This is a genomic window from Chryseobacterium jejuense (assembly GCF_017877355.1).
GTDB lineage: Bacteria > Bacteroidota > Bacteroidia > Flavobacteriales > Weeksellaceae > Chryseobacterium > Chryseobacterium jejuense_A.
Genome location: NZ_JAGIPR010000016.1, coordinates 1 through 57671, shown reverse-complemented (window position 1 = coordinate 57671; position 57671 = coordinate 1). Strand labels below are relative to the sequence as shown.

The following is a 57671-nucleotide window of genomic DNA, read 5'->3' as shown; positions in this document are numbered from 1 at the left end:
ACACATATTAAATCCGGAGAAGTTTGGGGTGGAGTTCCTGCTAAAAAGATTAAGGACATCAATGCTCAGTTATTGGAAGGGGAGGTAAACAGAATTGCAGATAATTATGTTAAATATTCATCCTGGTATAAGGAGAATGTGAAGGATTACGAGTTGTAGTTCGGGATACGTGGTGCAAGTTTCGTGTTTAAAGTTTTTGGTTGAAGAGTGTGCTCTCATCTCCAATCTTTAAATCTCAAGTCTGAACTTTAATATATAAAAAACAAAAGCTCTGTCTTCCGACGGAGCTTTGTATATCAAGTCTTAGTATTGATTTGATATAGAACCTTTGCTTTATTTTTTATTTTGATTCTGGTGTAATCAGCCTTGCTTCTCCTTTGATGCATTTAACATATGCAGGAGGCGTAATCACCATACAGTCAGACACAATATTATATTTTTCGTTAAAAATCCTTATTTTGTCAGTATATTCATTGATTCTTGGAAGAATTGAAGCTTCAATTTTTTTAGGATAAGCAATATATTGCTGAGGACCGCCACAGGATTTTACTCCCATGGGAGCAAATGTCCAGTCACTGCCATTCGTACACTCTTCTCCTTTAGCTTCAGATTCAATGGACGCTTTTAGTTTATCCAACTGTGCTTGATCATATTTCTGGCTGTCTTCATCAACCGGTCTGTAGGCAATATCAATGGGAAGATTGGTGTCGAGGTTCTTCGTAGAATTACAGGAAATAAGGGTTAATGGAGTACATAATACTATGACCGGAATATGCAGGAAAATTTTTTTCACAATAGACTTTTTTCTTTTTAAGAATTTTCAAAACTTATGCCAAGGTAAGAAAATCAAATTCATTTCCGTATTTTTGACAACGATGAACAATCATTTTTTTGACTTAATAGAGTACACCAACAGAAGTGTTTTTCTGACTGGGAAAGCCGGAACGGGAAAAACAACGTTTCTTAATGATTTTGTAAGACGAACAAAGAAAAAGCATATTGTTATTGCTCCCACCGGGATTGCAGCAATTAATGCTGGTGGAGTAACCATCCACTCTATGTTTGGATTACCCTTACGAACTTTTCTGCCTACAACGGAAAGGATAGATACCAGTTTGGCGAATAATATTGCCGATCTGATGCCGCATTTCAAATACCGTAAAGATAAACTCAAGCTTTTAAGAGAAGTTGAGATCATTATTATTGATGAGGTTTCCATGTTAAGGGCGGATGTTCTGGACATGATGGATTTTTCTTTAAGGTTTATCAGAAGAAATAATCAACGATTTGGAGGCGTTCAGATGCTATTTATTGGGGATTTGTTTCAGCTGCCGCCAGTAGTGAGAGATGAACATATTCTGAAATTGTATTATGATTCTCCTTTCTTTTTCGATAGTCATGCGATTAAAGATATTCCGATTGTGACGATTGAGCTTACAAAAGTTTACAGACAATCTGATGAGGAATTTCTTGAAATATTGAATGCAATCCGTGATGGTGATGTAGCGAATATAGATTTCGATCATCTGAACAAAAGATATGATCCGGATTTTGATATGGGTAAAGAATCTTACGTTTACCTGTGCTCTCACAACAAGATGGCGGATGAGATCAATCAGGAAAAACTGAAGGAAATAAAAGTGGATCCAAAAACCTATGAGGCAAAACTAGTCGGAGATTTTAAAGAGAATCAATTTCCTAATGATCAGTTTTTAGAACTGAAAATTGGAGCCCAGATCATGTTCATCAGAAATGATATTTCCGGAGAGAAGAAATACTTCAACGGAAAACTTGGAGAGATTATCGGATTGGATGAAGATGAAATCCGCGTAGTTCTGGATGAAAGTGAAAGAGAAATTACCGTAAAAAAAGAAACCTGGGAGCAGAAAAAATATTTTCTGGATACTGATAAAACAATTAAAGAAGAAGTACTGGGAAGCTTTGAGCAGTTTCCGATCAAATTAGCCTGGGCAGTTACGATTCATAAAAGCCAGGGACTTACTTTTGATAAAGTGATTATTGATGCAGGGAAAAGTTTTACGGCTGGTCAGGTATATGTAGCCTTATCACGTTGCAGAACATTGGAAGGTATTGTTTTGAAATCAAAAATTACTCCTGAAGTTATTTTTAAAGATAACAGAATTCTGCATTTCCATAGTAATACGGTCGCCAACGATCATGTGGAAGCTATTTTAAATCAGGAAAAATACGATTACAGTATCAGAAAAGTACTTCGTACAGTTGATTGCATGTGGTTTTTAAATGAAGTAGAGGAGTGGAATAAACTTTCTGCTGTGACTAAAAATATAGACCGTGCTAAAGCCAATCAGCTTTATCTTCAGTTGAAACATGAAGCCACCAATCTTGGGAAAATCTTTGAAAAACTGGAACGTATCATCTTCCAAAAGGTGAATAACTTTATTGAACAGAAAGAGCAATGGTCCGAAATTGAAAGTAAATCAAAAGGCGCAGTTAATTTCTTCTTTACCGAAACCAGAAATAAAATTTTTGATCCATTGAAAGACTTTTATGCTGAAATTAAGGGTGCAAAAGGATTGAAACAGTACAATGAAGAAGTGAAGAGCTGGCTGGAAGATATTGAAGAGTATCTGAACAGTTTAAAGGATATTCACCTGCTTGAAACAAGGCTTCTGGATGAAAAGAATGATAAGGAAGTAAGCATGAGGATTGCTAAAGTCCCATCACAGGTTCTGACTTTCCAACTTTTTGAACAGGGAAAAACCATTGGCGAAATTGCACTGGAAAGAGGATTGGTAAAAGAAACCGTAATAGGGCATCTTGCCAAATTTGCAGAACAGGGATTGCTGGATATTGCAAGAGTGATTACTTCTGATAAAATTAAGGCATTTGAAGATGAGTTTTATAAGAATCCACATGAGACCTTAACGGAGTGGAAAAATGCTCTGCCAAGTCATTTTGAATTTAACGAAATCAGAATTCTGATTAATCATTATAACTATAAAAAAGAAAAGAATTCATAACGAATTCTTTTCTTTTTTATTATTGAACAGGATTTTAAAATTTAAGGATACATCGCATTAATAGTATTGATATCGCCGGTTGTGAATCCTGTCCTATTATAAGTGAAGTTGGTATTATTGGCTCTTTTAATAGTAGGCTGTCCGTTTTTAGAATAGGAATTTGGCCAATACATCATCACAGAATTAATATTGAAAGGTCCTATATCTGTTCCTGAAGTATATTTATTAAAATTATAAGCCTGTCCGTCCTGAATATTATTCCATTGGATGCTTACATATTGATCTCTGTCTTTACGGGCATGTTCATGATAAAGCCCTACAGTATGACCCATTTCATGAATCACTGATCCCACTGAAATATACTGGTCCAGAGAAATAGTCTGTTTTCCACCCTGATATCCGATATGAGCCCATCCATCCGATCCGTTTGAGCTTCCAAAAATAAATTCTACATAATTGGATTGGTTGCTACGCTGAACCCAACGGGCATTCGTTTTGGAATTGTATTCATTAACAGCAGTGTTGATTTTATTCACATTAATAGATCCCATATTACTAGCAATCGTATAGTAAATTGTACGGTTGGGCCATCTTGAAAAAGTAGCACCACCTTTATTGGCTGCGCCACCTTCTGCCAGTTGTTGATCAGAAAGAACGATATCACCCTGGAAAAAATTCATTCCATTTTTTCTTTCATAGGTAATCTCCTGACCATCCAGATGACCTGTTTTAAGGTTAGTGACATTTACTGCTGTAGCTTGGGTTTCGGTTGTAATTTCGTCATTACTTTTACTGCAAGAAGATGCAATTGTAGCCACTACGAGGCTTATTAGTAAAGCTTTTTTTGTGAATGCTTTCTGGGAAAACAAGTCATTGATTTTTTTGTTCATGATAAAGATTTTTTCAAATTGTTATACGAATATAATTATATTTCTCTTTATTATGAATTATTTTAGTTAAAATATAAAGTTCACTAAAACATTTTTGGTTTTAAACTGTTTAGAATAACTAATTTTTTTATTTAAATATGATGTTAAGGTCTTTCCTTATAATCAAAGTAATGAAATAAAATTTCAATAGTTTTTCCCTGAACTCACCAATAGATCCTATTAATTACAAAAAGTAACTAATGCAGTTCAGATGTTTTAAATTTGTATGGTTTTTAATACCATTTAGAAAAAGGAGATTCTTATCATCTTTAAAAAATTAACATCTCAATATGAAAAATTTTGAAATTTCTGTTTTAGACCTTGCACCGGTAAAGCAAGGAAAAAGCATTCATGATACTTTTCAGGACAGTTTGTCCTTAGCCAATCACGCAGAAGGTTTGGGCTATAAAAGATTCTGGCTGGCGGAACACCACAATATGGAAAGCATTGCCAGTTCTGCAACCTCAGTTTTAATAGGCTTTATCGCCAATGGAACAAAAAAGATCCGAGTAGGTTCTGGAGGAATTATGCTTCCGAATCACAGCTCATTAATCATTGCAGAACAATTTGGAACACTGGAATCGCTTTTCCCGGGAAGAATTGATCTTGGTTTGGGAAGAGCACCCGGAACTGATGGTTTAACGGCTCAGGCTTTGGGGCGAAATCCGGCAATTATCAACGAGCAGTTTCCAAGACAGATTCTGGAACTTCAAAGATATTTTTCAAAGGAAAATGCAGATGCAATGGTTCGGGCTATTCCCGGAGAAGGATTAGATATTCCACTTTATATTTTAGGATCCAGTACAGACAGCGCATGGTTGGCTGCCGAACTTGGGTTGCCATATGCCTTTGCCGGACACTTTGCTCCGGAACAGATGGAAATGGCTTTTAAAATTTACAGGGAACATTTTCAGCCTTCAGTATATTCGGATAAACCTTATATTATTGCCTGCGTGAATGGAGTAGCAGCAGAAACTTCTGAGGAAGCTCATAAAATTTCAACTACTTTATTTCAGGCGTTCATCAATATTGTAAGAAATGACAGAAAACCTTTTGCACCGCCGGTAGATGATATGGATGAAATCTGGTCACCTATGGAAAAATCTATGGTTTTACAGAAGCTGAGATATACTTTTATAGGAGATCAGGCTGAAATTCAGGAGAAGCTTAAAGACTTCCAGGAAAGATTTAATGTAGATGAACTAATGATTAATTCTCATATTTACGATCATCAGAAAAGATTAAGATCTTACGAGATTATCAGAGAAGCGGTGAACTCCTTATCCAAAGCGTAATAAACCATTCATATAAATTGGCAGATGCTTATTTTTATGAGTATCTTTGCACACAAATAAAAAGTAAAAATGTCTGATATTAAATTAAATACTATTCCGGAGGCCATTGAAGACCTTAGAAATGGGAAAATAATCATAGTAGTAGATGATGAAGACAGAGAGAATGAAGGAGATTTTCTTTGCGCAGCAGAATTAACAACACCAGAAATTATCAACTTCATGGCGCTTCACGGAAGGGGGCTTATTTGTATGCCGCTTCCTGAGAAAAGATGTGATGAACTAGGGCTTGAAGTAATGGTAAGCAGAAGCAGCGATCCAAAAGAAACTGCTTTTACCGTATCGGTTGACCTTTTAGGAAACGGAACTTCTACAGGAATTTCTGCAGGAGACAGAGCAAAAACAATTTTAGCTTTAATGGACGACAAATCCAAGCCTACAGACTTCATGAGACCAGGACACATTTTTCCGCTTCGGGCTAGAAAAGGTGGAGTATTGAAAAGAGCAGGACACACTGAAGCTGCTATTGATCTTACGCACTTAGCAGGATTGAAAGAAGGTGGTGTTATCTGTGAAATCATGAACGAAGACGGAACAATGTCCCGTTTACCCGAACTTCATGCATTTGCTCAAAAGCACGATATGAAGATTGTTTCTATTGAAGATTTGATCCACTATCAGCTTAAAAAAGGAAATCTTGTAGAAAGATTGGAAGAGAAAAAAGTGAAAACACACTATGGAGAGTTTGACTTTTATGCATTCAGGGAGACTTCTAACGATCAGATCCATTTTGCATTGACAAAAGGAGCATGGACAGTAGATGAGCCGGTTTTGGTAAGAGTACAGTCTTCTGATTCTTATTTTGATGTATTAACGAGATTAAACAATGGTGAAAAACCTTTACTGGAAAAAGTAACCAATATGGTGAACGAAGCCGGAAAAGGAGCGATCATCTTCATCAATAACGTTTCAAATTCTGAAAATACATTAAGAAAACTTCAGCAGTTCCTGAACTATCAGGACGGGCAGGAGCAGCATCCTACTTTAGCATACAACTACAGAGATTATGGTATTGGAACGCAGATCTTAAAAAATTTAGGAATCAATAAGTTTAAAGTAATCACTCAAAACCCTAATATCAAACCTCAGGTTGGAGGATATGATGTAGAAGTTACTGAGTTGGTACAACTATAAAAAGAAAGAATCAATAGTGAATTTGCTTCACTTGAAATGATTTTTAACCATATAAAATAAAAGGTTTAGGATTTTTCTAAACCTTTTATTATTTTTAAGTCATGACCGAGTCTTTACAAAAACATATCAGGGAGTATGTTGATATTTCCGATGAAAAGCTGGAAAAATACTGTAATGCTTTTACGCTCCAAAAAATAAAGAAGAAAGAATTTTTATTAGTGGAAGGAAGCACCTGTGATTTTGAAGGGTTTGTGGTGAATGGCTGCTTTAAGGTTTTTCACAAGGATAGAAATGCGGCTGAACAAATTCTATATTTTGCCATTGAAAATTGGTGGATCTCCGATATAGACAGCTTTATCAACAGAATTCCTTCCAAACTTACCATTCAGGCTCTCGAAGACAGTGAGATTCTTTTGATTTCAAAAAAGGATAAAGAACAATTGTACCTGGAAATGCCGGAAGTGGAAAGACTAATGAGGCTCAAATTTCAGAACTCAATTATTACATTGCAACGTAGAATTATTGATAACTTAAGTAAATCTTCGGAAGAACGTTATATTGAATTCTTAAAGAAATATCCTCAAATTGCTCATCGTCTTACCAATATTCAGATTGCAGCTTATTTGGGAGTAACTCCCGAGTCTCTAAGCAGAGTTCGTAAAAAAATTGTGAAGAAAACTTAATGTGGGATAATAGTTTCCTACCTAAAAATAGCCTTATTTAAAAAGTCACAACAAAAACATCTGTTGTGACTTTTTTATAGTTAAAATCCAGTTGTATACTGAATTATAAAGTTATTTCATCAAAGTTTCTGAAACCATTCAGTAAGTCCTTTACGGACATTCTTTTCTTACCTTCTAACTGAAGTTCCTGTGGAAAATAAGCTCCATCCTGAGTGTAAATTTTGAATTCATTTTTTGAAATATCCAAAGTTCCGGCAGGTTTACTGTGATTGGAAATCTCAAAATTTCCACCAAATATTTTTAATCCTTTCTCCTCTTCACCAATTTTTAAAGTCGTGAAGGCTGCAGGATACGGAGACATTCCCAGAATGAACTGATGTATTGTTTTAGATGGTGCTACCCAATTAATTCGGGTATCTTCTTTAAAGATTTTATATGCATTTTTCGGATGCTCTACCTGTGGTTGTGGCTTTTCTTCAATAGCGTTATCAGCTAATCCATCTAATGTTCTTACAACTAATTTTGAACCCATTTCCATCAGCCTGTCGTGAAGATGTCCTGCATTCTCATCAGGTAAAACTTCAATTTCTTCCTGAAGAAGAATATTTCCTTCGTCAATTTTTTCATTAATAAAGAAAGTAGTAGCACCTGTTTTTTCTTCGCCATTAATAACTGCGTAGTTGATGGGAGCAGCCCCTCTATAATCAGGGAGAAGAGATGCATGAAGGTTGAAGGTTCCCATTTTCGGCATCTCAAAAAGAATTTTCGGCATCATTCTGAAGGCTACCACTACAAAAACATCTGCATCCAGGTTTCTAAGTTCCTCTAAAAATTCAGGGTTTCTTAATTTTTCAGGTTGAAAAACAGGGATATTATTTTCTGAAGCATATACTTTTACAGGCGATTGGTTGATTTTCTGACCACGTCCGCTTGCTTTATCTGCAACAGTTACCACACCTACAACCTGATGATGAGATTGATGAATAGCCTCCAAAGAAGTTTTTGCAAACTCAGGAGTACCTAAAAAAACGACTTTCAATGATTTCATACTGCAAAGATAAGTTTTTGATCCGAGAGTCAGAAGGTGTTTAAGTTTAGGGAGTAGGAGAGTTTTTAGAGATAGGATGAGTTAATAATGATTACATCATACCTTCTTTCCAGACTATGTTTATTATTACTCATTACTCATGATTAAGTGCATACGTCCTAAAATTCAGCATTTTTACTTTTCCGGAGTCTAATAGAAAAATTAAATTTTCCAGAATGCTTTCCTTGGAATGATAACTTAGCTGTACGGAAAGTTCTTCGATGGTGGCTGATTTTTTAGCCAATAAGTTGATGATCTGCTGGGAAATATTTTTTCCGAAAATAGATTGTTTATTCTTTTCACATACAGAACACTGTCCACAGTTTTTTGAATTTTTTTCACCGAAATAAGCCAGAATAAGTTTCATTTTGCAATAATCCTTATCTTCTACATAGAATTTAATTTCTTCCCATTTTTGAATCTTGTTTCGTTGGATGTGTTCAAAAAGCTTCCAATAAGCGCTACTAACAGCTCTTTCATCACGGGGTTTCAGAAATTTAATACTGGATAAAGCTCCGTCTATGTATTCAAGATAATTTTTCTTTTGAAGTTCTTTTAAACGTTCTTTAATTAATGGAACACTTATCTGAATTTTATTGCTGACCTGTTGCTCACTGAACATTACTTTATGTGTAGTGATTCCGGACATGGTACGGAGTAGAAGTTCTATGAAATAGGCATCTTTTTGTGGCAGTTGATCTATTTCATCAGATTTAATAAAAAGCTCCAAAGATGACAGGCTTTTATTGTCATTGTAATAAACGATTTCCTGGTTATGCAGAAAATTGAGAACATTATTGATCTTGGCTTTTGATAATCTGGTGAAATTTTGTATCCCAATTGTATTCAACTGAAATGTTTTCTCAGGTAATTCAAATTCTGCTACCTGAAAAATAGAATAGAGGTAACTGATGATCTTTAAAAATTCGGCCTTGTTGGGAATCTGGTTTTTGAGAATTTGATCGAAGTTCAAAAGCTCCTGTTTATTCCACAGCATAAATGCAAAACTTTCCTTGCCATCTCTTCCTGCTCTTCCTATTTCCTGATAATAATTTTCAAGTGAAGCAGCAGGCGAGTAGTGGAGAACAAAACGCACATTATCTTTGTCAATACCCATTCCAAAGGCATTGGTGGAAATTAGGACCTGATTGTCACTATTGTTCCAGGTGTTTTGTCTTGTATTTTTTTCCTTTGTTGTTAAACCGGCGTGATAATAATCTACATTTTTCAGTTGATTTTTCTTTAAGAATTCTGAAAGCAATTCAGCTTCTTTTCTGGTTCTTACATAGACAATCCCAGAATCTGTATTGTATTTTAAAATATCCAGAACACGTTGGAATTTATCGGAAACTTCTTCTGTAAAGATTTTGATATTATCCCTTTTAAAACTTTTCTGGAATACAGCAGGATTTCTTAGTTCAAGCTTATTCTTGATTTCTTTCAGAACCTTTGGCGTTGCTGTTGCCGTAAGTGCCAAACACGGGATTTCGGGATTATTGCTTCTGAAGCCTTTGATATTCTGATAACTTGGACGGAAATCCTGTCCCCATTCAGAAATACAATGGGCCTCATCAACAGCAATGAATGATAGCTCAATTTCTTCGATGTTCTGAAGAAACTGAGTATTAGTTAATCTTTCCGGAGATACATAAAGCAGTTTGGTAAGCCCTTCTTTACAGCGGTTGTAAATAGTTTCAGCATCATATTCATCCAATTCAGACGACAGGTATTCTGCTTCTATTCCCCGGAATTTAAGCTGATTCACCTGGTCTTTCATTAAAGCTAGTAATGGTGAAATTACCAGACAGGTTCCTTCTTTCAATAAGGCGGGAAGCTGATAACACAATGATTTTCCTGCACCTGTAGGAAGCAGTACCAGCGTATCTTTTTCATTGATAACCGCATTGATAATTTCTTCCTGAGAATCCCTGAAGTCAGTGTAGCCCCAGAAATACTTAAGAGTATCATATTTTAGCTTTTGAAAATCCTGTGGAGAAATCATGATGTAAAAATAAGGAAAGTATTAGGACAAAAAAAGCCACGCAATGCGTGACTTTTATATAATAAATTAATAAGTTTATTATTTAGCTTCGAAGTATACTCTTCTGTTGGCTCTGTTTTTCCATTCAGGGCACTTCGTTGCTGGTTCACACTCAGGATATTTAAGGTCTTTTTCACCTTTACCTACAGCATTTAATTTACCAGACTGAACTCCGTTTTTGATTAGATAACTCTTAACGTTGTTTGCTCTTCTTTGAGATAATTTTTGGTTGTAAGCATCAGTACCTCTTGTATCAGTAGCACCTACAACATTGTAAGCACCGTTTGAAGAATTGATGTAGTTTACAGCGTTGTTTAGAATAGGAGTGTTTGAAGGTAAAATTCTGTCAGAATTTAAATCAAATTCAATTCCTTCTAATTTAGTTTCTGTTTCTACTACCGGTCCTGTAGTGGTAGTAGGACAGCCGTTGTTTTCCACAGGTCCAGGAACTGTTACACACTTATCGTAAAGGTCAATAACGCCATCTAAGTCTGTGTCAAGAGCAACACCGGCACCGTCCACTCTAGCTCCTGCAGGAGTGTCAAGCTGTCTGTCCCAATCGTCACATACTCCATCGTTATCAGCATCACCTTTTTTACATACTTCGATATCCTGATTTTTGTTAGCCAAAACATCTAGTTTGTAATAGATCTCCTGAAGCGGGTCATGCCACATCAAGTGAGATTCGTGCTTTCCTAATTTTACAGAAAGACCTAAAGTTGCGTTGAAGAAGTTATCAGAAACCTGCTCTGAACGTCTGTTGATATCACTATATGCCATACCTCCACCATCGAATTCATCATCGCCGGTAACTACGTACATTAATCTACCTTCAAGGTCGATTCTTCTGTTTATTTTAAATTTAAGACCGGCACCAGCCTGCATAAACATTGAGCCTAACTGGAATGGTTTAATTTCAGTGGCTAATGTTTGTCCTTTACTAGTTTTCTGGTAAGCTCTGTAGGCAATAGTACCAATACCTGCGTATCCGTGAAGAGCCCATCTGTAAGGAGAGTGGTTATCAACCCTTCTCAAAAGGTTAGAGAAGTTGATATCTCCTAAAAGGGAGATTGCGTCATACTGAGTTCTAGCTCCTACAGCAGCAGCGTCAGGGGCAGAGTCTTTGGTATTGAACCATCCTTGTCTTGTTTCACCTCTGTCATATTGTAAGTTGATCCCGAATGCATGGGTAATCGCTTTATCAATACTTACATAAGCTGAGTATCCAAAAAGATTCTTACCATTACCATTTTTGATAGAAGTTAAATCTGCTGATTGAAGTAGTGGAACACCAACCCCTGCAGAAATAGACCAGTCGTTAAATCTTTTTGACTGATTGGTAAATGGGGAAACGTTGGCAGACCCAGACGAGAACGTATTGGGATACTCTCCTTTTGAAACTGCCGTTGAGTCTTGTGCATAGCTGGCTGTAGGAATCGCCAATGCTAAAGCAGCAATTGCTAAACTTAATTTCATAGTGTTATTTTTTTTAGTTAAGTTATTTTAAATGATTTTTTACGCTAAAAAGTGATTTTTGCATTATTTTTTCAAAACAATAATAAATATATCTTGATGATTCTGTATTTATTGCCTGGAAAATGATATAAAGGTATGTAAAAAAAGTCGTAATAGAAAAAAAATAAACCGAAAAGAACAATTCTTTTCGGTTTATGTATTGTATAAGAAATTACTTTTTCTTTTTCTTAGCCGGAGCTTTTTTCACTGGTTTTTTTACAGGAGCATCTTCATAGTCTTTCTTTTTAATAGAATTCCATTCTGAGCTTTCTATAAATCTTACCGTAACTTTTCTGTCTGCTAATCTTTCAGCATCTGAAGCTGAAGCTGGGATTGTAGCTTCTGCAGAACCTACACCTTTTGATTTTAGCACACTTTCATTAACACCTCTGTTTTCCAGAGCCCCTACTACAGCAGCAGCTCTTTCTTTAGATAATCTTAAGTTGTATGCTGCATTTCCTTTAATATCAGTATGTCCTGTTAGTAAGTAGTTTCCTCCGTTCTCTTTGATAATTGAAGCTGCAAGGTCTAATTTACTGTTAGATTCTGGTCTGATGGTAGCTTTGTTAAAATTAAAGTAGATATCCTTAAGGGTTCTTTCTACTTCTACAGCAGTTTGATTATTGTCTTTTTTTACAGGACAACCATTGTTTTCCACAGGCCCAGGAACTGTTACACACTTATCGTAAAGGTCAATAACACCATCTAAGTCTATGTCAAGAGCAACACCGGCACCGTCCACTCTAGCTCCTGCAGGAGTATCAAGCTGTCTGTCCCAATCGTCACATACTCCGTCATTATCAGCATCCCCTTTTTTACATACTTCAATATCCTGATTTTTGTTAGCCAAAACATCTAGTTTGTAATAGATCTCCTGAAGCGGGTCATGCCACATCAAGTGAGAATCATGTTTTCCTAGCTTGAATGAAAGACCTAAAGTTGCATTGAAGAAGTTATCAGAAACCTGCTCTGAACGTCTGTTGATATCACTATATGCCATACCTCCACCATCGAATTCATCATCGCCGGTAACTACGTACATTAATCTACCTTCAAGGTCGATTCTTCTGTTTATTTTAAATTTAAGACCGGCACCAGCCTGCATAAACATTGAGCCTAACTGGAATGGTTTAATTTCAGTGGCTAATGTTTGTCCTTTACTAGTTTTCTGGTAAGCTCTGAAGGCAATAGTACCAATACCTGCGTATCCGTGAAGAGCCCATCTGTAAGGAGAGTGGTTATCAACCCTTCTCAAAAGGTTAGAGAAGTTGATATCTCCTAAAAGGGAGATTGCATCATACTGAGTTCTAGCTCCTACAGCAGCAGCGTCAGGGGCAGCATTTTTGGTATTGAACCATCCTTGTCTTGTTTCACCTCTGTCATATTGTAAGTTGATCCCGAATGCATGGGTAATCGCTTTATCAATACTTACATAAGCTGAGTATCCAAAAAGGTTCTTACCATTACCATTTTTGATAGAAGTTAAATCCGCTGATTGAAGTAGCGGAACTCCAGCTCCTACTGAAATGGACCAGTCGTTAAATCTTTTTGACTGATTGGTAAATGGGGAAACATTGGCAGAACCGGAAGAAAAAGTATTAGGATACTTTCCATCTGTGGCTGCTGATGAATCTTGTGCATAGCTGGCTGTAGGGATTGCCAATGCTAAAGCAATGATTGCTAAACTTAATTTCATCGTGTATTATTTATTTTGATTTTTTTGAAAATACTTTCTGTATTATTTGATTGGACAACCATTGTTTTCAACAGGTCCTGGAACAGTTACACATTTGTCATAAAGGTCGATAACGCCATCAAGATCCATGTCTAAAGCAACACCGGCACCATCTACTCTTGCTCCTGCAGGAGTATCAAGCTGTCTGTCCCAATCATCACATACTCCATCATTATCAGCGTCTCCTTTTTCACAAACTACAAGATCTGTAGTTGCATTTTCTAAAACGCTGGTTTTATAGTATGCTTCCTGAAGTGGGTCATGCCAAGCTAAATGAGAAAGGTGTTTCCCTAATTTGAAAGATACCCCTAAACTTACAGTCCATGCGTTATCAGATTTTCTTGGATTAAGCATGTTATACTCTGTGTAAGCAGGACCACCGCCATCAAATTCGTCATCACCACTAACGATGTACATGGTTCTTGCTTCAACATCAATAAGTTTTGAAACATTATATTTAAGTCCAAAACCTCCTTGATAGTATACAGAACCAATATCCAAAGGCTGTCTAACAAATGAAGGAATTCTTTTTGGATTATCACTCCATCTGTTTTCATTATTGTCATGTAATGACGTTCTGAATGCCTGAAGCCCAATACCCATATATCCGTGGAAAGCCCATCTGTAAGGAGAATGGTTATCAACTCTTCTTAATAGATTAGAGAAGTTAATGTCTCCCATTAAAGCTAACTGGTCAAATTGGGTTGTTGCTGTAGCAACTCCTGCAGCTGCACCCGCAGCACCTGATAGTTGTCCTGTCTGTTTAGTTTCTCCTTTGGTATAGATTAAGCTTAAACCAAACGTGTGTGAGATTTGTTTGTCAATACTTACATAAGCATTGTAACCCCAGTTGGTTTTGTCTTTACGAAGAGATTTAAGGTCAGAGTGAACCATAAATGCTGCACCTCCTCCCACTGAAATAGACCAATCTCTGAAGCGTCTTGCTTTATTGTCAAAAGGTTGTACGTTAGCGGAGCCTGAAGAGAATGTATTAGGATACTCAGTAGAAGAGTTTACTGTAGTACTGCTGCTTTGTGCGAAAGCAGCAATTGGCAAGGTTGTAGCCAATAATAATAAACCTAATTTCATACAATATGTTTTATGTTTTAAATAAAATCTTTTAATAATACTCTGGAAAAATCCCTTTCAAAAAGATGTTTTTTATGAGGGATTTCTAATCTTTCTGATTTAAAATTTAATTCATTATACTTAATGATATCAATATCTATTACCCTGTCTGTGTAACCACCTGATACTTTTGAATCATTAATTCTTCCCATTTCAACTTCAATGTTTTTAATACAATCAAGCAGTTGAATTGGTGAAAGATGCGTGAATATTATTGCTGCAATATTACAAAAAATATTGGAACTGACAAATTCTACGGGATCAGACATCAAAAATTCGCTTATCTGTGAAATTTGATTTCCGGCATCACTTATTTTTTGTAAAGCAAGTTCAATATTTTTTTTTTGCTCTCCAAGGTTACTTCCTAGTAACAAAACTACCTTTTGCTGCGACATATTGGAAAATTGATTGATTTATGAGAAGTTTCTTTAAAAATGTTTTGGCAAATATAGTAGCAATAATCATACTTTGTGCTGTGTTTTTCGTCTTTTTTATTATGATGCTTGTGTTTAGTTCTATGGGAAGTGACAAGTCTGTGGTGGTGAAAAAGAATTCGGTTCTTACGATTAATTTAAAGACCCATATAATAGACAGTCATACTGAAGAACAAATGGATCTGTTCGGTTTAGGCAGCCAGAATAAAAACGTTCTTTTGTATGATGTGCTTGAGGCGATTAATAAAGCTAAAACTGATGATAATATTAAAGGAATCAGTATTGAGACAGATGACCTGAATGCAGGGCTCACTCAAATTGATGATCTTAGAAATGCTATTGAAGATTTTAAGAAAAGTGGAAAGTTTGTATATGCTTACGGAAACGGAGTTTCTCAATCTGCTTACTACCTTGGATCAGTAGCAGATCAGTATTATCTTCATCCTGCGGGAGGTATAGAATTGAAAGGACTTTCTACTGAAGTTACATTCTTTAAAGATTTCGCAGATAAATATGGTATCGGAATAGAAGTGATCCGTCACGGTAAATTCAAATCTGCGGTAGAACCTTTTTTAAGAAATGATATTTCTCCTGAAAATAAAGAGCAGTTAAGCACTTTGTTAAACGATCTTTGGAAAAATACATCTTATAAAATGGCAGCGTCCAGGAAAATTGACACTGCTCAATTCAGAACAATTGTTGACAGCCTATACGGAATGATTCCTGAGCAGGGATTAAAATATAAGCTAGCAGATAAGCTTATCCAAAAATCAGAATATGAAGATATGCTTAAAACAAAGTTGAATGTAAAGGATAAAGAAAAACTGAATAAGGTTTCTTTAACTAATTATATCAGCTCTTTCACTGATGAAGATAAGTCAGGAGAAAAGGTGGCAATATTATATGCATCAGGTTCTATTAATAACGGAGACGAGTATAATGACATTCACTCCGAGAGGTATGTGAAATACATTAAAAAACTTCAGGAAGATGAGAAAGTAAAAGCGGTAGTATTGAGAATTAATTCTCCCGGGGGAAGTGCAAATGCTTCCGACGAAATTTTATTTGAATTGCAGCAACTGAAAAAGAAAAAGCCATTGGTAGTATCTTTTGGTGATTATGCAGCCTCTGGTGGTTATTATGTAGCGATGGCAGCAGATAAGATTTATTCTGAGCCAAATACGCTTACAGGTTCTATCGGGGTATTCGGGGTATTGCCTTATTATAAAGATATTGCGAATAAAAACGGTATCCGTGCAGATGTTGTGGCTACCAATGCTAATTCAATGTATTATTCAGGATTAAACGGAGTAACACCTTATGGAGTAAATATGATGACAAGAAGTGTAGAAGGTACTTACAAAAGATTTGTACATTTCGTTACCCAGAACAGAAAGAAAACATTTGAGCAGATTGATAATGTAGGTGGGGGTAGAGTATGGAGTGGTGTTCGCGCCAAAGAAATAGGTTTGGTAGATGAATTGGGGACACTTAACGATGCCGTGAAATTTGCAGCACAGAAAGCAGGAGTGAAGTCTTACTATGTAGAAGCTTATCCTAAGAAAATGACTCCATTTGAGCAGATCTTCAAAGATCTTAATGAAGAAGATGTTTCTGCACGAATTATCAAAAATAAAATAGGGAAGTCCAACTATGAAATCTTACAGCAGATTACAGACAAGAAATTACAATCTGAGGTAAAAATGGAAATGCCTTACCAGATTAGAATTAACAACTAACTAAATTATATTGTACAAAAATCCCGGATCTGAATTTCAGATCCGGGATTTTATTTTTTATCAGCGTTATATCAGCTTTTCTTCGTGGCCATTCCATAAATCCAGAGGATAACTAAAGCTCCTCCAATGGCAAGAATCCAGCTTCTTGGATTCCAGAACGAGCTAACATCTCCCCAATGGAGAACGTAAACTCCTATAGCTCCTCCTATAAATGCTCCTAGAATTCCAAGGATGATGGTAATTAACCAGCCTCCTCCCTGAGTTCCGGGCATGATCATTTTAGCGATAGCACCTGCAATAAGACCGAATAAGATCCATGTTATAATTCCCATAGTTGCAAATTTTTTAATGATTAATATTTAAAATTGATTTGTTATACTAATATAAGGGAAAACATGATATAAATCATCTTTTCTTGAAGAATGAGTCTACAAATTCCGTACCATTGAAAAGCTGAAGATCCTGCATTTTTTCACCTACACCTATATATTTCACCGGAATTTGGAACTGGTCTGAAATACCAATTACAACACCTCCTTTTGCTGTTCCGTCTAGTTTTGTTACGGCTAAAGCATTCACTTCTGTTGCAGCAGTAAACTGTTTAGCCTGTTCAAATGCATTTTGTCCTGTAGAACCATCAAGTACCAATAAGATTTCATGAGGAGCATCAGGAATTACCTTTTGCATTACTCTTTTAATCTTAGAAAGTTCGTTCATCAGGTTAATTTTATTATGAAGCCTTCCTGCAGTATCAATGATAACAACGTCTGCATTTTGAGCTACGGCACTTTGTACTGTGTCAAAAGCTACAGAGGCAGGATCGGATCCCATTTCCTGTTTTACAATAGGAACGCCCACTCTTTCACTCCAGATGGTAAGCTGGTCAACGGCAGCAGCTCTAAAGGTATCTGCAGCTCCAAGAACCACCTTTTTACCCTCAGATTTGAACTGGTGAGCCAATTTTCCAATTGTGGTTGTTTTTCCAACCCCGTTTACTCCTACCACCATAATAACGTAAGGTTTTTTTGAAGTATCGATATTTCCTGTTCCTGCATGAGGGTTTTCAAGCAATAATCCTGAAATTTCCTCACGAAGAATATTATCCAGTTCGTTTACCCCAACATATTTATCGCGGGCAACACGTTCTTCAATTCTTTCTATGATTTTGATGGTAGTGGAGGCGCCTACGTCAGATGCAATCAGTACTTCTTCCAGATCATCCAGAACTTCATCGTCTACTTTGCTTTTACCGACTACGGCCTTCGTCATTTTTTCAAAGAATCCCTGGCTGGATTTTTCTAATCCTTTATCCAGAGTTTCTTTTTCTTCCTTTTTGAAAATATTTTTAAACCAACTCATAGTTTTAGTCTATTCTTATCTTTTGTTTTTAATTACTGCTGTGGCTTCCACCTCTATCAGTACATCATTCCTGAACAGTTTACTTGCCTCTATAAGGCTGCTTACAGGAGGGTTCTGAAGATTGACGTGTTTATCCCTGACTTTTCTGAAATCCGGGGTTTTTGATATATCTGTGATGAAGATTCCTAGCTTAACAATGTCTTTGCCTGTACCTCCATACTCCTTCAGAATATTTTCAATGTTTTTGAAAATCTGACGTGTCTGTTCTTCTACATTTTCCCCTACCAGGTTTCCCTTCGAATCTAAAGGAACCTGACCAGATAATAAAATCATTCTGGAAGTACCGCAATCAATGCTTACTGATTGTGATAATCCAGGGATGCTGAAAACTTTTGGTGAACTTTTGTATTCTATGGGATCCATTGTTTTCTGGCTGAATGAAAATTGAAAAATAACTGTACTTATTAGAATAAGAATCTTCTTCATATTTCACTGATTAATAATCTGGTGAACAAAGATAACAAAAAAACTACCCAAAATATGAGTAGTTTTTTATATTGTAAATAAAGTATTGATTATTTTTTCAAAAAACCATCCACTTCATCAGCATTCATTACTTTTTCTTCGAAAACGTAAGCTCCTGATTTAGAAGACTTCACCATTTTCACCACTTTAGTCATTTTTTTAGACTGACCGCTTTGTAGGGTTGCTACTACTTTCTTTGCCATTGTAAATTATATTTATAAATTACTTGATTTCTTTGTGAAGGGTAGATCTCTTAAGAACAGGATTGTATTTTTTCAATTCCAATCTCTCTGTAGTGTTCTTTTTATTTTTTGTAGAAATGTATCTAGACATTCCTGGCATACCGCTTTCTTTGTGCTCTGTACATTCAAGGATTACTTGAACTCTGTTTCCTTTTTTTGCCATGATTTATTAATTCTTTTTAATCAATCCGTTTCTAGTAGCTCTTTCAATAGCTTCTTCGATTCCAATCTTGTTAATCACTCTCAATCCATGAGCTGATACTTTCAGTGTAACGTGCTTATCTTGCTCCGGAAGGTAAAACTTCTTCTCTAGTAAGTTAATTTCAAAACGACGCTTCGTTTTGTTATTAGCGTGAGAAACGTTGTTACCAACCATTGCACGCTTTCCTGTTATTTGGCAAATTCTTGACATATCTCGATGTTCTTATTTGTATAATATTTGAGAGTGCAAAATAACGAAGAATTTTTTAGATAGACAAATCTTTTGGAAAATATTTGTAAATAAGTAACTGATTATAAATATTGATTTTTTAAAATATCCGAATTTCTGGGATATAGCAGTAAATCAGTGCTGATATATTTCATACAGGCTTTTTTCCAAGAAAAAAAATTAATATCCTATCTTTGTTTTTAATTAATCTAAATAAAAATTATGAAAAAGGTTTATATTCTATTGTCTATGCTGCCTGTCGGTTTATCTGCTCAAAATTTTACGGAGATACAGACCGGAATGAATAATTTTTATTTCTCCGCTGCTGATATTGCTGATGTGGATAATAACGGGACATTGGATATTGTCGTCAATGGAGCTATAGATTCGGATGGAGATGGAAATCCCGATGCTACCTATAACGAAGTATACAGGAATAACGGAACAACTTTACAGCCTTATACCGATCTTGGTGGAGATGTAACCCATTTGGGAGATATAAAGTTTATCGATTTTAATAATGATGGATTGATGGATATTATTTCCACAGGATTAAGTTATATGGATATTGTCAACTACAAGCATTATCGTTTTAAAAATACAGGAGTTGGTTTTGTAAGAGAAAATGAACTTCCTGGAAAAATATATGGTTCACTGGAAGTTTTTGATTTTAATCATGACGGAAAACAGGACTATGCCATCAATGGAACGCAGTTTGCCCATGGAGGTGGCTTTAGAAATACTGTCGACTTTTATCAAAATACAGGGTCAGGTTTTAATCTGATTGAAAACTGGGCGGATGGAACTCAAAACGGAAGCTTTAAAATAGTAGATCTTAATAATGACCATTTTTTGGATCTTGTTATTATCGGATCGGACATTAACGGAGATCCGGTTTCTAAAGTGTATATCAATCAGAATGGAACATTGGTTCATACACAAGCTCTTGATTCTTTGATTTCAGGAAAACTGGAAGTGGCAGATTTTAATGCAGACGGTTTTCAGGATATTGTAGTGGTTGGTAAGGATGCTAATGACGATCCTTACCTTGCTGTTCTGATGAATGATAAAACAGGCACATTGGTGGTTCATCAGATTCCATCAGAAATCTCTGATGCATCCATAAGTGTGGGGGACTTAAATAATGATGGATATTATGATTTTATCGTTTCCGGTGATGTGAATTATAATGCAGTGGTAAAGACTTATTTATATAACACAACCAATCAGATATTTACAGAGGGTACAACAACAGGTTTGCACAGTCTGGGAGGTCCGGGAATGATACAGTTGTTTGATTTTAATAATGATAATCATCTGGATGTTTTACTAGGTGGATTTGATTGGGCTAACCCGGATATTCCATCTTTAACGAAGGTTTTTAAAAATAATTCTACAGAGCAGAATGCAAAACCAACAGCCCCAACTCATTTGAACATGACGAAAAACGGAACCCGATTTAATTTTACATGGAGTGGAGCAACAGATGATAAAACTCCAGCGAATGCATTACGTTATGAAATTAAAGTAGGATCTACACCAAACTCGCAGGATATTGCCAAATATATTGTAACCACTCCTTCATGGTTCCTGGAGCTTGATCCGTCCATTCAGAATGTATATTGGAGTGTAAGATCAATTGATGCTTCAAAAGTATATTCTGAAGTTTCTGCACAAGGGTCATTGTCAACCCGAGAGAATATGGTCAATCGTGAAAAAGAGTTTGCTATTTATCCAAACCCAACTTCTGATAAAGTCTTTATTAAAGGTGAAAAGGTATCAGAAGCTGAAATCTATTCAATGGAAGGGAAAAAGCTGAATGTAATTTTAAAAGCAGATCAATCTATTGATGTTTCGCATCTCCCTAAAGGAATATATCTATTAAAATTGAAGATAAAAAACGAAATAATCACCAAAAAACTTACTATTAAATAACTAACTGAATCATTATTCTATCTTGAGAGAAGCCAGACGTCCAGCTGGCTTCTCTTTTTTTTATTTCCACAGATCACAGATGTTTGTGGCTATTTGTGTAAACATTAGTATTATTTGTGTTAAAAAAAAAGAATCTGCGTTATCAACTTAATCAACGAGAGTTTGATTTCTCTCAGATTTTGCAGATTATATTTTTAAGTATAAAGATCAGGATGACTGATGTTCAAGCATTATGCTTTCTTCATTTTTGCCTGAATCCTTTTTATAAGGTAATAGAATAATAAAAATCCTAAAGCGAATATTGAAAATCTCGAAAGAAGATCTCCCGCTCTTGAATAGAATGTCATTCGCTCATAAAGATTGATTTTTGAAAACAATGTGGTTTGGTCTCCATAGAAAGTATCCGCTACAATTTCCCCTTTAGCATTGATGTGTGCTGAAATTCCACTGTTAGCAGCACGGGCAATTTCTCTTCTGGTTTCAATAGCTCTTAATTTTGCGTAGGATAGAAGCTGTTTGTGCCCTTCTGTAACACCCCACCAGGAGTCATTAGTCATAATGCCAAGGAAGTTAGCTCCTTTTTTTACGTAATCTGTTACAAATTCTCCATAAATACTTTCGTAGCAGATAATAGGGGCCATTTTTCCTTTGTTGTAGGGATTAGAAAAGGCCATTCTTTCCTTGTCTGTCCCTAACGAAGCTACTGTTCCTCCTAAATTCAGCATAGCATCCCCTAAAAGAGGCTTTAAAACATTCATGTATGGAAAAATTTCAACGCCTGGAACCAGTTTTCCTTTGTGATAGATCTGAGTTTTTTGTTGTGGAGCCAGCTGAATAGCTGTGTTGTAGTTTGCTACCCAAACTCCCTGATTAATTTCATATGCTTCTTTTGGTAAGTTTGCAGGATCAAAAAATAAACGGTGGGAAGAGATTCCTGTTGCGAAAACAGATCCCGGATGTTTAGACAGAAAGTCTTTAGCATTATTTAAAAGTAAACTCTTCTCAATACCGGTTTCAGAGATAGAACCTCTGCCTGGTAGAGCCGTTTCCGGAGCGATATAGTAATCAATTTTTGTTGTCGAATTTTTTTCAGCTAAAGCCAAAAGATCCTGTTCAATTGTTAAACTGTCTTTTGAATATTTTTCAGCATAAGGATCAAGATCAGGCTGCAACATCAGTACATTCACCTGTCCGGATGGTTTTTCATTAAAACTGTTATACTTGATGACAGAAATAATCATCGGAATAGCAATTAAAGCAGTTATAATAGATGAGTTTTTAATCAAATCTTTTTTCTTTCTTCCTGCTTCCCATGTTCTTACGGTATAGAAAATAAGAACGTTGATTAATAAGATCCAGAAGCTTCCGCCGGTTGCTCCTAAGGTATCATACCACTGAATTAGTTTTGGATAATCTGCAAATACGTTTCCTAAATTCAGCCATGGCCAGGTAAGCTCCCAGCCTAAGTGAAATTTTTCAAAACTCATCCAGATGGCAATAAAGAATCCTAATCCCCAATAGGTTCCCTGGGCATTTTTATACCAATGATAACACTGGAAAACCAAAGAATATAAGAGTGAATTTACAAGAACCGGGAATACAACTGCCATCATAGAGTGGCTTCCGTCCGGGTTTTTAGAGCCATATAGCCATCCTGTAGTGACAATATTCCAGATGATAAAACAAATATAGGATAGTCCGAAGATCATCCAGCCTTTTCTTTTATAGTCTGAAAATTTTGAAATTCCATGTTCCATCATCAGAAGAGGAACGAGAGCGAAAAATATAAAAAAGGGAACTCCATAGGTAGGCCAAGAGACCGACAGCAGCATTGCTGAAATAAGTGTTAGTAGAACGTATTTCATTAAATTATTTTAATATACAAATTTAATGTTTTTGAAATGAATATATTAGCATCCGATGTTAAAGAAATTATATAAAATTGTTATTGTTCCTTACACTCTATTTTTGCTTTATCTGATGTTTTTCGGAATGGGCAGATTTCAGTATGATGAGAACATGATTACAGTGGAACCTGTGTTTTCTACCATTAAATTTATTCAGGGTGCAATGTCGTGGAAGGATATTATTATCATTGTGATTGGAAATATTGTAATGTTTGTTCCCTTTGGTTTTCTGGGTTGGGTTTTCCCAGAACTGAGAGACCTGAAATCTCTGGTGTTTAATTTTATTCCGGCCATTACCATCGTGGAAGGACTTCAATATTTTACAAGAATGGGAATATTTGAGGTAGACGATATCCTCCTGAATACACTTGGAGTATATTTAGGATGGCTGTTCCGTAGATGTATTGAAAAACAAATTAGCTATTGAGTTCTTTTGCTCTCTTTTCGGCATTTAAGATTCCGAGCTTTAAAATTTCCTTGAAATTGTTGTCTTCAAAGGTTTTCAAAGCTGCTTCTGTAGTTCCACCTTTGGAAGCTACGTCTTTAATAAGCTCCTCAAGGTTCTTTTCAGAATTATTGATGAGATGATAAGCTCCCAGCATGGTTTGCTTTACAAATAGTTTAGACAGATTTTCTTCAATTCCCATTTCGACTCCTGCCTTAATCATGGCATCAATAATATAGTAAAAATAGGCAGGCCCACTTCCGGAAAGAGCGGTAACACCATCCAAAAGATTTTCATCTTCTAAGTAAACAGATCTTCCGGTACTGTTTAGCAGTCTTTCAATATTGATAAGCTGGCTGAATGAAATTCCATCTGCAGCAGTATAGCCGGTAATTCCCATTCCCAGAAGGGTAGGCGAGTTAGGCATAGCTCTTACAACCAGTGGATGGTTCAGTGATTTCTGAATTTTCTCAATATTAATTCCGGCCATAATGGAGAGAACCATTTGATTTTCCTTTAAAGTAAATTTGAAATTCTGAGCAACCGTTTGGAAATCCTGTGGTTTTACGGCAATAATAATCAGATCGGCATCCAGTTCTGTAACTTCTTCAAAGGTGGAAATTTTTGATTTGGGAAATTCCTCTGCTATTTTGGAAATTTTAGTCTGGCTTCTGGTAATCAGGTGAAGGTTTTCCGGCTTAATCAGTTCATATTTCAAAAATGATTTTGAAAATGATAACCCCATATTTCCGGCTCCCAAAATAGCTATTTTCATGTTGTGTTGATTTTGTAACGAAAATAATGTTTTTTATTGTGATAGGAAAGAGGAGGAGTTAGGAAGATGGAAGTTATTGCGGTGTTGGGTATTTCTGAAGTATTTTTTTATGATATTGAAATAGATATCATAAGTACTTGAGTTATGAAGCGTTTTTAAGAGCATCAAGCTTCCATACAAAAAGGTCCAGCAATTTGTCGGACCTTTTTTATTCCACGGGGAATTCCGGTCTTCTCATTTTATATTTTGTTCCGGAAAGAGCTTCAAGGAAGGAAACCAAAGCTTTTTTCTCTTCTTTTGTAAGTTTTAAAGGCTTTAATAAAGGATCTGTTGCAGGATAAAGCGGATCTTTCTGTTTCACTTCAGGAGATGGATCTATCATGTGCATTCCGCTGTCATATATATTCACAATGCCTTCCAATTCTCCAAAAAATCCGTTATGCATCCAAGGTTGAGTGAGCATCAGATCTCTTAATTGTGGTGTCCTGAATTTTCCTACATCTTCAGCTTTTTTTGTGATATTGTACAATCCAAGGTCTTCATATTTTCTTTTGTAATAAGTCAATCCAATATTATGAAAAGATTCGTCTGTAAGATATTGTCCGCTGTGACAGTTCATGCAGCGCGCTTTTGTTCTGAAAATATGCATCCCATAAATTTCTTCATCAGACAAAGCATTGTATTTTCCCTCCAGGAATTTATCAAAACGGCTTGGCTGGCTTTTGATGGTTTTCTGAAAATCAGCTATTGCCTTTACAATTCTGTCGTAGGTTACGGTTTCATCACCATAGGCATTTTTGAAAAGAGGTTTGTATCCCTTTATAGCCTGTATTTTTGATGGTAATGATTTGATGTCCATGGCCATCTCATGATGGGCTCCGAGTGGGCCTGCTGCCTGCTCTTCAAGGGTTTTTGCTCTTCCGTCCCAGAAGAATAAATTTCTTTCTGCAACATTATAAAGAGAGATTGTATTTCTGTTTCCCAGCAGATGATTATTTCCTAACGCAACATGTCTTCGGTCTGACCAGCCCATTTCCGGATCATGGCATGAGCTGCATGAAATTTGACTGGATTGGGATAATTTAGGATCAAAGAATAGCATCTTCCCAAGAATAACACTGGGTTTATCCTGATTTTTAAAAAATGCAGTGTCTGTTGTAATGGGAGAGAATTCTTTCCATTGTACACCATAATCAATATTCGGTTGGGGCCATTCTGAGATTACTTTTTTATAGCTCTTCACAATATCTTCAATGGTAGGATCCTGAAGATCCAGCAAATCCCGATTTACTTTAGGGGTGAAACTTAATAAAATCAAGATAACACCACCTAGTCCCCAATATATTAGTTTTTTCATGTCTAAAAAGTTATCCCTATGCTTGCACCCGCAAAATTATTGTTTGTATTCTGTATTTTTTGTGTCTGATATTGTGCAGTTACGAAGAGTGCAGGTAGTTTATCCAGCTTAAAATCATATCTCAAAACCATTCCGAAAGTGGTAATCTCACTGGCCTGGAACATGTAGTCCTGAAGTACCCATTCATTAACTGCTGCATTTCCGGTAGTGTTCAAAGCATTGATAGATTGGTTGACCATTCTTTTATAGAAATACGGTTGGAATGTAAACATCTGGTTGTTATTAACCTGTTGTTTATAATCAGCATTGACTCCAAAATAGGAGTATACAAATTTCTGTCCTGAATTAGGATAGAGCCTACGTTCTTTTACTTCTTCATATCCAAAGAACGGAACTGCTGTAATGGAGAAACTGTCCTGATTATACTGATAGAATCCTTTAACAAATGTGGTGTAATTTTCTCTACGATAAGCTTCTCTTTTAAAAATTTGAGTCATGATGGCGGTATTCATCGAGTAGCCATATTCAGATCCTGTTTTTTGGGATGCGGTATATTCTGTTAATAAACCAATACGGTGCTTTTCATTAATATTGAAAAATTTTGCACCTTCCACTTCAAACTGTTCGTTTTTCAGGTCAGAAAGGTTGTGAAACGTGTTTGAACCGTCATTATAACTTTTAATATTGTTGGATTTTCCTATTGAAGCCTGAAGGTAAAAATCTTTTCCCTGTTTGTTGGAGATCTGAAAACCTCCTTTATAAGCAAATTCTTCGAAAGTATTGGTAGGGTGCGTTCCGCCATTAAATAAAGCATTCGAGAAGCCTAGCCCAGACATCATATATACGTAAGGCCTTCCCAAAAGACTTTGAAACTGAGTCGAATTATTTTGAGTGTATTTATTGAATTCACCGAAAACTCCAGCTTCATATTCTCTGAAAATTTTATAGTTCACACCAGCATTTATCCTTAGATCTGAAGTTGTGCTTTTCATCCTTGGATCTTTTGAACGGTATCCCATCTGTGCAGAATAGCTTACCTGCCCGGCAACAGTCCATCGGTTTATTTTTTCAAGATATCCTCCGGAAAACAGATAGCGTTCCAGATTTAATTTTCCACCAACGGAATCAGAGGTAATGTAAGGTGCAATACGTTCGTAATCCAGTGTTTCGTTCCAATTGACAATGCTTGTTTTTAAGTTCTGGTAACCTGCACTTCCCCATACAAAACGGTGAGGTTTCAGCTTTTGAAAAGATTGAGCTTTTATCGTTAATCCTTTACTGCCATTTCCTAATTGTTGACGATAAATATTTTCTTTATTATCCTGATAACCGGTACTGAACTCTGAAAACGAAGAAGTACTATAACCCGACATGGATGCCGGATTATAGTAAAAGTTATTTTTAAAATCTCTTTCCTGATTGTATTGGTTATTGAGCTTTTTAAAAAGACTTAGGCTGTCCTGAGCCTTTATATTAAAAGAAACTCCGATCAATAGCAGGCAGGAAAATATTTTTGTTTGTAACATAATTTGCTGTTAAATATCGAACTGTATTTTAGTGAGCGATACCATTTTTTAAGCTTGGTTGAGAGTCTTTCACAAAGTCATTCGATGAGTTGTTGGTGTCCTGATAAAGATTTTTACCGTTTGTCATCTGTCCTGTTACCTTACGTCTTACCGATTTTCCGAAACGGGTAGGATCCTTATCAATAGTTCCTACAGAAGTCCATCCACCATCAATACTTGCTGAAGTTAAAGTATGGGCAAATTTTGAAGAAACACTGTTGTTCACTCCATCAATAATCCAGGAATTAGGAATCGTATAAGTGCTTTTTGCTGTAACTGTACCGGCACTGTTTATATAAGAATAATCATATTTGTATTTCTGAAGAAAGCTTTCTCTATTTTCATCGAATGGGAAACGGGCGATCACGTAACTTTCAAAACCGCGGTCATGCAAAAAGAACATGTTAAAGTTCATTTGTGAATAAATCACTTCGGCATTTGGAACAGAAGGGTTATCCACCTGTCCTAAAGCCGGATTGTTTGAAGGATATTCAAAATTGGCGTTGTGAAGATCATAAGCAGTGCTGGTCTGCGCTTTATGATTGATGGCATTGTCTGCAATAACAATGAAATCTCCCGGTTGTACAGGATAGTCTATGCCAGAACCGGGAAGTACCATTACTGCTTTTACCGGGAATGATAGATTTACATTATAGGGAGTAGGATTTTTATCTTCTGTTGTCAAAAACTCAGATTGTCCAATGATGAGTTTGTCAGCATACAGTACTTCTTTGGTGTTATTGGTTAATTTAAAGTAACGTCCTGAATTGTAGTTTTTACCTTCTGTTGTTTTAATTCCTGTAAAGAAAACTTCTTCAATGATAAAGTCATCATGAAATTTTTTAATAATAATGGGAATGTTAAGATTCGTTGCAGATAAAGCAATATCAGTTTGGGCCATGGCTCCTGCCGATACTTCTGCATTTTCGGAAATTACGGCACCATTTACAGTGATTTTATAAGAACCATAGGGTAAAGCTATAGAATATGTATTGACATTTTTAATGGTTTCCCTTCTTACAATATTCGTATTTACTTCTCTGAATTCAAGATCCAAACTTTTGTAAGAAGAAATATTTTCACCTGAGAAATTTAATGTTAAAAGTCCTTTCTGAGTAGTAGTTTCTCCGAAATTATCATTAGTACATGACGTTACTGTAAATGTTGTTACCATTATAGCGGCTAAACTTAGTAGTAAAACTCTTTTTTTCATGATATTTTTTTGATATATATTAAAAATTGTAGTTCAATTCCATTCCGAAATACGGTGTATTGGTTCCTTTTCTGTAAACTTTTACATTGTTGAAAGTGTAAGGAGCACTATAATTGAAAAGTCTGTTAACAAATAAGGAAGTGCGAAGCGCCTTATAAATACTTTTAGTGACTTTAAGATTTCCTACCATGGTAAAAGTGTAAATTTTATCCAGATTATCAGAAACCGAAACGCTTCTTACCAACCATTGTTTATAGGTATCTGTTCTGTCTGCTTCTGTAAAGGGATGTATCACTCCATCTACCCCATAATAAGAAATAGGTTCCGCAATTCTTCTGTCATTTCTGCTATGGTCATATAAACTTCCTTGCAAAGACGCGGAAATTATCATATCCAGACTTGGAAGATAGGTATCTATAAGAAGGTTGTAATTGATATTTGAATTCACATTACCATAATCAGATTGATAGATTCCGTAATAAGGATAAGCTTCTGTTCCAATTGAGCCATTAGGTCTGCTAATAATAGGTGTAGAGTTTCTGTATTGAGATTTAAACCATGCTCCGGTAAAGGTAAATCTTGTATTGATTGATTTGATTCTTGGAGATGTGTAACCGAATTCAATACCTTGCTTCAGCGTTTCACTTCCGTTTTCTGTAGTAGAATAGGCGGCAAAAATATTTTTAACTTCATAAGGAACATTTGTTAAATCCGGTCCGTTAGGTGTCCATTGGGTAATATCTACCTTTGTGGCATCATATTGTTTATAATTGTGAATAGCTGTTTGGTCCATGCTACGGAATCCGTTAGTCATGCTTTCTTTAAAGTAAGTCATAAAGAACTCATGATTCCTGTAGGCAAGGTCTAAACGAATTTCTTTCTTTATACTCTTGGCAGCTTGCAGTTCTTTATTTTCCTTTGACTGTACATACGTCATGAAATTTACATATCGGTATTGTGCATCATTGTGGTAATAATTCAGTTGGGTATAATCCCAATATTCTTTGTTTGGATAGAGCATCAACAGAGTAGGCTGCTTATAAAAAAGACCATATCCCAAAGTAACATCAGTTTTTAAAGGATAATCATTAATCATGAGATGAGGTAGGCTGTATTGGAAATTTAATCTGGGCTCAGCAAAAACTTTTTTGCTGACAGCATAAGAGTTGTCGATTCCCAGATTTTTTGATAATCTTAAACCTGCATATAAGGTAAATTTATGCTGATTGATGGCATAGCTCATCTGGTCACCTACAAAAGCAGCCAGCAGGCTTGAGGCCGGGATAGCATTGTATGGTCTTGGTCTTGCAATTCCTGTATTGGCAGACGGAGGCGTTTTCATATCATATTGAAGCCCTCGGCCATTATTTTTTGAATATTTCCAGTCAAGCCCGGCTTCATATTGATGGGTAATTCCAAAAGTTTTCTCTGTTCCGTTTGCCTGGAAGAAGACCGTGATATCCAAAGGCTTTCCTTCTGTGGAAAATTCTGCGATATAGCGAAGATCTGGATAATAACCCACGTTTTCTCCCTGTTCGGTAGCAAGGGAAAAAGATCGAGGTCCTGATAATTGAACCAGTTTTACCTGTTCTATTTTTTCAAACCCTTGACGAATAGCTGTGTTTAACGTTAACTTGTTGAAAAATGAATTTTTATCCAGCTGATAAATAAAATTATTCGTTAAGCTTATTCTTTTATTATTCGATTCATATTTGTCGGTTGGAGGATATCCGTTGTCCGGATCATATTTTTTATTGTCAATATTGGTGGAAAAATCGATGGTTGATTTCCATTCCAAAGGTCTTGACCATAGTGTTGAGATTTTTTTTGAACGGATAGATGCCGTAATACGCTGATAGGTTTCAAAATCATCTGTTGGATTTGATTTTGAATCCAGAAAATCTGCACTGGCACTCATCTGCCACTTATCATTGATTTTAAATCCCTTACTCAGATAATATTGCTTACTGAATCCGTCAGCTTTGAATCTGGCCTGCAGCGGAGCGGCTTTTATTCTGCGTTCAATTTTGATTAATCCTGAAGTCAGATCTCCATAAGCTGCTGATGGAATACCACGGATTACTTCAACTTTTTCAATGTCATTGGTAGAAATCGTTCTCATATCAACTCCCGAAGTAGCTGTTTCTCTATATCTCGGACCTTCAGAGAACTGTCTGTTGTCTACTGAAACCTGCATGTCTGCGTTGGAATTAATGATATTATCATCAACCATGAACTGAACTCCCAGAGATGAGGTATTGTATTTGTCACCAGTATATTCCCCGGTATTTTCACGAAGTGTAGCTTTATTGGTTAAGTTTAAAACTGGTTCCTTTGAAAGTCCACCAGGAAGAAGTTCCATTAAGTCGGAGAAACTGGAAGGCTGTAAATGCTGCATAGCCTGCCTGTTAATCACTGATTTTGTTGTTAAACCTTTGCTTTCCTTAGAGAATACAATTACTTCTTCCAGCTTATTAATGGGCTGAAGCTTAATAGTAATGTGTTGAAGAGAAGTAAGGCTGATGTTCAGTTCTTTTTCCTGGAAATCGGGATGAACGACTTTTACGTGATATTTACCATTGGGAATAGAAATATCCGTATGACCGTTTTTATCAGTAGTTAAAGAAGTTTGATTGATGGTAACAGAAGCCCCTTCTAATTCTTTGTTGTTTTCGTCGAATACAGTAATGTTCAATTGAGATTTTTCATTTTGTGCCTGTACCATCTGTACACTGAAAATGAAAAAGAAAACAAAAAGTAAAGATCTATTCATTTTTATTTATTCTAAATAAGCAGACCGCAAAACTATAAAATATAATAATGCGAGACAATAGTTATTTAGAATAAATTAAAATAATAAAACAAAATTCCGGAAAAAACCCGGAAATCTGTTATATAATCTGAAGTGAAAGTTATATAATATTCACTTCCCGTTCAAGTTCTATCCCGAATTTTTCTTGTACAGAATTGATAATTTCAGTGGAAAAATCAAAAATTTCTTTACCGGTTGCTTCTCCGGTTGCATTGATGATAACTAATGACTGAAGCTTGTGCGAAGCTACGTTTCCAATCTGCTTCCCTTTCCAGCCACATTGTTCAATAAGCCATCCTGCCGGAACTTTTACCATATTGCCATTAGGATACCCCTGGATATTTTCGAACTTCTGCTTTAACTCTTCAAACTGAGCTAAAGGAATGGTGGGATTCTTAAAAAAGCTCCCTGCATTTCCAATTTGCTTAGGATCCGGTAATTTGCTTTGTCTGATGTTAATAACGGCTTGGGAGATATCCTGTATCGTAGGATTGGTAATTCCAAGATTTTCAAGCTCAGATTTAATAGCGCCATATTCTGTTTTAATATGGTGATCTTTCTTAGTAAGTTTAAAGGTAACTTCTAAAATGATATATTTTCCTTTTCCTTCTCCTTCTTGCTTGAAGATAGAATCCCTGTAGCCAAATCTGCATTCTTCAAGATCGAAAGTGGTAAGCTCAAGATTTTCCAAATCCAATACCTGACAGTTGATAAATACATCCTTGATTTCTGTTCCGTAAGCTCCGATATTCTGCATAGGAGAAGTTCCTACATTACCGGGAATTAAAGAAAGGTTTTCTAATCCACCGTAATTTTTGCTCAGACAGTACGTCACAAATTCATGCCAGTTTTCACCTGCTTTTGCAGTAATCAGAATTTCATCTTCATTGAGATCTTTCTCGGAAATACCTTTTAAATTTAGCTTAATAGCAAGTCCGTCAAAATCTTTTGTCAGCAGAATATTACTTCCGCCTCCCAAAAATAAAAGAGGAAGAGTATTTTCTTTTGAAAAAATAAGAGCGTTTTTTAATTCTTCGATGTTGTTTATTTCAACAAAGTATTTTGCTTGGGCATCAACACCAAATGTATTGTAAGGCTTTAAGGAAAAATTTTCTTGCATGTTTTATTTGTATTCTTTTGGAAGAATGTTGTCTAGTTGTTCTTTAAACTGCTGAAGCTGTTTGTAATGTTCCGGATCGGCAAAAGAGTTGACATAGAAATGAGCTTTCTTAGGAGTGCGTATCTGAAAAGTTTCATCAATACCATCTACAGACTGTTGGCTTGGTGAACTTTTTATCTTGTCAAGATCTTTAATATTAATAGGAGAGATGAGCTGCTTCCATGTATCCATATTGATTGCTGAAGCCCATTTCTGGTGCGTTTTATTGGCAGTGGCGCCCTTTTCTGCAAAGACAGAATCTTTGGTCACTTTAATAATCCTGTATTCTCCCATAGTTCCGCCGATATGAGATAGCCTGATAAAGGTTATTTCATTGGTAGAAGCTGAAGGTTGCTTTGATTTTTTAGAATCACAAGAAAAAAATGCCGACAGCAAAAAGATCGGAAATATGAGTTTCAGATATACATTTTTTGTTGTCGGCATCTTATATAATTTATAGGCTGAATTCTTCTCTATACTGTTTTAAAGCATCTTTCAGAATTTCAGCACTTCTTTTAAGGTCTTCTTCTTTCAGTACGTAAGCAATTCTTACCTGTTTTTTACCTAATTCAGGATCACTGTAGAAACCTCCGGCAGGAGCTACCATAATGGTTTCTTTGTTGTTAGAATATGATTCAAGCAACCATTGTGCAAATTTTTCAGTATCATCTACAGGAAGTTCGGCAACACAATAGAAAGCACCTCTTGGCTTAGGGCAGATTACACCTGGAATAGCATTTAAAAGGTCTACTAAAACATTTCTTCTGTGAGTATATTCCTCTCTTACAGCTCTGATATAAGCTCCGTCATTCTGATGAGCTGCTGTTGCTGCAATCTGTCCTAAAAGAACAGGGCTTAATCTTGCCTGTGCAAAAAGGATCGCAGCATTACGGATTTTTTGAGAACGGGTAACCATACATCCGATTCTTACTCCACACATAGAATAACGCTTGGATTCTGAATCAATAACGATGCAGTTTTCTTTTAATTCAGGGAAATCAAGAATAGATATCTGTTGTTTTCCATCATATACATATTCTCTGTATACTTCATCAGAAATGATTACGATGTCATATTTTAAAGCAATCTCAGCAAGTTTCTGAAGCTCTTCACGAGTGTAAAGGTATCCTGTTGGGTTCCCTGGGTTACAAATGATAATTGCTCTGGTTTTTTCTGTGATCTTTTTTTCAAACTCTTCAATGGGTGGCAAGGCAAAACCTGTATCAATTGTAGATGAAACGGCTACTACATTTACATCAAATGTACTGGTAAATCCATTGTAGTTAGCATAGTAAGGCTCAGGGATAATTACTTCATCTCCATCATCACACAAAGTTGAAATGGCAAAATTTAGTGCTTCAGAACCACCATTGGTAACAATAAAGTTATCAGGGGTTAGGTCTGAAAAGCCTAGAGAGTGGTAATATTCTGTAAGGGCATTTCTGTAGTCTAAATTACCTTCAGAAAGTGCATATTCCAATACTTTAAGATCAATGTTCTTTAAAGCATTTAATGCTGTTTCCGGAGTTTCAATATCAGGCTGTCCGATATTAAGGTGATATACTTTTATTCCTTTCTGTTTTGCTTGTAACGCAAAGGGAACCAGTTTTCTTACCGGCGATGGCGGCATATGCAGTGCTCTGTTTGAAATATTCGGCATTGTTCAAAAATTTGTATGACAAAAATAGGATTTAATTTCCCAATAATAAAATTAAGAATAAGAAGAAATGGCCTGTCATCTCCTTTCAGCGGTGATAACTTTATGGATTTTACTATTAATATTAGTTCTATTTTGATTAATTATTGATTTTTTGTTAAAAATAATCTTTTTATATTGATATTTTTCTTAAATTACCATTCAAATGTGAATAAAATGATAATAAATTTATTTTTTAGAGCTTTACCTGCTATTGCTCTTCTTTCAGCATCAGCAATGATGGCTCAAAATTTTCAAAATATGCCGATTACTTCCGGATTTACGGTAGATGTAATTGCCAACGGAGTAGGGTCTTCTTCAATATCTACTACAACAGACGTTGATGGAGTTTCTTTTGCTTTTGTAGCGAGGGATTTTAAACTTACCCCCACCAGCTCTGCTCTTACGTATGGAATTCCTGCGGATGGTATCATTAATTCGGTGGTAGCTTCTACACCTGGTCTAAGTTACCAATTGGGAGATTTAAGTGCTAATAATTCTTTGAAGCTGATTACAGCAGGAGATAATGGAACTCTTGTATTTACTACTCCAATGGCTGCTTTTAAGTTGTATATGCTTTCAACGAGTGGTAGTGGTACGTCCATAGTAAGTGCAACAGTAACTTTTACAGATAATTCAACCCAAACATTTTCTAATATTAACCTTTCGGACTGGTATGGCGGCTCTAATTTTGCTATTCAGGGGATTGGAAGGATCAATAGAGATAATGATAACTTAGAACCTAATAGTACTAATCCCAGATTGTATCAGGCTGTTTTGGATATTGATGCAGCTAATCAGGCTAAACCAATACAAAGTGTAACGATTACAAAAAGTTCCGGTTTCGGAATTCCTAATATTTTTGCATTCTCAGCAGATGCTTATACTGATTGTATTGCTCCTACAACAGATGATGCAACTGGAGTTACAGCCAATAATGCTCAGATTTCATGGACGGTTCCTGCAAGTAATCAGACTACAAGTTATGATATTTATTACAGTACTAACTCAGGAGTTCCAGCAAGTAATGTAAATCCTAATCATTCCAATGTTACAGGAACTTCCTATACTCTGAATAATTTATCTCCAAGTACAACTTATTATTATTGGGTAAGAGCCAATTGTAGTACAGCAACAAGTAAGAGTGTATGGTCTCTTGCTAAATCATTTACAACACAATGTGGTGCAATAGTGCCATCGTATACTAATGATTTTAGTAGTTTCCCTGGCCAATGCTGGGCTAATAACTTAACTGGAGGAGATCCTGCTACAGGGCCATCAGGTACAGATTTTTCTTATTGGGGATCACGTAGTTTTTTAAATGCATCAGCTAACGGACCTTCAGCTTCTATAAATTTATACTCCTCAGATAGAACAGGATGGCTTAAGACAGCATCTTTTAATCTCTCTGCAGGTGGTTATAAAGTGAAGTTTAATTATGGAGTAACACAATATTATAATGCGGATTCTTCAGGAATGGATAGTGATGATGTTGTTCATTTCCTGGTTTCCAATGATGGCGGAACCACATGGACGATTCTGCAAACCTGGGATGCCAATAATGCTCCTTCCAATACTTCTAACGAGTATACATTTGATCTGGCTAATTTTGTCAGTGCGAATACCGTCTTTGCATTTTATGGCAGCACAGGATCGCAGGATGAAGACCTGGATTATAATTTCTATGTGGATGATTTTACGGTTGAAAATGCTCAACTAAGTACTTCGGAGGTGAACCGTCAGGTGAAAAAAATATCAGTTCATCCGAATCCGTTTAAAGATATTCTGTATATTTCAGATACAAGAGATGTTAAGTCAGTCGCTATAACGGATACTGCAGGAAGAGTGGTGAAAACAATTGAAGGTTCTGTGAAAGAGCTGGATCTAAGCAGGCTGAATTCAGGGTTGTATTTTGTGACACTTTATTTTAAGGACGGATCACAATCTACTGTAAAAACGATCAAAAAATAATTTTTTTAATGTAAATAAAGTTGAGCGGCGATGCATTATTGTATCGCTGCTTTTTTATGAAATCTAGAGCATGATACCGGAGAAATGGTAAGTATTATTGTGACTTAATTCTATTGATTTGCGATACTTTTCAGTAAATATATATTGAATAGTAACTTCCAGCCTCCCTCTTCCAGTTTCAATCTATTTCTCTATAAATAATCAATAATTTTTATTAATTTAAACTTCTAAAATTCACTGAAAATGCAAATTATATCAAACTCATTGGAAGACTATCTTTCCAAGATTCCGGCGGAAAGACAGGCGCCGTTTAAAAAACTTTTTGATGTGATTAATGACAATCTGCCTAAAGGGTTTGAAAAAATTTCCAATTACGGAATGTTAGGCTGGGTGGTTCCCTTGAAAACATATCCTGCAGGCTATCATTGTACACCCGGAACACCTTTACCCTTTATTAATCTGGCTTCACAGAAGAATTTTATTGCACTGTATCATATGGGCTTGTATTCCAGACCAGAACTGTTGGATTGGTTTGTGGCAGAATATCCTAAACATTCCAGGAAAAAGCTTGATATGGGAAAGTCCTGCGTCCGTTTCAAAAAACCTGAAGATATTCCTTTTGAGCTGATTGCAGAACTGAGCCGGAAAATGACGGCAGAAGATTGGATGGGTATCTATGAATCTCAGTATAAGAAATAATAAAAGCCCTGGATCATATAGATTTCAGGGCTTTTTTTGAATTGTGGGCGTTTTTAAAGACAGGAAGCGGGAGGCTGGAAGTTATTATTGTGTTCCTGATAGCCTATCGTTTATTATTAAAAATATTTCCAATTTTGAAAAGGTTAATTAATAGGAGTTCGAGTTATTTTCCGACTGAATAAACTTCCATCTTCCTGCCTCTAACTTCCCTTCTTTTAAAAATTAATATCCCAGATTCCGGCTTTGCGTTCAAGCTCAATTAAAGCGGAAGCGTTTTCTGCTAAAAGCTGGAAATAATTCTGACGAAGTTCATTATATGTTCTTTGAGCATTGAGTACTTCTAAAATAGAACTTTCTCCCCGCTGATAACTGTAAGTGATTCCATTCAGGATGCTTTCCGCTTCTTTCAACATGCCGTTATCGAACTGCTGTAGCTGTTTTTGAGCAGAAGTATACTGTTGGTAAGCCTGAGTCACTTCCATTTGTATGCTGTTTTCAACTTGCTTGTATTCTGTTTCTGCCTGAGCATAACCCATTTCTGCAATTTTAAGATCGGCATTCCGGCGATTGGAAAACTTTAAAGGAACACTGATTCCCAATTGTATGGTATTAACAGCAGGAGATGGGGCAATTTCATTATTGGCCACAGTATTGTGTCCGGCTCCGGCACTCAATCCTAAGTCTATCACACGGTTAGCTTTTTCAAGTTTAACACGGCTTGCCGCTGTATTGATATTTTGTTTTGAAGCTAACAGATCTGCTCTTTGGTTAAAAGCCTGGGTGATGAGATCATTTAAAGTGAACGTTCTGTTGAAGGTATTGAGATCTCCAGCAACCTCTTTGCCAGTACTGTCACTCCCGATAAAATCAGATAAGGCAGTGATAGACTGTTGCTGAGCTCCTTCCAGCTGATAAACTTCGTTCAATAAAGAAGAAGCTTCCAATCTGCTTTGCTGAGAGGTCACTTTGGAAATATCACCTAATTTGTATCGGATACTATCGGATTTAGCCAGTTTAAGCATGCTTTGATATGATTCTTTCTGAACAGTTAGTAATGCTTTTGATTTCAAAGCCTCAATATAGCCTAAAGTGGCATCAGCAAGAAGATTTCGTAGATAGTCCTGTAGTTGTAGTTTCGAATATTCGGATTCATTTTTTGCCGTTTCTATTCTGGCTTTTCTTTTACCACCCAATTCAAGCGTCCAGCTGACTGACCCTCCTACCGTGTATCCCATATCCTTGGAAACTCCGTTGTTGGAGGTTTCCATTTCAATTTGAGGATCAGGGAATATTCCTGCGGTGAGGATAGAGGCTTCAGCCATGCTGACATTGTATTTCTGTGCTGCAAGACCAAGATTTTTATCCTTTACATAATTCAGGTACTCACTGAAGTAAATAGGTTCCTGTTCTGTCTGGCCCTTGATGAATATACCTGTAACGGTACATAATACTATGATTAAAAAATTAGATTTCATGAGAGGTTGCATTTTGTTTATCGAAACGGTATTCAGCTAAATAATAAATGGCAGGAAGTACAAACAGAGTAAGGAATGTTGAGAACATCAATCCATACACAATCACGGTAGCCAAAGGTCTCTGTACATCAGAACCGATTCCTGTTGCCAGGGAAGCAGGTAATAACCCTATGATTGCTACGGAAGCGGTCATCAATACCGGTCTGAAACGATCCTTGGCTCCCTGAATGACCGAGGCTTTAAGCGGAATTTTATTTTTTCTTAAGGTGTTGATATGGGAAACCATAATCACTCCATTCTGAATAGCCACTCCAAATAAAGCAATAAAGCCTACTGCAGAAGATACATTAAGTGACATTCCCCTGATATTCAAGGCCAGCATTCCTCCAAATAAGGCCAACGGAATGATACTCATTAAGACCAATGCCTGTCTGAAGGTTCCAAACGCGCCATATAGCAGCAGGAACATAACTGCTAATGCCAACGGAACAATAACTGCCAGCCTTGAATAAGCTCTGTTTTTATTTTCAAACTGTCCGCCCCATTTGATCTGATATTTTTCATGATCGTAACGAATATTTTTTTCAATGCTTTTCTGTGCTTCGTTGATGAATGAAGTAAGATCACGTCCCCTAAGGTTTAATTTCACGGTAAGATGTCTCTTATTCATTTCTCTTGTAATGGTACTTTCTCCGGTACTCAATTTTACTGAGGCAATCTGTGAAAGTGGGATTTTAGCTCCCGAAGAAGAGGCCAGCATCAGGTTTCCTATTTTTTCAGGAGTATTGCGGCTGTTTTCCACATAACGGCAGGAAATATCATATACTTTGTTGCCAATGAAAATCTGAGAGACTGCTTTCCCTCCGAGAGCCGTTTCAATAAGATCGGTAACATCAGAAACATTCAATCCGTACTGGGCAATTTTATTTCTGTCAGCAACAATTTGCAATTGAGGCAGAGGTGGTTCCTGGTCAATGGCAAGATCTGCAGAACCGGGAACGGTTTTTAAAAGAGAAAGAACATTGTCTGCAACCTGCCTTGTTCCGGCGAAGTCATCCCCGTAGATTTTTACCACCAACTCACTGTGAGCACCCGATATTTTATCCATTACTCCATCAATCATGGGTTGAGAAAAACCTACTGTAAAGCCAGGCATTTCCTTGTAATCTTCTGCTAATTCTTTGATGAGGTCTGCTTTGGTTTTTCCTGATGCCCATTCTTTGTAAGGTTTGATGCCTACAGATACTTCAAAGTGGGAAGCAGTCCATGGATCGGTGCCGTCATCATTACGTCCTGCCTGTACCATAATATAAGTAACTTCGGAATGCTTCATCGTTCTGAGACGAAGAGAATCACTCATTTCCTGAGCTTTTTTCAGAGAAATTCCCGGTGGAAGCTGTACTTGCAGCCAAATGGAACCTTCATCAAGCTCAGGTAAGAAGTCTTTACCTACGCTATAAGAAAGAATTCCGGCTCCAAGTAATACAATTCCTGCGGGAATAAAGATTTTTTTTGGTGCAGACATGATTTTGTCAATTCCTTTGCCATAAGCGTTACTTACTTTTTCAAGCCATCGGTTGTGATACAGTTTTCTGGGCTTTCTATAAATCATATAAGCCAGCCCTGGAATCAGTAATAAAGCTACTGCCAGAGCTCCTAATAATGCGTATCCTACAGTAAATGCCATAGGGGTAAATAATTTTTTTTCAACTCTTTCAAAAGCGAACAAAGGCAGGTAAGCCGTAATGATGATAATTCCTGAAAAGAATATCGGTTTCGCAATTTCAGTGGCTTTTTGAATGATCGTTTTCTCTTCCAGTTCCTTGTCTGGATGTTCTTCTCTTTGCCTTAAAATAGCTTCCAGCATTACGATGGAACCGTCTACAATAATTCCGAAATCTATGGCCCCCAATGAAAGAAGGTTGGCCGGAATATTGGTGAAATGCATAAAAATAAAAGCAATAAGAAGTGAAAAAGGAATGGTAATAGCTGTTAGAAGAGCTCCCCGCCAGCTTCCAAGGAATACAATTAATATGATAATAACCAATACAATTCCTTCCGTTAAAGTATGGGATACTGTGTTAAGAGTGGTTTTTACCAGATCAGTTCTGTCCAGATAGGTGTGAATTTTTACCCCAGCCGGAAGAATATTTTTGTTGAGCTCATCTACGGCTTCGTGAACACCAATCAATACCTGCGATGGATTTTGACCCTTTAATAGCAAGACAATTCCGCCTACACTTTCATTGTAGTTTCTGCTTCTATCAGTAAAACCTAGGATTCCTTTGCGTTCAAGATTTCCATATTTTAAGGTTCCGATATCATTTAAAAAAACAGGAACTCCTTTTTCTGTCTTTACAACGGTTTTTCCAAGATCGTCAAGATTTTTAATCAATCCGATTCCACGAACTACATAGGCGAGATCTCCACGGGGAAGCATACTTCCGCCTGCACTGGCATTGTTTTTACTGATGGTCTCAATAATTTCTGCAAGGGAAAGCCCATATTGCTCTAATTTGTTGGGATCAAGCTCTATCTGAAACTGAGTTGTAATTCCGCCAAAATTAGTTACATCTGCAATTCCTGAAACCTGTTTTATTCTGGGGATGATCACGAAATTCTGAAGATCGGTAAGTTCTCTTAAACTTTTATTATCACTTTCAATCACATATCGGTAGATTTCTCCTACGGGCGAGGTTAGTGGATCTAGTCCCGGCTGTGCATCGTAAGGCAGGGAAACTTCGGCCAGTCTTTCCTGAATACGCTGTCTAGCCCAATAATCATCAATTCCATCATCAAATACAATGGTAATCATGGAAAGTCCAAATGTACTCTTGCTTCGCATGACATGCATTCCCGGAATTCCGTTAAGGGCTCTTTCCAGCGGGATGGTGATCTGTTGTTCTACTTCTTCGGCAGCGAGCCCCTGTACCTGAGTCACTACCTGTGAAGTGGTATCTGCAATATCCGGATAAGCTTCAACGGAAAGCTTAGTCCAGGAGTAGTATCCAAAAAATCCTAATAATATAAAGAGGGCCAGTATAAGCCATTTTTTCTGTATGGAAACTGTTAATAACTTTTTCATAATCTTACTTTAATGGGAAACTTCAGTTTCCACATTCAACATTTATTTTACATCCAGTAGATAAATTCCTCCTGTAATCATTATTTCATCACCAGATTTAAGACCTGATGTGATCTTCACCGTTTTTTCAGAAGCTTCAGCAGTGATCACATTACGTTTCATGAATTGGTTTTTTCCGGTTTTGATCCAGACGTATTGATTGTCGTCTTTTTGCATCAGGGCAGAGGTTGGGATGATAATTGTGTTTTCAGAATCGGTGGAGTAGGTGATGGTGGCAAACATGCCGGGTTTTAATGTTCTGTCGGGATTATCACATTGTATTAAAACTTTGATACTTCTTGTTGCTTCATCTACCCAATCATTGATATGGTATACTTTTCCTGTAATGGCTCTGTCCGGATAAGTATTGACTTTTACAGATACCTGATCTCCGTTTTTAATGAACCGAAGATCCTTTTCTTTAACTTCTCCGGAGATCCAGACCTTAGAAAGTTCAGCAACAATCATCACTGGTTCTGCATCTTCACGGAGATACTGTCCGGTAACTACTTTGTTGGAAATAACTTCACCGGCAATAGGAGCCCTTACAATTAAACCTCCGGAACCTTTCCCTTGGCTGTTGTAAATTTTTAATGCTGTGGATGCATTGGATAAAGAAATCTTCTTATTTCTGAATTCTGTTTCAGATTCTTCCAGTTCCTTTTGTATTCCCACCCCGTGTTTTACAAGATCTTGCTGGCGTTTGTATTTCTTTTCTGCCAAGCCAGCTTCATTCAATGCATCGGAATATTCTTTCTGTACATCCAGATAGCCTGAGGACAGCACTTCAAAAAGTGGGCTTCCTGCACTTACTTTCTGTCCGATATTAACAAAAGCCTTTGTAATTCTTCCTGAAAATGGACTGGCTATTTCTGCATAATTATTAGGAATAGCCTCTATGGTCCCTACAGAAGTAATATCATGATTGTATTCCTGATCGCTTACAGTAATGGTTTTAATTTTCTTTAAAACAGGGCTGTTCTCAGGAATGATGACCAGATTGTCTTTCATGGTAATTTCCTGTTCCGGGGTTTGTTGTGGGACATTGTCTTTGCATGAAACTGCAAAAAGAATGATAATGCTTAAGATGATTCTTTTCATGACCTTAATAAAATTGGGTACTGTTGCTGATTTTTGGTTTTGTATTGTTCTTTTTCTTAATGACCAGTTTCTTACTCCGGGCTTCCTTTTGGGTAGATAGAGTAGGGCGTAGAAATATATTCGTGGAAACAATGAAAAAGACGGTAATGAGTGCTTCTTTGGGATAACCGAGAGCACATAATGCTCCTATCGCTGCGGAACACCATAAGGTAGCGGCTGTATTTAATCCCCGAACGGTAAGACCGTCTTTCATAATAACGCCACCACCTAGGAATCCAATGCCACTGACAATGTAAGAGGTGATTCTTCCTGCTGCATCACCACCAATTCTGATAGCGATGAGTACAAATGCTGCGGAACCTATGCAAACTAAGGTATTGGTACGGAGACCTGCATTTTTTTTACGCCACTGTCTTTCGAAGCCTATGCCGGTGCCTAAACAGAATGCGGTTAATAAACGAAGTGTAAATTCAAATGTATTCATAACTTTTCCTTTTTTTATAAAGCTTGTAAGCTGTACGGGAAAAGTGAGTACAACTAAAGCTTTTAAGATTGATAATTACTGTAAGGATCTGCGTCCATGTGCTTTATTTTTTACAGTGCAAAAGTAGGGATAGTGGCTTTTTTCAGCCGTTAGAAAAGCTTTAGAATGCTATTAGAATTTTATTAGAGAAAATGAAATAGAACTTTTTTAAATGGAAAATTATATAATTGATAGTATGATTTGATACTATCGTAAAGGTTTACTAATGGTTACAGATGTAGAATTAAAGCGCTCATCTGTAACCATTTTTTAAGATAAAATTTCAATACATTTGGCAAAAGTCCAGCTTTGTGCTATACTATTATTAATTTTGTAGAATAAAGCTTGTTTTATCTCCCGGTTTCATACCAAAAGTTGTCTTTATAAATTATATATTTTAGAAATGAAAAATTCAAACTTAGCGATTCCTGCTACACTTTTAGCCATCATCTGTGTACAGGGTGGAGCATCCATTGCCAAGCAGCTTTTTCCGGCAATTGGAGCCATTGGAACCGTTACTTTGAGGATTGTACTTTCTGCAATTCTGCTGACCATTATCAATCGTCCAAAATTTTTAGAGTTTACTCCGCAAAAATGGAAGTATTGTGCAATGTATGGAACAGGACTGGCTGCTATGAATCTTATTTTTTATATGGCGATTCAAAGAATTCCGTTAGGATTGGCAGTAACCGTAGAATTTGCCGGACCTTTATTCCTTGCATTGGCATTGTCTCGTAAATTGTTAGATGTTGTTTGGGCATTATTGGCTTGCGTCGGAATATTACTTATCGTTCCCTGGAAGAGCGATCATGTAGATTTGCTCGGTCTTGGATTAGCTTTCCTGGCAGGAATATTCTGGGCTCTCTATATTGTAATGGGCGGAAAAGTGTCTAAAATAATGGATGGAAGAGATGCTGTAACCACCGGAATGTTATTTGCCAGTCTGGTGATTATTCCTTTCACAATATGGGATGGTGCAGTTTTTAATATGACTCCGGCTATTTTTGTAAAAGGTTTGGGAGTAGCTATTTTATCCAGTGCTTTGCCATTTTCATTAGAAATGATGGCTCTAAAAAAGCTTCCTGCCAAAACTTTCAGTATTCTGATGAGTCTGGAACCTGCATTTGCAGCCTTTTCGGGATTAGTTTTTCTTGCTGAAGAATTGTCTTTTTTACAATGGATTTCCATTAGCTGTGTTATTGCAGCAAGTATAGGAACTACTGTTTTCAATAAAAGGGCTGCTTCCCATAATTAAAGAATATTAGTACTTAAGCCATTAAGGGATATTTAAAATACTTCGATAGATCAGAACTCTGCATCAAAATCAATAGTTTTTGATGTCAAATACCACCGTAAAAACAGTCTCATTATTTTCCGAGGTTACTTTTATCGTTGCATGATGAAGATGAATAATTTTCTTCGTTAGGAAAAGCCCAATTCCATGACCTTTTTCCTGTTTGGAAGTTTCACTTCTGTAAAAAGGTTCAAAAATAGACAGCAAATCTTCCTGTGAAATTGTAATTCCTGTATTGATGAAGCTGATAACGAGCTTTTTATGGTCTGTTTTAACATCAATCAGGCAGGTGTGAACCGGAGAATATTTACAGGCATTATCGATGAGGTTATTAAAAGCGACCTGTAATAAATATTCATTTCCCTGTACAACGAGCTGATGCTCTTCTATCGTGCTATCAATATTCAAGGAAACTTTATATACCTGATTTTCCTTTATTATTTTCGAATAAGATTCCAGCAGGATTTCATCCAACCGTATTTCTGAAAAACTGATTTCATTAGGGTCATAACTGGCTTTGGCGAGATCCATTAAGCTATTGGATAATTTCACCATATTTCGGGCATCATCCAGCGCATATTGAATAGTCTGCTGATATTCTTCTTTAGTTTGCTCCTTTTCAGAAGACAATTCCAGTTCTGTGATAATAGCGGATAAAGGAGTTCGAAGCTCATGGGAGATATTGGATACAAAATGTTTTTGAGCATCAAACGAATTTTCAAGCCTTTTCAGCATTCCGTTGAAATTTTGTGCCAATTCATTCAGTTCGTCTTTCTCACCAGTAGTTTTTAAACGCAACTGTAATTTTCCGGCAGTAATATTTTTAATCTGATGAACCATTTCACTTAGCGGATTCAATGCTTTTTTCGAAAGAAATATTCCGGCTAAATAAATGAGTATTAAAATGCTGATAAAGGCAATGATACTGATGGTAAGAAGGTGATGGATTGATTTGTAACCATATTGATCGTATCCGGCAGCAGTTACTAAGTATTCCTTCCCATTATAAGTGTAGACCGTTCCTATAGCCTGCAGATCATGAATAAAAAAACTGATTTCTTTCTTGTTTAAAATACTGGAAAGCATTTTAGGATCTTCCTTTACAAAGTCTACCTTTGAATCATCGTGATAGACCAGATTAAATTCCGGATCATAGATGGCTACCTGAACCTCATTAATGGTTTTTGTGTTGTTTTTGTAAACACGATGCATTTCCTTTTCACTCAATGTACTTTGAAAAAAGAGATTGGCTTTTGCCACCGCCTCATTTCTGAGTTGGGCATAGAATGAGGTTTCCCGGGCTTCACTTGAAGAATAGTATACGGCAATACCATAAAATATCATCAGCATAGCCGTGACAATAGTAAAGAGTAAGGTAAGCCGGGTTCTTATTTTCATGCCTTATGGGTTATTGCTGATGTTCTTCGTATCCTTTTTTTAAAATAAAGCCCATTCCTGCTTTGGTATGAATCAGTTTATTTTCGAAATCTCTGTCAATTTTTTTGCGGATATAGTTGATATACACATCAATAAAATTAGTGCCGGTATCGAAATGAGTTTCCCAAACATTTTCAGCAATCTCTGAGCGGGAAAGCACTCTTTCCGGATTCTCCATCATATATTTCATCAGGTTGAATTCCTTGGGAGTAAGTTTAACTGGGATTCCGTTTCGGCTTACAGATTTCAGCTTCAGATCCATTTCAATATTTTCATATCTTATTATTTGTTCCGTAGGAGAATGTAGAGAAAATCTTTTCATTAAAACTTTAACTCTTGCAATCAGCTCACGCATTTCAAACGGTTTGGTCAGATAATCATCTGCACCGGAATCAAAACCCTCCAACTTGTCATCAGTAGTTCCCAATGCAGTCAACATAATGATGGGAATATGTGGTTTGGAACTTTTTATTTCTTTGCAGAAATCGAGGCCATTTTTCAACGGAACAATAATATCTGTGATAATGAGATTGAAATCCTGAGTTGTGGCCAGTTCTGTAGCTTTTTCGCCATCATAGGCAAAACTTACGTCCATATCCTGTTCCAGAAGACCTCTGCCAATAAGCCGTGAAAGTCTTTTATCATCTTCAACAAGTAAAATATGAGGCATAAGAATAGATAAAGTGTTTAGTTACTATGAAAGTTACTCGATATTCTTCACAAATGTAATGATTTCTATTTTGTAATTTTGATGTGAAATAACAATCAGAATACCCAAAATTAAAATGATTTTCTATAATAAATTTAAAAAAGGAATTGTTGGCGGAATGTGGATATTGATACTTTTGATAATGGTACAATGCAATTCCTATCAGAGTTCTGTATCGCTTCAAAACGGAGATTTATTTTTTGTAACAGCAAAGGAAACAGGATTGTCCGGAGCGATTAATAATGTAACCCAAAAGCAGAAAGCTGCCTCATTTGACCATATTGGGATTCTGGAAAAAGAAGGTCATAAAATGTTTGTTCTGCATGCAGCTCCAAAAGGTGGTTCACAAAAACAGAGTCTGAAAGATTTCATTGAAGATCAGAAAAAAGATCAGCAAAATGTTGTGGTTTATCGTTTGAAACCTGAATACCAGAAATCAATTCCTGAAGCCATTGAAAAAGCAAATTCCATGCTGAGAAAACCCTACAATTTCAATTATATTTTGGATGAAGGTTCTTATTATTGTTCAGATTTTGTGGAAAGAGCTTTTCGGGAAGATCATATTTTTACATTAGAACCTATGACGTTCATGGATCCTAAAACAGGAAAAATAAATGCATTCTGGGAAGATTTTTATGGTAAGAAAAATCTGAAAGTGCCTGAAGGAGAGCCTGGCTGTAATCCCAATGGATTGGCTGGGTCAGAAAAAATAGAAAGGATCGGAGATCTTTAAAATGGTCAGAAAGGAAGCTAGATGAGGGAGGCTGGAAGTTACTATTAGACATATAATTTGTGAAGTATGGGCCTAGAATAATAAGTTGCCAAGTTTGATAGAATATATTATTTTGAATTTAATAATTTAATGACTTCCAGCCTCCAGCTTCAGGCTTCTTAACCTCACATTTTTTCCGAAATTGAATTAAAATGGATCGAGAAGCTATGATGGCTTCTTTTTTTAATATAAAATTTTTAAAAAATATTAGTCTACTAATTTGGTGGACTAATATTTTTTTATATTTTTGTGACAGATTTAAATGCAGAGCGCAATATGATCTGAGTATTAACCCAAAAATGTTTAGCGATGATTACACCTAACCCAAGCCTGCAGGTTTTTCAAAATACACTGAACCTGTCTAAAAAAGAATTGTTATTGGAAATAGAGTTGAATGGCAAAATGAAATTTGAGTATTTAATGAATACCATCCATAATCAATTGGGCATTTGTCACAGGGTGTTGTCAGCGAACGTGGAATATGTGAACGGATACAGTTTTGGTTCGGTACAATTATATATTAATGCCAATTTAGATGACTATCAGCAGCTTGAAGCCTATCTGAATAAAAATAAACTTTTGAATACAACGGTGGAGTATTTCTGCCGAAAGTATTCTTAGGGGAGATTCATATAGTTTTAATTACTCAAAGTGTCCGGTTTCTTTATCGGGCACTTTTTATTTTAGAATGATGGATTTTTTCTCCTGCAGATTTCACGGATTACACAGATATTTTAAATAAGGAGTAAATAGGACCTATAGCAACTTCCAATATCGACAATCATTCAATTGGAGGAGTGAGGATTCCCCTCCAGTGGAGGGGTGGCAAAAATTCTCTGAATTTTTGACGGGGGTGGTCATAAAAAGAACCTTTATTATTCAAAGTTCTATTCCCAAGATTTTATATTGTAAGGATGCAAAGAGAGAATCAATTAAAATTGGTTTGATGAAACTTATGCTAAGGGAAATGCATTTTACCATAAAAAAAGCGCTCAGATCTCTCTGAACGCTCTATGGTAATAAAAATAAGTCTAGATTCTTTCGATATCAGCACCAATAGCTTTCAATCTTCCATCAATATTTTCGTATCCTCTGTCGATTTGCTCGATGTTGTGGATAATAGATTTTCCTTCTGCAGAAAGGGCTGCAATAAGAAGGGCATTTCCGGCTCTGATATCCGGCGAAACCATTGTTGTTCCTCTTAACGGAGATTCCTGATTTAACCCGATTACTGTTGCTCTGTGCGGATCACATAAAATAATCTGTGCCCCCATATCAATTAATTTATCTACGAAGAATAATCTGGATTCAAACATTTTTTGATGAACCAGGATACTTCCTTTAGCCTGAGTAGCAACTACTAAGATAATGGATAATAAGTCCGGAGTGAATCCAGGCCATGGAGCATCAGAAATGGTAAGGATAGATCCGTCAATAAATTTCTGAATTTTATAATGTTCCTGAGCAGGGATGTAAATATCATCACCACTTTGCTCAAGCTGAATTCCCAGTTTTCTGAAAGTATTAGGAATCACTCCCAATTGGTTCCAGTTTACATTTTTGATGGTAATTTCAGATTTTGTCATGGCAGCAAGGCCAATCCATGATCCGATTTCTACCATATCGGGAAGCATCGTATGTTCTGTACCGTTCAGATGTTCTACCCCTTCAATCGTAAGAAGGTTAGAACCGATACCAGAAATATTAGCTCCCATTCTGTTCAGCATTTTACATAATTGCTGAAGGTAGGGTTCACAAGCAGCATTGTAAATTCTAGTTTTTCCTTTTGCAAGAGCTGCAGCCATTACAATATTAGCTGTTCCGGTTACAGAAGCTTCTTCCAATAAGATGAATTTTCCTCTAAGCTCTTTCGCTTTTAAAGAATAGAAGTATTCCTCCTCATCATAGTGGAATTCAGCACCAAGTTCAACCAATCCCTGGAAATGTGTATCCAGTCTTCTTCTTCCGATCTTATCACCTCCCGGAGTGGGCATATAAGCTTCTCCGTAACGTGCTAACATTGGCCCCATCAACATAATAGATCCACGAAGTTTGGCACCGTCTTTTTTAAATTCATTGGATTTTACATAATCGAAGTTTACTTTATCAGCCTTGAAAGTATAGTCTCCATGACCATTTTTAGTAACATTCACTCCGAAATCCCCAAGAATTTCAATCAGCCTGTTTACGTCATGGATGTCCGGGATATTTTTAATTCTTACTTCCTCGTCCGTTAGCAGAACCGCACATAAAATTTGTAGAGCCTCATTTTTGGCTCCTTGTGGAGTTATTTCCCCCTGCAGTCTTTTTCCTCCTCTTATTTGAAATGTTCCACTCATTATTTTCTGTTTTTATGATTGTTATTATGCCTTCTTTTGTTGGGTTGGTTCTTGTTATTATTGTTGTTGTTATTACCGCTATTTCGGTTGTTATTATTATTGTTGTTATTTCGGCTGTTATTACTTGTATAATAAATCTTACTCTTTTCAAGAGATTCAATTCCTGTAAGATCCAACCTGTTTTCAGACAATTCTTTCAAATGTCTGAATATAACATCATCTGTCACGTGTTCTTTATTATAAACATTATAGGACTTCTTCATATTGTTGGCAATAACTTCGATAAGGGCTTCTTTTTCGTCACCTGCTTCCAGTTCAATTGCTTTCTCTATTAGTTGAAGAATACTTTTTCCGTAAAATTTAAAGTCTCCCTGAAGTTTTGGATATTCCATTCTTTTAGGTTTTTCTGCCAATTGTTCCATGGTAGGAAACGGATAAGGAGAGTCTACATCCAAATCATAGTTTGCCAGAATAAAAAGATGATCCCAAAGTTTATGTTTATAATTTTCTTCGTCGCGAAGTTGTGGGTTTCTCTGACCCATAAAATCGATGATTGCCATAGCCATTTCATTCCTTTCCTCTTTGGTAGGAAGTTCTTTGCAGCGCTCAACCAACTGTTGTATAATTCTGCCGTATTCGGGCATATGAAGCTGAGTTTTTTGGGTATTGTATTCCATAGTATGCAAATATATGGATTAAAAGAAAAATTGTTTCGAGAAACTTTAAAATTTATGATTTTTTAATGAAAATTTCTGATGTGATTCTTATATAAATATTATTTAAATTCAAAATATTTCTCCTTATTTTGAATTTGTTTTCAATAAAAATGTAAATTAGTTGGTAGTTTGATAATTAATTATTCCAATGAAAAAAACACATTTTATTCTTTCCCTACTGGCTTTAGCGCTTGTTAGCTCATGCCAGAATAATGATGAATTGAGTACAGAATCTTTGAAGAAGGAAGAAGTACACGATAAAATAGTAAATGTAACCCAACATGACGGGAGACCTTTCAGTACAGGAAGCGAATCCGGATCCGTGAAAGGGAAATTTGTTGCAGGCCCAGGCGGCAGTGTTTTGATGCAGGGGTTTTATTGGGATGTTCCCGATGGGGGCAACTGGTGGAATACTGTTAAAGATAAATTAACGGCGTGGTCCAATGCAGGAATTGGAGCTGTATGGCTTCCACCTGCTTCAAAAGCTCAAAACGGAGCTTATTCCATGGGATACGATCCTACTGATTATTACGATTTTGGAAATTTTAATCAGAATGGAAGTACAGAAACCAGATTTGGATCAAGAACAGAGCTGGAAGCATTGATTACAAAAGCTCATGCAGAAAATATGCAGGTCTATGCTGATATTGTAATTAATCATAATAGCGGTGGCCAATCTGAAGCGAATCCATTTACCGGAACAAATACCTGGACCAATTTCTCAGGGGTCGCTTCTGGAAAATTTCAAAGAAACTACAATGACTTTTATAAAAATGCCTACGGAAACAACGATGAAGGTGCCTTTGGTGGATTCCCGGATTTGTGTCATGCCAACCCTCATGTACAGGACTGGTTGTGGGAAAGAGACGATTCAGTGGCGAAATATTATAAAAATGTAATGAAATTTGATGGCTGGAGATTCGATTATGTGAAAGGGTTTGGGCCTTGGGTAGTCAATACATGGAATTCTAAGATAGGAGGCTTTTCTGTAGGTGAATTATGGGATTCGAATGTAAATACCTTGGAATGGTGGGCTAATAATGCCAACAGTTCCGTATTTGATTTTGCTGCATATTATAAAATGGATGAAGCTTTCGACAACGGAAACCTAAATGTGTTGAATGATGATATGATGTGGAAAAGAAATCCGTACAAAGCAGTAACCTTTGTTGCCAACCATGATACGGATGTTATCTATAACAAAATGCCGGCCTATGCTTACATTTTAACCCATGAAGGATATCCTACCATTTTTTACAGAGATTATGAAGAATGGTTAAACAAGGAAAGACTGAACAACCTGATCTGGATTCACAACAATAAAGCTACAGGAACTACTTCCATTTTATATACGGATAATGATGAATACATTGCAAGACGTAACGGGTACAATGGAAATCCGGGGCTGGTAGTGTATATCAATACATCATCAAATTGGCAGGAAAGATGGATTGACACCAATTGGACTAATCAGCAGATCAAAGATTTTACGGGGCATTCAAGCTGGTATCCGACAACACAGGGAGATAAACGGGTAAAAATTCAGTGCCCACCAAATAGTTACTCAGTGTGGTCGCTTAATTTATGAGTAATGAGTAATGAGTAATGAGTAATGAGTAATGAGTAATGAGTAATGAGTGGCGGTTCAGAGCTCAAAAAAATAATGAGTAATATAATCTCTCGCAGATTTTGCAGATAATGCAGATTCTTTATAGCATAGACATCTGTGAAATCTGTGGGAAATTACACCTGAATAAATTTTTTCTTCTGATGCTGATCCGGAAGAAAACACTTTTGATTGGCCAGTTTCATTCTGTTTCTTGAAATAAGGTCATAAGCCTTATCACTCAGAAAAGCTGGCAAAATTTTACCAATCGCTGAAAGTTTATAAACTCCACCCAAGATATTGGCAATTTGCAATACTGCTCTTGATTTTATGAGGTAATATTGTTTTGGTTTCCAAAGGTATAAAGTGTTGAAAATTTTGGTTTCTAAGCCTCTTTCCGATAAAAATTGCTGTCCGAATTCAGATTGTAATGAAGCAAACATAAATTGGTCTTTCTTATCCCGCTCCAGAATCCACTGAACCCAGAAATTGCAAACGCCACAATCTCCGTCAAAAAATACAATATGTTTATTTTCCCAGTTTTCCACGACTTCTATTTATTAAACATGATCCTTCTTTCTGTATCTTCTTTGGCTAGTTTGAAATATTTAACAAGATCTGAACGCTGTTCATCAGCTAGTTTAGCATTCTGATGTCCCAGATAGTAAGATTCAAGCGGCATTTCTTTTTTTTCAACCATTTCTATGCATTCTTCCAGTTTACGAAGCTGTCTTTGAGGCTCATATACTGCAAAGGTAGAAAAATTAAGTTCCTTTCTGCCTTCATTAATATGATTTTTTACATACCATGAAACAGGTGAAATATTGGTATACCAAGGGTATTGGGTTTCATTGGAATGGCAGTCATAACATGATGTTCTGATAATCTTAGCTACCTTTTCAGGAGTGTTTTTTATTTTCAGAAAGTCCATACCGGGAGTAGGGCGTGGATTGGTTTTATCAATAGGAAAAAATTGAATGATAACGAAAGCTACGAGAATGATAATAAGTATTTTTTTCATGGGAAAAGGGATTCATGTTTGTGAATTATAAAGATAGTTATTTTTTTAATGGGATTGAAAAGATGGGGTGGAAGCTGGGAGAGGGAAGCCGGAGGTACTTGAAGCCGAAGAGGAAATGTTCTGTTTTATAGTGTATGTTGGGGATTATGTGGGATTAGTTTTAGGTTGGAAGCTGGGAGAGGGAGGCTGGAAGAACTGAAATACCAAGTGAGGATATTCTGTTTTTATAGTATTTGAAGGCATAGGGGAAAAATTATTTTTTATGAAATGAAAGAAGCATTAAGATTAGCTAAAGTACTTCTCCGCCTATCATAACTTCCAGCCTCCAGCTTCCCTCTTCCAACTCATCTTCCTTACATTGAGTAATTCTAAATAGAGTAGTGGTGGCTGAATGAATTTAAAAAATAACTAACTTAATACCACAATAGTGTCTTGAGTTTTGATGCTGTCGGAAATGTTTTGTTATAGTTTTTAACTATCATTTAAATAACTATTAATAGATTGTATTTATTAAATGAACGTTGTAAGTTTGTCATGTTCTTACCACATAGGAATTTCTTAAACTGTATTAATCAATATAAAAAATAAATAAACGACAATGGAAAAAGATTTGAATGACATCAGTAAATGCCCTTTTCATAACGGAACAATGAACAAGAGCGTAGCAGGTGAAGGTACTCAAAACAAAGATTGGTGGCCAGATCAGTTAAGAGTAGATCTTCTGCGCCAGCATTCATCGCTGTCTGACCCAATGGATAAAGACTTCGACTACGCAGAAGCATTTAAAAGCCTTGATCTTGAGGCGGTAAAAAAAGACCTTCATGCTTTAATGACAGATTCACAGGACTGGTGGCCGGCAGATTTTGGTCATTATGGACCATTATTCATTCGTATGGCTTGGCACAGTGCCGGAACCTATCGTGTAGGAGATGGTAGAGGTGGAGCGGGAGCAGGACAACAACGTTTTGCACCACTGAACAGCTGGCCGGATAACGTAAGCCTTGATAAAGCAAGAAGATTATTGTGGCCTATTAAGCAGAAATACGGTAGAAATATATCATGGGCAGACCTTTTAATTCTTACAGGAAATATAGCCCTTGAATCTATGGGATTCAAAACTTTTGGATTTGCAGGGGGACGTGCAGATGTATGGGAACCGGAAGCAGATGTATATTGGGGATCTGAGAAAACATGGTTAGGTGGTGATCTACGTTATGCCCATGGTTCTGAAGGAGTAGTAGAAGGTCATTCTGCAGTTCTTCCTACAGATGAAAAAGCAGATGGAGATATTCATTCCAGAAACCTTGAGAATCCATTAGCTGCAGTACAAATGGGATTAATTTATGTAAACCCTGAAGGACCGGACGGAAATCCTGACCCGATTGCAGCGGCTAAAGACATCAGAGATACTTTTGGGCGTATGGCTATGGATGATGAGGAAACGGTTGCTTTGATTGCGGGTGGACATACTTTTGGAAAAACCCACGGTGCAGGCCCGGCAGACCATGTTGGCAAAGAACCGGAAGCAGCCGGAATTGAACAGCAGGGATTAGGATGGGCGAGCAGCTATAAATCAGGAAGTGGAAGAGACGCTATTTCCAGCGGTCTGGAAGTAACATGGACAGAAACGCCAACTCAATGGAGTAATTATTTCTTTAAAAACTTATTTGAAAATGAATGGGAATTAACTAAAAGCCCTGCCGGAGCTCACCAATGGGTAGCGAAAGATGGCGCTGAAATTATTCCTGATGCATTTGATTCTAATAAAAAGCATAGACCAACTATGTTGACAACGGATCTTTCCTTACGATTAGATCCTGTTTACGAAAAAATTTCAAGACATTTTTATGAAAATCCTGATGCATTTGCAGATGCATTTGCAAGAGCGTGGTTTAAATTAACCCACAGAGATATGGGACCTCGTGCCCGTTACCTGGGACCGGATGTACCACAGGAAGAATTGATCTGGCAGGATCCTATTCCGGCAGTAGATCATGAATTGGTAAATGATTCTGATGTTGAAATTCTTAAAGCTAAAGTTCTGAACTCAGGACTAAGTATTTCCGAACTGGTTTCTACAGCATGGGCTTCTGCATCTACTTTCAGAGGAAGTGATAAGAGAGGAGGAGCAAATGGTTCAAGAGTAAGATTGGAACCTCAAAGAAACTGGGCGGTGAATAATCCAGCTCAATTGCAGAAAGTATTGGGAGTATTGGAAGGAATTCAAAATGAATTCAACGCTCAGAACGGAGGTAAGAAAATATCTTTAGCAGATTTAATTGTTTTAGCAGGAAACGCAGCCGTAGAAGCCGCAGTAAAAAATGCAGGACATGAAGTTAAAATCTCTTTTGCGCCGGGAAGAATGGATGCTTCTCAGGAGCAAACTGATGTAGAATCTATGGGATATTTAGAACCTGCAGCGGATGGATTCCGTAATTATCTGAAAACAAAATTCACAGTTTCTACAGAATCTTTATTAATTGATAAAGCTCAGTTATTAACCCTTACTGCTCCGGAATTAACTGTTTTGGTAGGAGGAATGCGTGCTTTGGATACGAACTTTGATGGTTCTAAACATGGAGTATTCACCAGCCGCCCAGGAGCTCTTACCAATGATTTCTTTGTAAATCTTCTGGATATGGGAACTCAATGGAAAGCAATGTCAGATGATAAGGAAGTGTATATGGGAACAGACCGTAAAACTGGCCAGCCAAAATGGACGGCTACCCGTGCAGATCTTGTATTCGGCTCAAACTCTGAGCTAAGAGCGATTGCGGAAGTTTATGGAAGTGCTGATGCACAAGGTAAATTTATCAATGATTTTGTTAAGGCTTGGACGAAGGTGATGAATCTGGATAGATTTGATTTGGCTTAATTTTTTAATCTTTATAATAAACAGGCTGCCTTGAAAAAGGCAGCCTGTTGTTTTTGTATGTATTGATGATGATGAAGATCAGTGGAAACTTTGTTTTTTCTTATTGGTTTCCTTTTAATTTAATAATTTCATCTACTAATATTGGAATTACATTTCTTGCCATAGCAATGAAGTTCTGATCTTCAGGTTTTATTGAAATAAATTCTATATCATAATCTCTGCTTCCTTTTTCTCCGGTCATGATAAAGTTCGATCCGGAATCAAAGTCCCTTCCTTCAATATATAAAGTCCATGGAGATGAGGTTGCTTTATTACATATCTCGATGATGTTTTTTAATTCTAAATCTGTCATTTTAAAGAGTTGGGCTTTATTTTTTGATTAAGCAGCTTTGTGAAGGTGTCTTATCTGTACCTAATAATAGCAATTTTAAAATTACACTTATTTCAGTATTCCTGAAAAAGCTATATAATGATATCTATTATATTCAATTTTATAAGATTGAGTAAACAGAAAGCATATTGATATTAAACATGAATAAAAGAATACTATTACAAAAAGAAATAAGAAGGTAAAAGTCCTATGCTTATTTTAAATAATATTAGATGCAAACTTATAAATAGAGTATTCGCTGTGATCGAAAGACAAATTCCTATATACTAATATTTATAAATTTGCATTTTAATTTTAACAATTTTTATTTGCTTCATCTCATAGAATGCGCAGCGGGTTATTGTTGGTAATTGACATGATTTTATTTTTTGGTTGGTATGAATTTCACTACTAAGAAATAAAAAGCACCCTTGACTGTTTCTTATCTAAAAAAGTAATCATTACTTTTTTATGTACTAAAGTTCTCTTATATTTGAGTTTTCTTTATAATAGAGGTTAGATATGGGGTAATACATTAAAATAAGCACGCTCAGAAAGCAAAAAAATTGTTCGCAAGAAGGTGTTGCTCAGAAGATAGATGCTTCTCGTGAGATTATTGGAAAATATGAACGTAATGAAAACCTACCTTCTATTGAGATGGTTGTTAAAATGGCTAAAGCTTTTGAAATAACTGTAGATTTTTTAATTGGGGAAGGGGAAAATGTTGCATTCGATAAAGAGACCGTTGAACGTATTAACGATATTCAAAAAATGGATCCTGATACCAGAAGTATCCTCTTTAATGTTATTGATACCTATATCCAAAATTTTAAAACTAAACAGGCTTTTAGATAAACAAATTCTAACAAAATGAGCCGGAAAAATTGAAAATATTACTATGAAAAAATATATTTTAATATTCATTACCTTTTTTCTGATAAGTTGTAATTTTAATAGTACATCTCAAAACAGAGAAGAAGATAAAAAAGAGGCTGAAAAAATTACTGAAAGATTTTATTATTTTATCAAAAAGAATGATAAAGAAAATGCAATTGAATTGATTAGTAAAAACCTCTTTAAAGTTACTCCAAAAGAAAAGTTTAGTCAAATCTTAGGTTCATGCTCTTCTGAATGTGGCGAGATTAAAAGTTATTCTTTGAACCATTGGGAAACATTTGTCGTTAAAGGTACAAACCCAAGAAGTGAATATGTTCTTGTTTATGATGTAAATCGAACCATAAAAAATACCAAAGAAAAATTTACATTAAAAAAAGAAAATGATTCGATTAAAATTTTAGGATATAATATTGAATTTTAAGTATATGAATAAAAAAAATCCCCAGTTTTGGACTGCCCCCAAAAAGTTAGACACTTTTTAGGGGCATTTTTTATGTATAGAAAAGAAAAATTTAGCGTTGCTTTCAAATTAGAATGTATTAA

The 57671-nt window shown here is 36.3% G+C and carries 49 protein-coding genes and 2 pseudogenes (1 of these 51 running past the window's edge); 17 read left to right on the top strand and 34 right to left on the bottom strand.

The window, feature by feature from the left end; genetic code table 11:
- Nucleotides 1-159: the 3' portion of a gamma carbonic anhydrase family protein gene (locus tag J2772_RS22655; RefSeq protein WP_045500733.1), read on the top strand. 378 nt of this gene lie to the left of the window's left edge; the window shows 159 of its 537 coding nt (coding positions 379-537); its start codon lies off the left edge, out of view; its stop codon occupies nt 157-159.
- Between the two features lie 181 nt (nt 160-340).
- On the opposite strand, the gene J2772_RS22650 is transcribed toward J2772_RS22655, so the two are convergent.
- Nucleotides 341-793: a hypothetical protein gene (locus J2772_RS22650; protein WP_209920886.1), complete on the bottom strand. Its 453-nt coding sequence runs from the start codon at nt 791-793 to the stop codon at nt 341-343.
- A gap of 82 nt (nt 794-875) precedes the next feature.
- Here J2772_RS22650 and J2772_RS22645 point away from each other — a divergent pair, with 82 nt between their 5' ends.
- Nucleotides 876-3002, top strand: a complete 2127-nt coding sequence (locus J2772_RS22645; protein ID WP_209920883.1) for a helix-turn-helix domain-containing protein — start codon at nt 876-878, stop codon at nt 3000-3002.
- 41 nt (nt 3003-3043) lie between these two features.
- On the opposite strand, the gene J2772_RS22640 is transcribed toward J2772_RS22645, so the two are convergent.
- A complete protein-coding gene (locus J2772_RS22640) occupies nt 3044-3892 on the bottom strand; it encodes a M12 family metallopeptidase (protein WP_209920880.1) in 849 nt (282 codons plus the stop codon).
- Between the two features lie 329 nt (nt 3893-4221).
- On the opposite strand from J2772_RS22640, the gene J2772_RS22635 reads away from it, so the two are divergent.
- From J2772_RS22635 to J2772_RS22625, 3 genes are all read left to right on the top strand, one after another.
- Nucleotides 4222-5226: an LLM class flavin-dependent oxidoreductase gene (locus J2772_RS22635; RefSeq protein ID WP_209920876.1), complete on the top strand. Its 1005-nt coding sequence runs from the start codon at nt 4222-4224 to the stop codon at nt 5224-5226.
- A gap of 69 nt (nt 5227-5295) precedes the next feature.
- Nucleotides 5296-6417, top strand: coding sequence for a 3,4-dihydroxy-2-butanone-4-phosphate synthase (ribB, locus tag J2772_RS22630; RefSeq protein WP_160136205.1), 1122 nt, complete (start codon nt 5296-5298; stop codon nt 6415-6417).
- 101 nt (nt 6418-6518) lie between these two features.
- Nucleotides 6519-7100, top strand: coding sequence for a Crp/Fnr family transcriptional regulator (locus J2772_RS22625; protein ID WP_209920873.1), 582 nt, complete (start codon nt 6519-6521; stop codon nt 7098-7100).
- Between the two features lie 103 nt (nt 7101-7203).
- Here J2772_RS22625 and fmt read toward each other — a convergent pair whose 3' ends face one another.
- From fmt to folK, 6 genes are all read right to left on the bottom strand, one after another.
- Nucleotides 7204-8148, bottom strand: coding sequence for a methionyl-tRNA formyltransferase (gene fmt, locus J2772_RS22620; protein WP_209920870.1), 945 nt, complete (start codon nt 8146-8148; stop codon nt 7204-7206).
- Nucleotides 8149-8281: 133 nt separating this feature from the next.
- Nucleotides 8282-10189 carry an ATP-dependent DNA helicase RecQ gene (locus J2772_RS22615; protein WP_209920868.1) on the bottom strand — a complete coding sequence of 636 codons (1908 nt, stop codon included), beginning with the start codon at nt 10187-10189 and terminating at the stop codon, nt 8282-8284.
- Nucleotides 10190-10267: 78 nt separating this feature from the next.
- Entirely contained in the window at nt 10268-11704 is a 1437-nt protein-coding gene (locus J2772_RS22610) for an OmpA family protein (RefSeq protein ID WP_209920865.1), read from the bottom strand.
- 211 nt (nt 11705-11915) lie between these two features.
- Complete coding sequence (locus J2772_RS22605) at nt 11916-13439, bottom strand: OmpA family protein (RefSeq protein ID WP_209920863.1); 1524 nt, start codon at nt 13437-13439, stop codon at nt 11916-11918.
- A gap of 42 nt (nt 13440-13481) precedes the next feature.
- The gene (locus J2772_RS22600) at nt 13482-14567 is read right to left on the bottom strand and encodes an OmpA family protein (RefSeq protein ID WP_209920860.1); all 1086 of its coding nucleotides are present in this window, start codon (nt 14565-14567) and stop codon (nt 13482-13484) included.
- Nucleotides 14568-14584: 17 nt separating this feature from the next.
- Nucleotides 14585-15001 carry a 2-amino-4-hydroxy-6-hydroxymethyldihydropteridine diphosphokinase gene (gene folK / locus J2772_RS22595; RefSeq protein WP_209920858.1) on the bottom strand — a complete coding sequence of 139 codons (417 nt, stop codon included), beginning with the start codon at nt 14999-15001 and terminating at the stop codon, nt 14585-14587.
- A gap of 20 nt (nt 15002-15021) precedes the next feature.
- Between folK and sppA the strand changes: the two genes are divergently transcribed.
- Nucleotides 15022-16779: a signal peptide peptidase SppA gene (sppA, locus tag J2772_RS22590; protein ID WP_209920856.1), complete on the top strand. Its 1758-nt coding sequence runs from the start codon at nt 15022-15024 to the stop codon at nt 16777-16779.
- Nucleotides 16780-16850: 71 nt separating this feature from the next.
- On the opposite strand, the gene J2772_RS22585 is transcribed toward sppA, so the two are convergent.
- The 6 genes from J2772_RS22585 to rpmB form a co-directional block, all read right to left on the bottom strand.
- Complete coding sequence (locus J2772_RS22585; protein WP_209920854.1) at nt 16851-17111, bottom strand: GlsB/YeaQ/YmgE family stress response membrane protein; 261 nt, start codon at nt 17109-17111, stop codon at nt 16851-16853.
- A gap of 73 nt (nt 17112-17184) precedes the next feature.
- Complete coding sequence (ftsY, locus tag J2772_RS22580; protein ID WP_209920852.1) at nt 17185-18138, bottom strand: signal recognition particle-docking protein FtsY; 954 nt, start codon at nt 18136-18138, stop codon at nt 17185-17187.
- Nucleotides 18139-18153: 15 nt separating this feature from the next.
- Entirely contained in the window at nt 18154-18624 is a 471-nt protein-coding gene (locus J2772_RS22575; RefSeq protein ID WP_209920851.1) for a RidA family protein, read from the bottom strand.
- An 89-nt stretch (nt 18625-18713) separates the two neighbouring features.
- Complete coding sequence (locus J2772_RS22570) at nt 18714-18866, bottom strand: DUF4295 domain-containing protein (protein WP_065399141.1); 153 nt, start codon at nt 18864-18866, stop codon at nt 18714-18716.
- 19 nt (nt 18867-18885) lie between these two features.
- Nucleotides 18886-19068: a 50S ribosomal protein L33 gene (gene rpmG, locus J2772_RS22565; protein WP_027373683.1), complete on the bottom strand. Its 183-nt coding sequence runs from the start codon at nt 19066-19068 to the stop codon at nt 18886-18888.
- A 6-nt stretch (nt 19069-19074) separates the two neighbouring features.
- A complete protein-coding gene (gene rpmB / locus J2772_RS22560) occupies nt 19075-19317 on the bottom strand; it encodes a 50S ribosomal protein L28 (protein WP_002976757.1) in 243 nt (80 codons plus the stop codon).
- A 240-nt stretch (nt 19318-19557) separates the two neighbouring features.
- Between rpmB and J2772_RS22555 the strand changes: the two genes are divergently transcribed.
- Nucleotides 19558-21270: a T9SS type A sorting domain-containing protein gene (locus J2772_RS22555; protein ID WP_245365305.1), complete on the top strand. Its 1713-nt coding sequence runs from the start codon at nt 19558-19560 to the stop codon at nt 21268-21270.
- 230 nt (nt 21271-21500) lie between these two features.
- On the opposite strand, the gene lnt is transcribed toward J2772_RS22555, so the two are convergent.
- A complete protein-coding gene (gene lnt, locus J2772_RS22550) occupies nt 21501-23135 on the bottom strand; it encodes an apolipoprotein N-acyltransferase (protein WP_209920849.1) in 1635 nt (544 codons plus the stop codon).
- A gap of 55 nt (nt 23136-23190) precedes the next feature.
- Here lnt and J2772_RS22545 point away from each other — a divergent pair, with 55 nt between their 5' ends.
- On the top strand, nt 23191-23604 hold the full coding sequence (locus J2772_RS22545) for a VanZ family protein (protein WP_209920848.1): 414 nt from the start codon (nt 23191-23193) through the stop codon (nt 23602-23604).
- On the opposite strand, the pseudogene proC reads toward J2772_RS22545, so the two are convergent.
- The 8 genes and pseudogenes from proC to J2772_RS22505 all read right to left on the bottom strand — a co-directional run.
- Nucleotides 23594-24400: pseudogene (gene proC / locus J2772_RS22540) on the bottom strand (pyrroline-5-carboxylate reductase); the annotation flags it as partial. The gene J2772_RS22545 and the pseudogene proC overlap by 11 nt on opposite strands.
- Nucleotides 24401-24605: 205 nt before the next feature.
- Nucleotides 24606-25754: a cytochrome-c peroxidase gene (locus tag J2772_RS22535; RefSeq protein WP_209920843.1), complete on the bottom strand. Its 1149-nt coding sequence runs from the start codon at nt 25752-25754 to the stop codon at nt 24606-24608.
- A 2-nt stretch (nt 25755-25756) separates the two neighbouring features.
- Entirely contained in the window at nt 25757-27280 is a 1524-nt protein-coding gene (locus J2772_RS22530; RefSeq protein ID WP_209920841.1) for a DUF6850 family outer membrane beta-barrel protein, read from the bottom strand.
- Nucleotides 27281-27308: 28 nt separating this feature from the next.
- A complete protein-coding gene (locus tag J2772_RS22525; protein WP_209920839.1) occupies nt 27309-28532 on the bottom strand; it encodes a DUF4876 domain-containing protein in 1224 nt (407 codons plus the stop codon).
- Nucleotides 28533-28551: 19 nt separating this feature from the next.
- On the bottom strand, nt 28552-31305 hold the full coding sequence (locus J2772_RS22520) for a TonB-dependent receptor plug domain-containing protein (protein ID WP_245365304.1): 2754 nt from the start codon (nt 31303-31305) through the stop codon (nt 28552-28554).
- Nucleotides 31306-31444: 139 nt separating this feature from the next.
- Entirely contained in the window at nt 31445-32464 is a 1020-nt protein-coding gene (murB, locus tag J2772_RS22515; RefSeq protein ID WP_209920836.1) for a UDP-N-acetylmuramate dehydrogenase, read from the bottom strand.
- 3 nt (nt 32465-32467) lie between these two features.
- A complete protein-coding gene (locus J2772_RS22510) occupies nt 32468-32947 on the bottom strand; it encodes a hypothetical protein (protein ID WP_209920834.1) in 480 nt (159 codons plus the stop codon).
- 10 nt (nt 32948-32957) lie between these two features.
- Nucleotides 32958-34163 carry a pyridoxal phosphate-dependent aminotransferase gene (locus J2772_RS22505; protein WP_209920831.1) on the bottom strand — a complete coding sequence of 402 codons (1206 nt, stop codon included), beginning with the start codon at nt 34161-34163 and terminating at the stop codon, nt 32958-32960.
- Nucleotides 34164-34376: 213 nt separating this feature from the next.
- Here J2772_RS22505 and J2772_RS22500 point away from each other — a divergent pair, with 213 nt between their 5' ends.
- A complete protein-coding gene (locus J2772_RS22500; RefSeq protein ID WP_209920828.1) occupies nt 34377-36170 on the top strand; it encodes a T9SS type A sorting domain-containing protein in 1794 nt (597 codons plus the stop codon).
- A gap of 243 nt (nt 36171-36413) precedes the next feature.
- Nucleotides 36414-36869, top strand: coding sequence for a DUF1801 domain-containing protein (locus tag J2772_RS22495; RefSeq protein ID WP_209920826.1), 456 nt, complete (start codon nt 36414-36416; stop codon nt 36867-36869).
- 215 nt (nt 36870-37084) lie between these two features.
- On the opposite strand, the gene J2772_RS22490 is transcribed toward J2772_RS22495, so the two are convergent.
- The 4 genes and pseudogenes from J2772_RS22490 to J2772_RS22475 all read right to left on the bottom strand — a co-directional run.
- A complete protein-coding gene (locus J2772_RS22490) occupies nt 37085-38344 on the bottom strand; it encodes a TolC family protein (protein ID WP_245365303.1) in 1260 nt (419 codons plus the stop codon).
- Nucleotides 38334-41429 (bottom strand): efflux RND transporter permease subunit, encoded by a 3096-nt coding sequence (locus tag J2772_RS22485; protein ID WP_209920820.1) that lies wholly within the window; start codon nt 41427-41429, stop codon nt 38334-38336. The genes J2772_RS22490 and J2772_RS22485 overlap by 11 nt, the downstream gene beginning before the upstream one ends.
- A gap of 42 nt (nt 41430-41471) precedes the next feature.
- Entirely contained in the window at nt 41472-42569 is a 1098-nt protein-coding gene (locus J2772_RS22480) for an efflux RND transporter periplasmic adaptor subunit (protein WP_209920817.1), read from the bottom strand.
- Between the two features lie 103 nt (nt 42570-42672).
- Nucleotides 42673-43053, bottom strand: a pseudogene (locus J2772_RS22475) (MgtC/SapB family protein); the annotation flags it as partial.
- 442 nt (nt 43054-43495) lie between these two features.
- Between J2772_RS22475 and J2772_RS22470 the strand changes: the two are divergent.
- Entirely contained in the window at nt 43496-44347 is an 852-nt protein-coding gene (locus J2772_RS22470; RefSeq protein WP_209920811.1) for an EamA family transporter, read from the top strand.
- Nucleotides 44348-44416: 69 nt separating this feature from the next.
- On the opposite strand, the gene J2772_RS22465 is transcribed toward J2772_RS22470, so the two are convergent.
- Both J2772_RS22465 and J2772_RS22460 read right to left on the bottom strand, forming a co-directional pair.
- Nucleotides 44417-45784 (bottom strand): sensor histidine kinase, encoded by a 1368-nt coding sequence (locus J2772_RS22465; RefSeq protein WP_209920808.1) that lies wholly within the window; start codon nt 45782-45784, stop codon nt 44417-44419.
- A 10-nt stretch (nt 45785-45794) separates the two neighbouring features.
- The gene (locus J2772_RS22460) at nt 45795-46493 is read right to left on the bottom strand and encodes a response regulator transcription factor (protein ID WP_209920805.1); all 699 of its coding nucleotides are present in this window, start codon (nt 46491-46493) and stop codon (nt 45795-45797) included.
- Nucleotides 46494-46608: 115 nt separating this feature from the next.
- Here J2772_RS22460 and J2772_RS22455 point away from each other — a divergent pair, with 115 nt between their 5' ends.
- Nucleotides 46609-47265 (top strand): YiiX/YebB-like N1pC/P60 family cysteine hydrolase, encoded by a 657-nt coding sequence (locus J2772_RS22455; RefSeq protein ID WP_209920803.1) that lies wholly within the window; start codon nt 46609-46611, stop codon nt 47263-47265.
- A 348-nt stretch (nt 47266-47613) separates the two neighbouring features.
- Complete coding sequence (locus J2772_RS22450) at nt 47614-47925, top strand: NIL domain-containing protein (protein ID WP_209920800.1); 312 nt, start codon at nt 47614-47616, stop codon at nt 47923-47925.
- A gap of 410 nt (nt 47926-48335) precedes the next feature.
- Here J2772_RS22450 and murA read toward each other — a convergent pair whose 3' ends face one another.
- Both murA and J2772_RS22440 read right to left on the bottom strand, forming a co-directional pair.
- Entirely contained in the window at nt 48336-49643 is a 1308-nt protein-coding gene (murA, locus tag J2772_RS22445; protein WP_045500653.1) for a UDP-N-acetylglucosamine 1-carboxyvinyltransferase, read from the bottom strand.
- Nucleotides 49643-50320 carry a DUF4290 domain-containing protein gene (locus J2772_RS22440; RefSeq protein ID WP_209920797.1) on the bottom strand — a complete coding sequence of 226 codons (678 nt, stop codon included), beginning with the start codon at nt 50318-50320 and terminating at the stop codon, nt 49643-49645. The genes murA and J2772_RS22440 overlap by 1 nt, the downstream gene beginning before the upstream one ends.
- A 187-nt stretch (nt 50321-50507) precedes the next feature.
- Here J2772_RS22440 and J2772_RS22435 point away from each other — a divergent pair, with 187 nt between their 5' ends.
- Nucleotides 50508-51947, top strand: coding sequence for an alpha-amylase (locus tag J2772_RS22435; RefSeq protein ID WP_209920794.1), 1440 nt, complete (start codon nt 50508-50510; stop codon nt 51945-51947).
- Nucleotides 51948-52102: 155 nt separating this feature from the next.
- Here the strand turns inward: J2772_RS22435 and J2772_RS22430 are convergent, their stop codons facing one another.
- Both J2772_RS22430 and J2772_RS22425 read right to left on the bottom strand, forming a co-directional pair.
- On the bottom strand, nt 52103-52513 hold the full coding sequence (locus J2772_RS22430) for a thiol-disulfide oxidoreductase DCC family protein (protein WP_209920791.1): 411 nt from the start codon (nt 52511-52513) through the stop codon (nt 52103-52105).
- 5 nt (nt 52514-52518) lie between these two features.
- Complete coding sequence (locus J2772_RS22425) at nt 52519-52986, bottom strand: heme-binding domain-containing protein (RefSeq protein WP_209920788.1); 468 nt, start codon at nt 52984-52986, stop codon at nt 52519-52521.
- Nucleotides 52987-53584: 598 nt separating this feature from the next.
- Between J2772_RS22425 and katG the strand changes: the two genes are divergently transcribed.
- Entirely contained in the window at nt 53585-55861 is a 2277-nt protein-coding gene (gene katG, locus J2772_RS22420) for a catalase/peroxidase HPI (protein WP_209920785.1), read from the top strand.
- Nucleotides 55862-55961: 100 nt separating this feature from the next.
- Here the strand turns inward: katG and J2772_RS22415 are convergent, their stop codons facing one another.
- Nucleotides 55962-56213: a hypothetical protein gene (locus J2772_RS22415; RefSeq protein ID WP_209920781.1), complete on the bottom strand. Its 252-nt coding sequence runs from the start codon at nt 56211-56213 to the stop codon at nt 55962-55964.
- A gap of 552 nt (nt 56214-56765) precedes the next feature.
- Here J2772_RS22415 and J2772_RS24325 point away from each other — a divergent pair.
- Nucleotides 56766-57086 carry a helix-turn-helix transcriptional regulator gene (locus J2772_RS24325; protein ID WP_317194529.1) on the top strand — a complete coding sequence of 107 codons (321 nt, stop codon included), beginning with the start codon at nt 56766-56768 and terminating at the stop codon, nt 57084-57086.
- Between the two features lie 43 nt (nt 57087-57129).
- On the top strand, nt 57130-57549 hold the full coding sequence (locus J2772_RS22405; RefSeq protein WP_209920779.1) for a hypothetical protein: 420 nt from the start codon (nt 57130-57132) through the stop codon (nt 57547-57549).
- Nucleotides 57550-57671 lie beyond the last annotated feature (122 nt).

Coding starts and splice junctions, on each gene's coding strand:
- J2772_RS22645 (WP_209920883.1), top strand. CDS start 876: ATGAACAATCATTTTTTTGACTTAATAGAGTACACCAACAGAAGTGTT.
- J2772_RS22640 (WP_209920880.1), bottom strand. CDS start 3,892: ATGAACAAAAAAATCAATGACTTGTTTTCCCAGAAAGCATTCACAAAA.
- J2772_RS22635 (WP_209920876.1), top strand. CDS start 4,222: ATGAAAAATTTTGAAATTTCTGTTTTAGACCTTGCACCGGTAAAGCAA.
- ribB (WP_160136205.1), top strand. CDS start 5,296: ATGTCTGATATTAAATTAAATACTATTCCGGAGGCCATTGAAGACCTT.
- J2772_RS22625 (WP_209920873.1), top strand. CDS start 6,519: ATGACCGAGTCTTTACAAAAACATATCAGGGAGTATGTTGATATTTCC.
- fmt (WP_209920870.1), bottom strand. CDS start 8,148: ATGAAATCATTGAAAGTCGTTTTTTTAGGTACTCCTGAGTTTGCAAAA.
- J2772_RS22615 (WP_209920868.1), bottom strand. CDS start 10,189: ATGATTTCTCCACAGGATTTTCAAAAGCTAAAATATGATACTCTTAAG.
- J2772_RS22610 (WP_209920865.1), bottom strand. CDS start 11,704: ATGAAATTAAGTTTAGCAATTGCTGCTTTAGCATTGGCGATTCCTACA.
- J2772_RS22605 (WP_209920863.1), bottom strand. CDS start 13,439: ATGAAATTAAGTTTAGCAATCATTGCTTTAGCATTGGCAATCCCTACA.
- J2772_RS22600 (WP_209920860.1), bottom strand. CDS start 14,567: ATGAAATTAGGTTTATTATTATTGGCTACAACCTTGCCAATTGCTGCT.
- folK (WP_209920858.1), bottom strand. CDS start 15,001: ATGTCGCAGCAAAAGGTAGTTTTGTTACTAGGAAGTAACCTTGGAGAG.
- sppA (WP_209920856.1), top strand. CDS start 15,022: ATGAGAAGTTTCTTTAAAAATGTTTTGGCAAATATAGTAGCAATAATC.
- J2772_RS22585 (WP_209920854.1), bottom strand. CDS start 17,111: ATGGGAATTATAACATGGATCTTATTCGGTCTTATTGCAGGTGCTATC.
- ftsY (WP_209920852.1), bottom strand. CDS start 18,138: ATGAGTTGGTTTAAAAATATTTTCAAAAAGGAAGAAAAAGAAACTCTG.
- J2772_RS22575 (WP_209920851.1), bottom strand. CDS start 18,624: ATGAAGAAGATTCTTATTCTAATAAGTACAGTTATTTTTCAATTTTCA.
- J2772_RS22570 (WP_065399141.1), bottom strand. CDS start 18,866: ATGGCAAAGAAAGTAGTAGCAACCCTACAAAGCGGTCAGTCTAAAAAA.
- rpmG (WP_027373683.1), bottom strand. CDS start 19,068: ATGGCAAAAAAAGGAAACAGAGTTCAAGTAATCCTTGAATGTACAGAG.
- rpmB (WP_002976757.1), bottom strand. CDS start 19,317: ATGTCAAGAATTTGCCAAATAACAGGAAAGCGTGCAATGGTTGGTAAC.
- J2772_RS22555 (WP_245365305.1), top strand. CDS start 19,558: ATGAAAAAGGTTTATATTCTATTGTCTATGCTGCCTGTCGGTTTATCT.
- lnt (WP_209920849.1), bottom strand. CDS start 23,135: ATGAAATACGTTCTACTAACACTTATTTCAGCAATGCTGCTGTCGGTC.
- J2772_RS22545 (WP_209920848.1), top strand. CDS start 23,191: ATGTTAAAGAAATTATATAAAATTGTTATTGTTCCTTACACTCTATTT.
- J2772_RS22535 (WP_209920843.1), bottom strand. CDS start 25,754: ATGAAAAAACTAATATATTGGGGACTAGGTGGTGTTATCTTGATTTTA.
- J2772_RS22530 (WP_209920841.1), bottom strand. CDS start 27,280: ATGTTACAAACAAAAATATTTTCCTGCCTGCTATTGATCGGAGTTTCT.
- J2772_RS22525 (WP_209920839.1), bottom strand. CDS start 28,532: ATGAAAAAAAGAGTTTTACTACTAAGTTTAGCCGCTATAATGGTAACA.
- J2772_RS22520 (WP_245365304.1), bottom strand. CDS start 31,305: ATGAATAGATCTTTACTTTTTGTTTTCTTTTTCATTTTCAGTGTACAG.
- murB (WP_209920836.1), bottom strand. CDS start 32,464: ATGCAAGAAAATTTTTCCTTAAAGCCTTACAATACATTTGGTGTTGAT.
- J2772_RS22510 (WP_209920834.1), bottom strand. CDS start 32,947: ATGCCGACAACAAAAAATGTATATCTGAAACTCATATTTCCGATCTTT.
- J2772_RS22505 (WP_209920831.1), bottom strand. CDS start 34,163: ATGCCGAATATTTCAAACAGAGCACTGCATATGCCGCCATCGCCGGTA.
- J2772_RS22500 (WP_209920828.1), top strand. CDS start 34,377: ATGATAATAAATTTATTTTTTAGAGCTTTACCTGCTATTGCTCTTCTT.
- J2772_RS22495 (WP_209920826.1), top strand. CDS start 36,414: ATGCAAATTATATCAAACTCATTGGAAGACTATCTTTCCAAGATTCCG.
- J2772_RS22490 (WP_245365303.1), bottom strand. CDS start 38,344: ATGAAATCTAATTTTTTAATCATAGTATTATGTACCGTTACAGGTATA.
- J2772_RS22485 (WP_209920820.1), bottom strand. CDS start 41,429: ATGAAAAAGTTATTAACAGTTTCCATACAGAAAAAATGGCTTATACTG.
- J2772_RS22480 (WP_209920817.1), bottom strand. CDS start 42,569: ATGAAAAGAATCATCTTAAGCATTATCATTCTTTTTGCAGTTTCATGC.
- J2772_RS22470 (WP_209920811.1), top strand. CDS start 43,496: ATGAAAAATTCAAACTTAGCGATTCCTGCTACACTTTTAGCCATCATC.
- J2772_RS22465 (WP_209920808.1), bottom strand. CDS start 45,784: ATGAAAATAAGAACCCGGCTTACCTTACTCTTTACTATTGTCACGGCT.
- J2772_RS22460 (WP_209920805.1), bottom strand. CDS start 46,493: ATGCCTCATATTTTACTTGTTGAAGATGATAAAAGACTTTCACGGCTT.
- J2772_RS22455 (WP_209920803.1), top strand. CDS start 46,609: ATGATTTTCTATAATAAATTTAAAAAAGGAATTGTTGGCGGAATGTGG.
- J2772_RS22450 (WP_209920800.1), top strand. CDS start 47,614: ATGATTACACCTAACCCAAGCCTGCAGGTTTTTCAAAATACACTGAAC.
- murA (WP_045500653.1), bottom strand. CDS start 49,643: ATGAGTGGAACATTTCAAATAAGAGGAGGAAAAAGACTGCAGGGGGAA.
- J2772_RS22440 (WP_209920797.1), bottom strand. CDS start 50,320: ATGGAATACAATACCCAAAAAACTCAGCTTCATATGCCCGAATACGGC.
- J2772_RS22435 (WP_209920794.1), top strand. CDS start 50,508: ATGAAAAAAACACATTTTATTCTTTCCCTACTGGCTTTAGCGCTTGTT.
- J2772_RS22425 (WP_209920788.1), bottom strand. CDS start 52,986: ATGAAAAAAATACTTATTATCATTCTCGTAGCTTTCGTTATCATTCAA.
- katG (WP_209920785.1), top strand. CDS start 53,585: ATGGAAAAAGATTTGAATGACATCAGTAAATGCCCTTTTCATAACGGA.
- J2772_RS22415 (WP_209920781.1), bottom strand. CDS start 56,213: ATGACAGATTTAGAATTAAAAAACATCATCGAGATATGTAATAAAGCA.
- J2772_RS22405 (WP_209920779.1), top strand. CDS start 57,130: ATGAAAAAATATATTTTAATATTCATTACCTTTTTTCTGATAAGTTGT.